Source organism: Arcobacter peruensis, from assembly GCF_003711085.1.
GTDB lineage: Bacteria > Campylobacterota > Campylobacteria > Campylobacterales > Arcobacteraceae > Poseidonibacter > Poseidonibacter parvus.
Genome location: NZ_CP032363.1, coordinates 2,191,521 through 2,249,191 on the forward strand (window position 1 = coordinate 2,191,521; position 57,671 = coordinate 2,249,191).

Here is a 57,671-nt window from a genome sequence, read left to right on the forward strand (position 1 = left end):
ATGTCTGGTGGGTAGTTTGACTGGGGCGGTCGCCTCCTAAAAAGTAACGGAGGCTTACAAAGGTTAGTTCATGGCGGATGGAAATCGCCAGTTGAGTATAATGGCATAAACTAGCTTGACTGTGAGACATACAAGTCGAACAGAGACGAAAGTCGGTCATAGTGATCCGGTGGTTCTGTGTGGAAGGGCCATCGCTCAAAGGATAAAAGGTACGCCGGGGATAACAGGCTGATCTCCCCCAAGAGCTCACATCGACGGGGAGGTTTGGCACCTCGATGTCGGCTCATCGCATCCTGGGGCTGAAGCAGGTCCCAAGGGTATGGCTGTTCGCCATTTAAAGCGGTACGCGAGCTGGGTTCAGAACGTCGTGAGACAGTTCGGTCCCTATCTTCCGTGGGCGTAGGAAAGTTGAGGAGATTTGTCCCTAGTACGAGAGGACCGGGATGAACGTACCACTAGTGTACCAATTGTTCTGCCAAGAGCATCGTTGGGTAGCTACGTACGGATGAGATAAGCGCTGAAAGCATCTAAGCACGAAGCCAACTCCAAGATTAACTTTCCCTGAAGATCCCAGCAAGACTAGCTGGTTGATAGGCTAGATGTGTAAGCGTTGTAAGACGTTTAGCTGACTAGTACTAATAGATCGTTTGGCTTATTTTTAGTATTCTTTGGTTTACTATCTTATTAAGTGTACAGAATGTACTTATAGAATAAATGTGTGACTTTAACATTATAAATATCTTTTACTCAACAATAAAGTTGAGTAATGAGTATACTTACAAGTATATTGATTACTCAGTTTTGCTGGTGGTTATAGAGAAGAGGAAATACCCAGCTCCATTTCGAACCTGGAAGTCAAGCTCTTCATCGCTGATAATACTGCAGGGTCCCCTTGTGGAAACGTAGGCCGCTGCCAGCTCTTGAGTATTTACAAATAAGCTTATCAACTAACAATTCCCATTGTTATTTGGTAAGCTTTTTTTTTAGGCTTTTTTTATCCTTCCTTTTTTCATTTAACTTTATATCTTTATTCTAAAGCCTACTCCTGATATATTTATTATTGTCTCTTTTCCTATCTTTTTTCGTAGTTTATTTAATAGGTTTTTTAAAGCAGAATCACTTGCATCATAAATATCTTCCCAAATATTATTTTTTAATTCATCATGCGGTATTACTCTGTTGTTAAACTTGATTAAGTAATCCAATAGTAAGACTTCTTTTGAGGTTAAAGTTATTTCTTCTTTATCTTTTGTAGTATTAAATAATTTTTTTTGTAAAACGTTATAATTTATATTGTCAGGAAAATTTATAATGTATTTTGAATTATCAATTATATCTTGCACACAATTAATTAAAGCATTCTTTAGCATTTTAAAATCAATTGGTTTTGTAAGATAATCAACTAATTTTAATTTAGCAGCTTTTAGTAAATATTTAGTATCTGTATAGGCACTTAAAAGTATAACTGGAATAGTTTTATCTGTTTTTCTTAGTTCTTGTATAAAATCTAAACCATTATCATTTCCAAGATTTATGTCAGAAATTATAATATCTATTCTATTGTTATTTAATAATTCATTAGCTTTTGAGATATTTTCTACTTCAAAAACTTCTTTACAAATCAATTTCAATGTTTTTGATACATTTTCTCGTATATTATCTTCATCTTCAATGTAAAGTATATGTAGGTTTTTTAAAACGTTATTAAAATCCAAATTAGTTTTATTCATTTAATTCCTTGTAAAATTATTTAAATTATAACATAAGATTTTCTTATTTATGTTATAATAGGATTATTTATTATGTTATAAGTCATAATTACAATAAGTTATTGTATATTTAATTAAAGCTTAAGTTGATTTTATATAAAGTAACGAATAAAGTTATTTTAGAAATCTGCAATCATACATAAAAGGAACAAGCGATGAAGATTAGTAAACTATTAAAATTTACATGTATCTCTGTACTTGCAAGTACGACATTACACGCTATTAGTTTAAAAGATAGTGTTGAAAAAGTTTTGGCTACTAACCCAGAAGTAATAGCTGAAAAAAACAATCAAAAAGCATTTAGAAAATATATTGATGAAAGAAGAGGAAATTACTACCCAAGAATCGATATAGATGGTACTTTAGAAAAAAGTAGTACTAAAAAAGACTATGATGAAGATAATGCAAGTGGATTAATTGATACTACTGATGAAGAAGATGGATATAACTTTGGTATTGCATTAAATCAAATGCTTTACGATGGTGATTTAACTCCTAGTAGAGTAAGAGAAGCTAAGCATAATGAACTTGCAAATAAATATAGAACTAGAGCAAATATCGAGAATGTTGTATTAGAAACAATAACTGCATATACTGGTCTAGTTCAATATAATGAATTATTAGCCTTAACAAAAGATATGATTGTAACAAATGAAGAGAATCTTGAAATAGCTAAAGAAAAAGAATCAATTAGTGGTGAAGTATTAGAAACATATCAAGTTGATTCAAAATTAAACTTTGTGAAAGAAAAATATCTAGAAGAAAAAGATTTAAAAAGCTCTAGACTTAGTACATTTAAAAGATATATTGGTTCTGAAGCAGATGGTTCTGAAACTAGACCTAGTATAGATATGAGTAAAATCCCTACAAGTTTACAAAAAGCAGTTGAATTAGCTGTTCTTAGAAACAATGAAGTATTAGAACAAATAGAAAGAATTAAAGCGCAAAGAGAATTAATTGCACAAGCTGATGCTACTTTTTTACCTACATTAGGTTTAGAATTAAAAGCTCTAACTGATAATGACTTATCTTTAGATGAAGAAGGTAAAGAAGATCAAGTATACGGTAGAATTAATTTAGCATGGAATATTTATAATGGTGGTGGAGATCATGCTGTTTCAAAGCAAGAAGAATTATTTTTAGCTGAACAAAAAGATAGATTAGATGGTATTACAAATAAAGTAGTAGAAAATACTAAAGTTAATTACCAAAGATTTATGAAAAATAAAGATAGAATTGAAGTATTAAAAAAATATGTAACTGCAAATGAAAATATTGTTGATGTATATAAAAGTGAATTTGAAGCAGGTACTAGAACTTTTGTAGATATTTTAAATGCACAAACTGAACTATATGAAGCTAAAAAAAGTTTAGTTAACAGAGAATATGATTTATACTCAAACTATTATGAAATATTAAATAATAGTTCTATGTTAAGTGAATCTATATTAACAGAAAATCAAGATGGTTCAAGTGTATTACCTGTTGAAGTTGTTGAATCTAATACGAATGTACAAACTGATGAAGTTGCTCAAATGTTAGAAGATGATAATACAGTTGAAACAAAAAAAGAAGAAGTATCAGATGAGTTAAATGTATTATTAGGTGATGATGTTGCAAATACTGTTGTAGAAGACAAATTATCTGTTAATCCAGGTGAAACTGTTCCTGCTGTTGTTATTCCTGCAGATGCACAATATATTGAATATGCCTCATTCTTAGATGCTTCACCAGAAAGTTATACTGTTAATATTGCTACAACAAAAGGTTTACAAAAAGCAAATGAATTTGTATCTGAAAAAGGATTAGATTCAACTCAAGCATATACTTATGAATTTGGACCAGGAATGAAAAGCGCAAAGGTTATTTATGGTATATTTGATTCAGTAAAAGAAGCAAAAGCAGCAATAGCTAACTTCTCAACAGATTTAAAAGCTGGTAAACCTTATATTGATAATATTAGTAAACATCAAAAGCTATATAAAAAATACCACTAGGCTTTAAAAAGGTAAATATTGGAAAATAATGATTCTAACTTAACTGAAAGTGAAACATTAACTAATTTAAAAGATAGAAGAAAAGTAGATGACCTTTTAGGTTGTCTACTTTTTTTATCTAAATTTCACAAAAGAGAAACTTCTGCAGAGTCCTTAACTTTTGGACTTCCTATTCATAAATCTTCAATGAATATTTCAATGTTTCATGAAGCAGCAGCTAAAATTGGCTTAATTGGCAAAACTGTTAAAAGAAATAATATAAAAGATATCACAAAACTTGCATTGCCATCTGTTTTAATTCTAGATAAAGAACGGGCTTGTGTTTTACTTGATTATGATTTAGACTCTGGAATAGCAAGTGTTATACTACCTGGTCTTAGTTCTGGTGAAACAGTAATGGAAATTAGTAAACTAGAATCAGAATATACAGGTGAAGTAATTATTATTAAACCTGAATATAATTTTAATAATAGAATTGAAAAAGAAGTTTTAGTTGACAATCCAAAAGAGTGGTTTTGGGGTACATTATTAAGAAATAAAGGTATATATAAACAAGTAATTGTAGTTTCTTTATTTATAAATATCTTTATATTAGCAACACCTTTATTTACAATGAATGTTTATGATAGAGTTTTACCAAATAATGCAATTGAAACATTGTGGGCTTTATTTATAGGTATATCTATTGTAATGTTATTTGATTTGATTTTAAAGGTTTTAAGAGCACATTTTTTAGGAATAGCTAGTAAAAGAGCTGATACAATAATGTCTAATAAAATATTTAATCATATATTAAATATTAAAATGGAATCAAAACCTTCTTCAACAGGACAGTTTGTAAGTAGATTACAATCTTTTGAAAGTGTTAGAGAATTTTTTACATCAGCAACTATTGCAGCTATTGTTGACTTACCTTTTGTATTAATTTTTATTCTAGTAATCGTATATATTGCGGGACCATTAGCTTATATTACAGTTGCTACTGTTTTAATTTCTTTAGTATTTTCATGGTATTTACAACGTCCTTTAAAAACTATTATTGAAAAATCTGTAAAAGAAGAACAGATTAAACAAACTACCCTAATTGAAACAGTAGCTGGTTTAGAGATTATTAAAAGTGTTAAAGCTCAAAATAGAATGAGAACTCATTGGGATCAATCTATTAATAAAACTGTTCATTATGCTGATAAAGGGCATTTTTTATCTCAAAGTATTACTTATTTTACTGCATTTATTTCTCAGTTCTCAAATATTGCAATTGTTGCAGGGGGAGTGTATTTAGCTCAAGATGGTGAAATTACAATGGGTGCAATTATTGCTGCTATGATTCTTAATGGAAGAGTAATTGCTCCTGTTTCTCAACTTGTTGGAATGATTATTAAATTTGATAAAACGATGTTATCTTTAGATAATTTAGATGAAGTAATGAATATGCCAGTTGAAAAAGAGAATAAATCTTATATTAGTAGACCTAATTTAAAAGGTGATATAGAATTAAAAGATGTTCAGTTTTCTTATAAAGATCAGAATCATCAAACTTTAAAAGATATAAATCTAAAAATTAAACAAGGTGAAAGAATAGCTATATTGGGGAAAATAGGTTCAGGTAAATCAACTTTACTAAAAATGATTATGAATTTATATGAGCCAACAGATGGATCTGTTTTAATTGATGGATTAGATACAAGACAAATTGATCCAACTGATTTAAGACAAGCAATTGGTACTGTTCCTCAAGAACCATTTTTATTTATGGGTTCAATTAAAGATAATCTTACAATTGGCGAGCAGTTTGTCTCTGATGAAGAATTATTAAGAGTTTCAAAAATTGCAGGTCTTGATGATTTCTTAGGAAAACATGCAGCAGGATATGATTTACTTGTTGGCGAGAGAGGGGAAGGATTATCAGGTGGTGAAAGGCAATCTGTTACATTAGCTAGGGCACTTATTTCTGATCCTAATATTATAATGCTAGATGAACCTACAAATTCAATGGATAGACAAACAGAAAAGCAATTTATAGATAGAATAAAGAAAATCATTCTAGATAAAACGCTTATAGTAGTTACTCATAAAACATCACTTTTAGAATTAGTTGATAGAGTTATTATTGTTGAAAATGGCCAAATTGTTGTAGATGGACCGAAATCTGAAGTATTCACAAATAAAGTGAGTAAGAAATGAGTGATGTAAACAATAAACTTGATAATATTTTAAGTGAGGATAATGATCATTTAACTGTTATTGAAACTTCAAAAAAAGAAGTCAAAGAAAAAGAAGAAATTAAGCAAGAAGAAAAAATAGAAGAAGGTTATAAGAAAGAAGACTTCACTAAGGAAGTTAGAAAACCTAAGAAAGGCTTAATTAATTGGATACAAAAACTTTATGGAGTATCTGATGAGGAAGAAGATGATTTAGAATTTGTTTATTCTAGTTATGCTAATGCTAATGAAGAAGCATCAAAGTCTTCAAATATAATTTTTTTATTAGTTACAGTGGTTTTTTCATCGTTAATTCTTTGGGCTGCATTTGCACAAATTGACGAATTAGCTAGAGGTAATGGTAAAGTTATTCCTACTGATAAAATTCAAACAGTTCAATCTTTAGATGGTGGAATAATTTCAGAAATTTTTATTAAAGAAGGTCAAACAGTAAAAAGTGGTGATGCTTTAATGAAAATTGATACTACAAGGTTTAAAGCAACACTTGATGAAAGTAAACAAGAGTATTTGTCTTTATTAGCCATTATGGCAAGATTAGAAATTGAATCAAGAATTGATGTAAATAAATCATTACCAAAAATAAAGTTTAATAAAAAAGTTCTAAAAGATAGTTCAAGATATGATATTAATGAAACACTACTTTTAGAAAATAGATTTAGAGAACTAAAGTCTTCTGTACGTGTTTTAGAAAATCAAGCTAGTCAAAAAAGACAAGAATTGAAAGAAATTAGAAGTAATATTAAAAAACTCGATGAAAGTTTAGGATATATTACTGAACAAAGAAAAACAATTAAAAAATTAGTTTCAAGAGGAGTTAAATCAAAATTTGATTTACTTAATATTGAAAAAGAATACACACAAACAAAAGGTGATTTAGATACAGCTAAATTATCTATATCAAGGTCTAATTATGCAATTACTGAAGCTCGAAATAGAATTAATGAAAAAGTAAATACATTCAGAGCTGAAGCTTCAAATGAGTTACAAAAAACAGCTGGATTAATTAATAAATTTGAAGCAAAACTAGTAGGTGATGAAGATAAAGTTGCAAAAACTGTTATTAGCTCTCCTGTTGATGGAATTATTAAACAACTTAATTTAAATACTATTGGTGGGGTTGTTCAATCGGGAATGGAGTTAGTTGAAATTGTTCCTTTGAGCGATGCATTGGTTGTTGAAGCTAAAATTGATCCTAGAGATATTGCTTTTATTAATCCTAGTCATAAAGCAATTATTAAAATTACTGCTTATGATTTTTCTATTTATGGTGGATTAGAAGGTAAGATAATTGAAATATCTGCTGATAGTATAGTCGATAAAGAATCTAAAGAAGGTAAAAGTTATTACCGTGTTTTAGTAAAAACTAATAAAAACTATCTTGAAAGAAATGGTACTAAGTTACCTATTATCCCAGGAATGGTAGCAAGTGTTGATATTGTTACTGGTAAAAAATCTATTCTTGATTTCCTTTTAAAACCAATCTTAAAAGTTAAACAAGACTCCTTACATGAAAGATAACTAATATTTAGTTATCTTTTTCTTCAAAAAAACCTTAAAAATTATATTTAAAAAACTTTTTAGAGACTTTATTGTCATATTATATTAGAATAAATAATTTTAATTACATAAAATTAAAAAGGTCTAAGATGATTATTGATGATTATTTACTTATTGATGATGAAGATATAAGTTTTTATGAGAACGAATGGGTTGAGAACTCAATTGAGATACTAGATAGCGTAACATATAATGTTTACCAAGGTACAGGTGATAGCTCATTAGTTAAGCTATTAATCAACGAAGATATTACAATAGAATTATAAGATATAAAAGAGGATATGAATATGAAATTAACAATTAAAAATGGATTTGGTTCAAATAAAGTTATAGATTTAAATAAAGATTTAGAGTTCAATGTTGTAAAGGGTGAACAATATATTTTTTCAAATGGATTTTCAAATTATATATTAAATTTTAAAGATAATCAAGAATCAATTTCTTTAGTATTTAATGTTGATGGGAAAACAATCACAGTTGAATTAAATGGAATTGTTCCTTTTTTACAAGCAAATAATGACAACACTAAAAATCCTACAGCTGTAATTATTAACAAGAATGTAGAAAATGAAGATATCGATCCAATTTTAGATAACAGTGCATTTAATGGAAGTGAAATCTTAGATAGATTAGAAGCTTTAGCTAGTAACCCTGTTGATACAGGAGGAACTTCTGGAGATAATCTTGCTTTGATATCAGATTTTCAAACATTACTTGATTCTTTAGGAGCAGCAGCAGCAGGTCCTGGAGGTGATGGAAATGCAACTGGTGATGGTTCTACTTTTAGTGCTAACTTTGCTAATACTTCTGATCCTTTAAATGGAATTGCAGATAGTGATAGATGGGTTAATCTTTCAGAATCAATTACTTCTGTTCCTGTAGATACTACTGATGATATTGGTATTGGTGATGTTACACCTCCTACTCTTTCTATATCTAATCAAACAGTGAGTGAAGGTGATTATGCTGTAGTTACAATTAGTTTAAGCGAAGCTAGTACAGTAGATACAACTTTTGATTTAGTGCTAAAAGAGGGAACAGCTTCATCAGCTGATTATGAAGAATTAGAAGTACTAGTAAATGGAGAATGGGTAGCAGCAGATTCAGCAACAATACCAGCTGGAGATATAGAAATACAAGTAAGAGTAAAAACAATTGATGATTTAGAACATGAACCATCTGAAACATTTACTATTGAAGCTACATTAACAGATGGTATAGTTACTAATCCTACTGAAGAAACTGAAATTACAATCACAGATGATGGAGATATTCCAACAATTGTAGTTAGTGATTCTACTATTAATGAAGAAGATGGATTATTAACATTTGTAGTAAGCTTATCAAACCCAAGTTCATCAGAAGTAACAGTAGATTATAAAACAGTAGATGGGACAGCAATAGCAGGTTCAGATTATGAATCAGTGTTAAGTGAAACAATTACATTTGCACCAGGTGAGACTTCAAAGACTATTTCAATTGCAGTAATAGATGATGCAATATTTGAAGATTCAGAAAGTATGACAATAGAATTATCAAACCCAATAAACTCTGAAATAGCAGATGAAGAGGGTGAAGGACGAATTCTTGATGATGGAGATATTCCAACATTTACAATTTCAGACTCTGAAGCAGTTGAAGGTGATTACGCAGTATTCAATGTACAATTAAGTAACCCAAGTACAGAAGATATAACAATAGATTTAGCACCAAAAGCAGGAACAGCAGAAGATAGTGACTTTGAACCAGAAGTAGAAGTATTTGATGGAACAAACTGGGTACTAGCAACAAGTGTAACAATTCCAGCAGGTGAAACTGAAGTACCAGTAAGAGTAAAAACAACTCAAGATGATATTGATGAGCCAGTAGAAGAGTTTACATTAGAAGGTGAAGTAGTAGATGGAACAACTGCAAACCCAACAGATAGTGGAACAGCATCAATTTTAGATAATGATGGAACTCCTCAAATTACAATTTCAGATGCAGTAGTACAAGAAGAAGATGGATTATTAACATTTGTAGTAAGCTTATCAAACCCAAGTTCATCAGAAGTAACAGTAGATTATAAAACAGTAGATGGGACAGCAATAGCAGGTTCAGATTATGAATCAGTGTTAAGTGAAACAATTACATTTGCACCAGGTGAGACTTCAAAGACTATTTCAATTGCAGTAATAGATGATGCAATATTTGAAGATTCAGAAAGTATGACAATAGAATTATCAAACCCAATAAACTCTGAAATAGCAGATGAAGAGGGTGAAGGACGAATTCTTGATGATGGAGATATTCCAACATTTACAATTTCAGACTCAGAAGCAGTTGAAGGTGATTACGCAGTATTCAATGTACAATTAAGTAACCCAAGTACAGAAGATATAACAATAGATTTAGCACCAAAAGCAGGAACAGCAGAAGATAGTGACTTTGAACCAGAAGTAGAAGTATTTGATGGAACAAACTGGGTACTAGCAACAAGTGTAACAATTCCAGCAGGTGAAACTGAAGTACCAGTAAGAGTAAAAACAACTCAAGATGATATTGATGAGCCAGTAGAAGAGTTTACATTAGAAGGTGAAGTAGTAGATGGAACAACTGCAAACCCAACAGATAGTGGAACAGCATCAATTTTAGATAATGATGGAACTCCTCAAATTACAATTTCAGATGCAGTAGTACAAGAAGAAGATGGATTATTAACATTTGTAGTAAGCTTATCAAACCCAAGTTCATCAGAAGTAACAGTAGATTATAAAACAGTAGATGGGACAGCAATAGCAGGTTCAGATTATGAATCAGTGTTAAGTGAAACAATTACATTTGCACCAGGTGAGACTTCAAAGACTATTTCAATTGCAGTAATAGATGATGCAATATTTGAAGATTCAGAAAGTATGACAATAGAATTATCAAACCCAATAAACTCTGAAATAGCAGATGAAGAGGGTGAAGGACGAATTCTTGATGATGGAGATATTCCAACATTTACAATTTCAGACTCAGAAGCAGTTGAAGGTGATTACGCAGTATTCAATGTACAATTAAGTAACCCAAGTACAGAAGATATAACAATAGATTTAGCACCAAAAGCAGGAACAGCAGAAGATAGTGACTTTGAACCAGAAGTAGAAGTATTTGATGGAACAAACTGGGTACTAGCAACAAGTGTAACAATTCCAGCAGGTGAAACTGAAGTACCAGTAAGAGTAAAAACAACTCAAGATGATATTGATGAGCCAGTAGAAGAGTTTACATTAGAAGGTGAAGTAGTAGATGGAACAACTGCAAACCCAACAGATAGTGGAACAGCATCAATTTTAGATAATGATGGAACTCCTCAAATTACAATTTCAGATGCAGTAGTACAAGAAGAAGATGGATTATTAACATTTGTAGTAAGCTTATCAAACCCAAGTTCATCAGAAGTAACAGTAGATTATAAAACAGTAGATGGGACAGCAATAGCAGGTTCAGATTATGAATCAGTGTTAAGTGAAACAATTACATTTGCACCAGGTGAGACTTCAAAGACTATTTCAATTGCAGTAATAGATGATGCAATATTTGAAGATTCAGAAAGTATGACAATAGAATTATCAAACCCAATAAACTCTGAAATAGCAGATGAAGAGGGTGAAGGACGAATTCTTGATGATGGAGATATTCCAACATTTACAATTTCAGACTCAGAAGCAGTTGAAGGTGATTACGCAGTATTCAATGTACAATTAAGTAACCCAAGTACAGAAGATATAACAATAGATTTAGCACCAAAAGCAGGAACAGCAGAAGATAGTGACTTTGAACCAGAAGTAGAAGTATTTGATGGAACAAACTGGGTACTAGCAACAAGTGTAACAATTCCAGCAGGTGAAACTGAAGTACCAGTAAGAGTAAAAACAACTCAAGATGATATTGATGAGCCAGTAGAAGAGTTTACATTAGAAGGTGAAGTAGTAGATGGAACAACTGCAAACCCAACAGATAGTGGAACAGCATCAATTTTAGATAATGATGGAACTCCTCAAATTACAATTTCAGATGCAGTAGTACAAGAAGAAGATGGATTATTAACATTTGTAGTAAGCTTATCAAACCCAAGTTCATCAGAAGTAACAGTAGATTATAAAACAGTAGATGGGACAGCAATAGCAGGTTCAGATTATGAATCAGTGTTAAGTGAAACAATTACATTTGCACCAGGTGAGACTTCAAAGACTATTTCAATTGCAGTAATAGATGATGCAATATTTGAAGATTCAGAAAGTATGACAATAGAATTATCAAACCCAATAAACTCTGAAATAGCAGATGAAGAGGGTGAAGGACGAATTCTTGATGATGGAGATATTCCAACATTTACAATTTCAGACTCAGAAGCAGTTGAAGGTGATTACGCAGTATTCAATGTACAATTAAGTAACCCAAGTACAGAAGATATAACAATAGATTTAGCACCAAAAGCAGGAACAGCAGAAGATAGTGACTTTGAACCAGAAGTAGAAGTATTTGATGGAACAAACTGGGTACTAGCAACAAGTGTAACAATTCCAGCAGGTGAAACTGAAGTACCAGTAAGAGTAAAAACAACTCAAGATGATATTGATGAGCCAGTAGAAGAGTTTACATTAGAAGGTGAAGTAGTAGATGGAACAACTGCAAACCCAACAGATAGTGGAACAGCATCAATTTTAGATAATGATGGAACTCCTCAAATTACAATTTCAGATGCAGTAGTACAAGAAGAAGATGGATTATTAACATTTGTAGTAAGCTTATCAAACCCAAGTTCATCAGAAGTAACAGTAGATTATAAAACAGTAGATGGGACAGCAATAGCAGGTTCAGATTATGTTGCGGATAATGGAACAATTACATTCTTACCAGGTGAGACTTCAAAAACAATCTCAATTGCTGTATTAGATGATACAGTTTATGAAGTTGATGAAAGTATGTATATTGACCTATCAAACCCAGTAAATTCTGAAATAGCAGATAATCAAGGTGAAGGTAGAATAGCCGATAGTGGTAATAATGGAGATATCCCAACATTATCAATTTCAGATTCAATCGTAACTGAAGGTGATTATAATATTTTCACTGTTCAAATATCTAATCCTTCAACAGAAGATATTAAATTTAAATTCTCTACAGAAGATGGTACAGCTAAAAAAGGTACAGATTATGATGCAGATTTAATTGAAGTTTATGAAGTATCAAGTGATAATGGAATTACTTGGACACAAGCTGATGAAGCAACTATAGAAGCTGGAAATACAGCAATTTTAGTAAGAATTCCAACTATTGAAGATGATTTATCAGAAACAAATGAAATATATACTTTAACTGCAGAAGTTATAGAAGGAACAACAACAAATTCTGACTATACTACAGGTTCAAAAGCGAGTGCAACGGGAACAATTATAGATGATGATGTAGCATCAATTATAATAGGAGACGCAGTACTAGATGAAGATGCAGGAGTAATGACATTTAAAGTAAGTCTTACAACTCCAAGTGACTCAGAAATTACTGTTGATTTCGCAACAGTAGATGGAACAGCAATAGCTGGAGAAGATTATGTAACAACAAATGGGACAGTAACTTTCCCAGCAGATACAACAGTACAATATATTACAGTTCCAATTAGTGATGATTTAGTGTTTGAAAATGATGAACAATTCACAGTAGAATTAACAAACCCATCAGATAATGCAGAGATAGGTGTACCAGTAGGAACAGGTGTAATTAAAGATAATGATTTACCAACATTAGAAATAAGTAATGTAGATGTAACAGAGGGTGAACCAGCACAATTTGTAGTAAGTATTACAAACCCAAGTGATGAAGATATTACAGTAAGTTTAACTCCAAAAGAGGGAACAGCAACAGAAGAAGATTACTCACCAGAAGTAGAAGTACTACAAGAAGATGGAACATGGGTACCATCAGATGAAGCGACAATTCCAGCAGGAGAAACTCAAGTAGTAGTAAGAGTAATTACAACAGAAGATGAAATATCAGAAGGTAATGAAGAGTTTACACTAGAAGCAGTAGTAACAGAAGGACAAACAACAAATGGTGTAACAGAAGGTACAGCAACAATTATAGATGATGATGTAGCATCAATTATAATAGGTGACGCAGTACTAGATGAAGATGCAGGAGTAATGACATTTAAAGTAAGTCTTACAACTCCAAGTGACTCAGAAATTACTGTTGATTTCGCAACAGTAGATGGAACAGCAATAGCTGGAGAAGATTATGTAACAACAAATGGGACAGTAACTTTCCCAGCAGATACAACAGTACAATATATTACAGTTCCAATTAGTGATGATTTAGTGTTTGAAAATGATGAACAATTCACAGTAGAATTAACAAACCCATCAGATAATGCAGAGATAGGTGTACCAGTAGGAACAGGTGTAATTAAAGATAATGATTTACCAACATTAGAAATAAGTAATGTAGATGTAACAGAGGGTGAACCAGCACAATTTGTAGTAAGTATTACAAACCCAAGTGATGAAGATATTACAGTAAGTTTAACTCCAAAAGAGGGAACAGCAACAGAAGAAGATTACTCACCAGAAGTAGAAGTACTACAAGAAGATGGAACATGGGTACCAGCAGATGAAGCGACAATTCCAGCAGGAGAAACTCAAGTAGTAGTAAGAGTAGTTACAACAGAAGATGAAATATCAGAAGGTAATGAAGAGTTTACACTAGAAGCAGTAGTAACAGAAGGACAAACAACAAATGGTGTAACAGAAGGTACAGCAACAATTATAGATGATGATGTAGCATCAATTATAATAGGAGACGCAGTACTAGATGAAGATGCAGGAGTAATGACATTTAAAGTAAGTCTTACAACTCCAAGTGACTCAGAAATTACTGTTGATTTCGCAACAGTAGATGGAACAGCAATAGCTGGAGAAGATTATGTAACAACAAATGGGACAGTAACTTTCCCAGCAGATACAACAGTACAATATATTACAGTTCCAATTAGTGATGATTTAGTGTTTGAAAATGATGAACAATTCACAGTAGAATTAACAAACCCATCAGATAATGCAGAGATAGGTGTACCAGTAGGAACAGGTGTAATTAAAGATAATGATTTACCAACATTAGAAATAAGTAATGTAGATGTAACAGAGGGTGAACCAGCACAATTTGTAGTAAGTATTACAAACCCAAGTGATGAAGATATTACAGTAAGTTTAACTCCAAAAGAGGGAACAGCAACAGAAGAAGATTACTCACCAGAAGTAGAAGTACTACAAGAAGATGGAACATGGGTACCATCAGATGAAGCGACAATTCCAGCAGGAGAAACTCAAGTAGTAGTAAGAGTAGTTACAACAGAAGATGAAATATCAGAAGGTAATGAAGAGTTTACACTAGAAGCAGTAGTAACAGAAGGACAAACAACAAATGGTGTAACAGAAGGTACAGCAACAATTATAGATGATGATGTAGCATCAATTATAATAGGTGATGCAGTACTAGATGAAGATGCAGGAGTAATGACATTTAAAGTAAGTCTTACAACTCCAAGTGACTCAGAAATTACTGTTGATTTCGCAACAGTAGATGGAACAGCAATAGCTGGAGAAGATTATGTAACAACAAATGGAACAGTAACTTTCCCGGCAGATACAACAGTACAATATATTACAGTTCCAATTAGTGATGATTTAGTGTTTGAAAATGATGAACAATTCACAGTAGAATTAACAAACCCATCAGATAATGCAGAGATAGGTGTACCAGTAGGAACAGGTGTAATTAAAGATAATGATTTACCAACATTAGAAATAAGTAATGTAGATGTAACAGAGGGTGAACCAGCACAATTTGTAGTAAGTATTACAAACCCAAGTGATGAAGATATTACAGTAAGTTTAACTCCAAAAGAGGGAACAGCAACAGAAGAAGATTACTCACCAGAAGTAGAAGTACTACAAGAAGATGGAACATGGGTACCATCAGATGAAGCGACAATTCCAGCAGGAGAAACTCAAGTAGTAGTAAGAGTAGTTACAACAGAAGATGAAATATCAGAAGGTAATGAAGAGTTTACACTAGAAGCAGTAGTAACAGAAGGACAAACAACAAATGGTGTAACAGAAGGTACAGCAACAATTATAGATGATGATGGGAAACCGTCAATTATTATTGGTGATGCTGTATTAGATGAAGATAAAGGTGTAATGGTATTTACAGTTAGTCTTACTAATCCAAGTAGTGAAGAAATTACTGTTGATTTTGCAACTGAAGATTTAAATGCAATTGCAGGGGAAGATTATACAGCAACAACTGGAACAATCACATTTAGTCCAAATCAAACAACACAAACTATTGAAGTTGAAATTACTGATGACCTTGTATATGAAACTGATGAAAACTTTAATGTATTATTAACAAATCAATCAGCTAATGCTAATATTGGAGTTGATACAGGTTTAGGAACTATTAAAGATAATGATACTGAACCTGTTGTTACTTTAGAAGGTATAACGGATTCTATTAATGAAGGTGAAACTGCTCAATTTGTAGTTAAATTAGATAATCCAGCTTATGAAGATGTTGTGGTTACATTTACAATTGGTGGAGATGTTGATGGTGAAGATTATGTTGAACCAACGACTTATACTGTAACTATTCCTGCAGGTGAAACTGAAGTGCCATTAAATATTGAAACTATTGTAGATGGCATATATGAAGGATCTGAAGATTTAGATATTAAAATAACAGATACAACAGGTGCTAACTCAAGAATAGATGCTTTAAATGATGAAGCATCAACTGAAATTTTAGATTCATTATCTGCACCAAAAGTTTCGATTATCACAGAACAAAGTTCAATTCCAGAAGGAACAACTGCTGAATTTACAGTAAAAATTGATACACCTTCAGATGAAGATGTTGTTGTTACTTTTGCAATAACTGGTGATGTAGATAATGATGATTACACAGAACCTACACTATATACTGTTACAATCCCAGCAGGACAAACTGAAGCACCAATTGATATAGAAACTATTGATGATGCAACATTTGAAGAAGATGAAGATTTAACTGTTTCATTACTAAGTTCAGTTGGAGCCGATTCTACAATTGATGTAGATAATGATGAAGCAAATGTGGTTGTATTAGATAATGATGTTGATGCTATTGATGATATTAGAGAATTAGATGAAGATTCAAGTTTAATTATTGATGTATTAGATAATGATAAAAATCATGATTCAGGTGACTTAAATGTAACTGGAATAACTCAAGGAAGTCATGGTCTAGTTGTAATTAACCCTGATGGAACAATAACATATACACCAGAAGAAAATTATAACGGTCCAGATGAATTTACTTATGACATTATAAATGAAGATGGTTCTACAGATACAGCAGTAGTAAAATTAACAATAGATCCAGTAAATGATGCACCAGTGGCAGTTGATGATACATTCACATTAAATGAAGATATCGCAACACCATTAGATATTCTTGGAAATGATACAGATGTAGATTCTCCATTAGACCCAAGTTCAGTAGTAATTACAAAACAACCAACACATGGAACATTAACAGTTAATCCTGATGGAACAGTAACGTATACACCAGAAGAGAACTATAATGGACCAGATGAGTTTGAATATACAGTTAAAGATGTTGATGGGGATGTTTCAAACCCAGCAGTAGTAAAATTAACAGTAGATCCAGTAAATGATGCACCAGTAGCAGTTGATGATACATTCACATTAAATGAAGATATCGCAACACCATTAAATATTTTAGGAAATGATACAGATGTAGATGGAACAATCGATCCAACAACAGTAGTTATCACAAAACAACCAGAACATGGTGTGTTAGTAGTAGATCCACTAACAGGAGAGGTAACATATACACCAGAAGAGAACTATAATGGACCAGATTCGTTTGAATATACAGTAGAAGATAATGATGGATTAGTATCAGAACCAGCAACTGTAACATTAACTGTTGATCCAACAAATGATGCACCAGTAGTAGCAGAATTAAATACAACAGTAATGGAAAGTGATTTATTAGATGTTCCTTTAGAAGATAGTCATTATAATGGAACGTTAAGTGCGATAGATCCAGATGGTGATGCTATTCAATCATTTAACTATGAGAATAATTTAAAAATTTCTGTAACAAAAACAGATTTAGATGCAAGAAATATCTTTGATGATCCATCTTCAGTTCCTTTAGATGAAGCAAAAGATGTAATACTTGATTTCGTAGAGAATTCATTAATAGGTCAAGTAGTTCAAAATGACCCAGTATATATAGCATTCGTAGCAGCAGTTGAAAATGCAAATGATGCAACAGAATTAAAAGCATTAATCACTAGTTTAGAAACAACTAGAGGATTAGTATTAGGTACAGATACAATTACAATGAGTACTGAGATACCAGATTCTGTAGCAGCAGCATTAGAAGCACAAGGATTATTATCAATAGAAATCACAGGTGATAACTATGATGTAAGAAGTCCATTATTTAATCTTTTAGGGCCAGATGATAGCGCAACAATTTCATTCGATTATTCAGCAACAGATGAGCATGGATTAAAAGGTGAATCAGATACAGTAAACCTTACAATCCTTGGTGTAAATGATGCACCAGTTGCAGTTGATGATACGTTTAATGTAGATGAAGATTTAGCAACACCATTAAATATTTTAGGAAATGATACAGATGTAGATGGAACAATCGATCCAACAACAGTAGTTATCACAAAACAACCAGAACATGGTGTGTTAGTAGTAGATCCACTAACAGGAGAGGTAACATATACACCAGAAGAGAACTATAATGGACCAGATTCGTTTGAATATACAGTAGAAGATAATGATGGATTAGTATCAGAACCAGCAACTGTAACATTAACTGTTGATCCAATACCAGAAGCTCCAGTAGTGGAAATATTAGATGGTGGTGATGAAGTACTAAATACAGAAGAAGTAAACGCAGGTGTAAAAGCAAAAATTACATTACCTGAAGATGCTGAAATTGGAGATACATTAAATGTAGATACAGATGGAGATGGTCAACCAGATTTCACAAAAGTATTAACACCTGAAGATATTACAGCAGGAGAAGTAATTGTAGATGTTCCTGCCGAAGATGTTCCTGAAAATGGTGAAACATTAACAGTTGATGCAGTTATTGTTAATTCAATTGGAAAAGAATCTCCAAAGGCATCAGATACGTCTGTAGTTAATACAACAGAATTAAACGTAACTATTGAAATAGATGATGTAACAGCTGATAATGTAATAAATGTAGCCGAATCACAAACAGATGTACCAGTAACTGGAAAGATTGGTGGAGATGCAAAAGTTGGTGATATAGTAACATTAACAGTAAATGGAAAAGAATTTACAGGTGAAGTTAAAGATGATTTAACATTCTCTATTGATGTTCCAGGAAGTGATTTAGTAGCAGATAAAGAAACAGATGATTCTACAATTGATGCAACAATTACAACAAGTGATGCAGTAGGAAATACAGCTACAGCTGAAGATAGTCAATTATATGGAGTTGATGCAGGTGAAATTGGATCTCCAGGTTTAGAAATTCTTGATGGTGGAGATGGAAAATTAAATGCAGAAGAAATAGCTGCCGGCGTTCAAGCAGAAATTACAATTCCAGAATCAGCAGATATTGGTGATATATTAGAAGTAGATACAGATGGTGATGGAATAGCAGATGTTACAAAAGTATTAGATGCAACTGATGTAGCAACTGGAAAAGTAATAGTAGATATTCCTACAGAAGATATTCCAGAAAATGGAGAATTAAAAGTAGAAGCTATTATTGTAGATCCAGCTGGAAATAAATCTCCAAAAGCAATTGATTCATCATTAGTAGATACAATTTTACCAGAAGCTTCAATTACACTAGATGAGATTACAAGTGATGGAATTATTAACTTTGTTGAATCACAAAAAGATACAATTACAGTATCAGGAACTGTTGGAGATGATGTAAAAATTGGAGATAAAGTAACATTAATAGTTGCAGGAGTTACATATACAGGTTTTGTTAATGCAGGGAATGTATTTGCAATTGAAGTGCAAGTAAGTGACTTATTAGCTGATACTGATGGAATTGTAGATGCCAGTGTAGAAACATTTGATGATGCAGGAAATAAAGCTGTAGCAAATGATGATGAAGATTTCACTGTAGATATAAATGCAACTGAAGCACCAACAGTAGAAATACAAGATGGTGGTGATGAATATTTAAATGGTGAAGAAGTAGATGCTGGAGTAACTGCAATTGTTACATTACCAGATACTGCAGTAGCTGGAGATACATTAGATGTAGATACAGATGGTGATGGAGAGCCAGACTTCACAAAAGTATTAACACCTGAAGATATAACAGCAGGTACTGTAACTGTACCTGTAGACGCAGAAGATATTCCAGAAGAAGGTGTATTAACTGTAGAAGCAACAATTACAGATGAAGCAGGAAATACATCAGAAAAAGGAACAGATACTTCAAATGTTGATACGGTACCACCAGTAGTTACAATTACATTAGATGAAATTACAGTAGATGGAATTATTAACAAAGCAGAATCTGAAGCTCAAGTTGAAATTACAGGTACAGTTACAGGTGACTTTAAAGAGAATGATCCTTTAGTTATCACAATTAATGATGTTGAATACCCGACAACAGTTAATGCAGATGGTACATTTAGTGTTGATGTGCAAGGTAGTGATTTAGTAGATGATGCAGATAAATTAGTTGATGCAGCAATTACAATTGCAGATTTAGCAGGTAATACAGCAAGTGATACAGATGATGAGAATTATGAACTTAATATTAATCCAGTTGATGCGCCTACAGTAGAAATACAAGATGGTGGTGATGGAAAATTAAATGGTGAAGAAGTAGATGCTGGGGTAACAGCAATTGTTACATTACCAAATAATGCAGTAGCTGGTGATATTCTTGATGTAGATACAGATGGTGATGGTCAAGCTGATTTCACAAAAGTATTAACTCCTGAAGATATAACAGCAGGTACTGTAACTGTACCAGTAGACGCAGAAGATGTTCCAGAAGAAGGTGTATTAACTGTAGAAGCAACAATTACAGATACAGCAGGTAACACATCTGCTCCAGGTACAGATACATCATTAGTTGATACTATTGATCCAATACCTACAATTACATTAGATGAAATTACAACAGATGGAATTATTAATAGCGATGAATCACAAGCTCCAGTAGAGATTACAGGAACAGTTGGTGGAGATGCAAAAGTTGGTGATGAAGTTGTTGTAACTGTAAATGGTACAGAGTATACAACTACAGTAGAACCAGGTTTAACATTCAAAGTAGAAGTACCTGGATCAGAATTATTAGCAGATGCAGATAAATTAGTGGAAGCTACAGTAACAACTGAAGATGAAGCGGGAAATAAAGCAAGCGCTAATGATGATGAAGATTTCACTGTAGATACACAAGCAACAGAAGCACCAGTAGTAGAGATACTAGACGGTGGAGATGGATTCTTAAATGAAGAAGAAGTGAATGCAGGAGTTGAAGCAGTAATTACATTGCCACCAGAAGCAGTAGCTGGAGATACATTAGATGTAGATACAGATGGAGATGGAGAGCCAGACTTTACAAAAGAGTTAACACCAGAAGATATAACAAATGGAACAGTAACAGTAACAATTCCAGCAGAAGATATTATTGATGGAGAAACATTAGTAGTAGATGCAACAATTACAGATGAAGCAGGGAATACATCACCAAAAGGAACAGATTCTTCAAATGTGGATACAACACCACCAGAAGCATCAATAACTTTAGATGAAGCAATTACACCTGATGATGTAATAAATGCGAGTGAAGCAAATGAAGATATCGCAATCACTGGTACAGTTGGTGATGATGTAAAACCTGGAGATACAGTAACATTAAGTGTAAATGGAAAAGAGTTTACAGGAACAGTTGAAGATGATTTAACGTTCTCAATAGACGTTCCAGGAGCAGACTTAGTAGCAGATCCAGATAATAAAATAGAAGCATCAGTAACAACAACAGATGAAGCAGGTAACTCAACAACAGTAATGGATGATGAGACTTATAGTGTAGATACAGAAGAAACATCAGCACCAACAGTAGAGATACTAGACGGTGGAGATGGATTCTTAAATGAAGAAGAAGTGAATGCAGGAGTTGAAGCAGTAATTACATTGCCACCAGAAGCAGTAGCTGGAGATACATTAGATGTAGATACAGATGGAGATGGAGAGCCAGACTTTACAAAAGAGTTAACACCAGAAGATATAACAAATGGAACAGTAACAGTAACAATTCCAGCAGAAGATATTATTGATGGAGAAACATTAGTAGTAGATGCAACAATTACAGATGAAGCAGGGAATACATCACCAAAAGGAACAGATTCTTCAAATGTGGATACAACACCACCAGAAGCATCAATAACTTTAGATGAAGCAATTACACCTGATGATGTAATAAATGCGAGTGAAGCAAATGAAGATATCGCAATCACTGGTACAGTTGGTGATGATGTAAAACCTGGAGATACAGTAACATTAAGTGTAAATGGAAAAGAGTTTACAGGAACAGTTGAAGATGATTTAACGTTCTCAATAGACGTTCCAGGAGCAGACTTAGTAGCAGATCCAGATAATAAAATAGAAGCATCAGTAACAACAACAGATGAAGCAGGTAACTCAACAACAGTAATGGATGATGAGACTTATAGTGTAGATACAGAAGAAACATCAGCACCAACAGTAGAGATACTAGACGGTGGAGATGGATTCTTAAATGAAGAAGAAGTGAATGCAGGAGTTGAAGCAGTAATTACATTGCCACCAGAAGCAGTAGCTGGAGATACATTAGATGTAGATACAGATGGAGATGGAGAGCCAGACTTTACAAAAGAGTTAACACCAGAAGATATAACAAATGGAACAGTAACAGTAACAATTCCAGCAGAAGATATTATTGATGGAGAAACATTAGTAGTAGATGCAACAATTACAGATGAAGCAGGGAATACATCACCAAAAGGAACAGATTCTTCAAATGTGGATACAACACCACCAGAAGCATCAATAACTTTAGATGAAGCAATTACACCTGATGATGTAATAAATGCGAGTGAAGCAAATGAAGATATCGCAATCACTGGTACAGTTGGTGATGATGTAAAACCTGGAGATACAGTAACATTAAGTGTAAATGGAAAAGAGTTTACAGGAACAGTTGAAGATGATTTAACGTTCTCAATAGACGTTCCAGGAGCAGACTTAGTAGCAGATCCAGATAATAAAATAGAAGCATCAGTAACAACAACAGATGAAGCAGGTAACTCAACAACAGTAATGGATGATGAGACTTATAGTGTAGATACAGAAGAAACATCAGCACCAACAGTAGAGATACTAGACGGTGGAGATGGATTCTTAAATGAAGAAGAAGTGAATGCAGGAGTTGAAGCAGTAATTACATTGCCACCAGAAGCAGTAGCTGGAGATACATTAGATGTAGATACAGATGGAGATGGAGAGCCAGACTTTACAAAAGAGTTAACACCAGAAGATATAACAAATGGAACAGTAACAGTAACAATTCCAGCAGAAGATATTATTGATGGAGAAACATTAGTAGTAGATGCAACAATTACAGATGAAGCAGGGAATACATCACCAAAAGGAACAGATTCTTCAAATGTGGATACAACACCACCAGAAGCATCAATAACTTTAGATGAAGCAATTACACCTGATGATGTAATAAATGCGAGTGAAGCAAATGAAGATATCGCAATCACTGGTACAGTTGGTGATGATGTAAAACCTGGAGATACAGTAACATTAAGTGTAAATGGAAAAGAGTTTACAGGAACAGTTGAAGATGATTTAACGTTCTCAATAGACGTTCCAGGAGCAGACTTAGTAGCAGATCCAGATAATAAAATAGAAGCATCAGTAACAACAACAGATGAAGCAGGTAACTCAACAACAGTAATGGATGATGAGACTTATAGTGTAGATACAGAAGAAACATCAGCACCAACAGTAGAGATACTAGACGGTGGAGATGGATTCTTAAATGAAGAAGAAGTGAATGCAGGAGTTGAAGCAGTAATTACATTGCCACCAGAAGCAGTAGCTGGAGATACATTAGATGTAGATACAGATGGAGATGGAGAGCCAGACTTTACAAAAGAGTTAACACCAGAAGATATAACAAATGGAACAGTAACAGTAACAATTCCAGCAGAAGATATTATTGATGGAGAAACATTAGTAGTAGATGCAACAATTACAGATGAAGCAGGGAATACATCACCAAAAGGAACAGATTCTTCAAATGTGGATACAACACCACCAGAAGCATCAATAACTTTAGATGAAGCAATTACACCTGATGATGTAATAAATGCGAGTGAAGCAAATGAAGATATCGCAATCACTGGTACAGTTGGTGATGATGTAAAACCTGGAGATACAGTAACATTAAGTGTAAATGGAAAAGAGTTTACAGGAACAGTTGAAGATGATTTAACGTTCTCAATAGACGTTCCAGGAGCAGACTTAGTAGCAGATCCAGATAATAAAATAGAAGCATCAGTAACAACAACAGATGAAGCAGGTAACTCAACAACAGTAATGGATGATGAGACTTATAGTGTAGATACAGAAGAAACATCAGCACCAACAGTAGAGATACTAGACGGTGGAGATGGATTCTTAAATGAAGAAGAAGTGAATGCAGGAGTTGAAGCAGTAATTACATTGCCACCAGAAGCAGTAGCTGGAGATACATTAGATGTAGATACAGATGGAGATGGAGAGCCAGACTTTACAAAAGAGTTAACACCAGAAGATATAACAAATGGAACAGTAACAGTAACAATTCCAGCAGAAGATATTATTGATGGAGAAACATTAGTAGTAGATGCAACAATTACAGATGAAGCAGGGAATACATCACCAAAAGGAACAGATTCTTCAAATGTGGATACAACACCACCAGAAGCATCAATAACTTTAGATGAAGCAATTACACCTGATGATGTAATAAATGCGAGTGAAGCAAATGAAGATATCGCAATCACTGGTACAGTTGGTGATGATGTAAAACCTGGAGATACAGTAACATTAAGTGTAAATGGAAAAGAGTTTACAGGAACAGTTGAAGATGATTTAACGTTCTCAATAGACGTTCCAGGAGCAGACTTAGTAGCAGATCCAGATAATAAAATAGAAGCATCAGTAACAACAACAGATGAAGCAGGTAACTCAACAACAGTAATGGATGATGAGACTTATAGTGTAGATACAGAAGAAACATCAGCACCAACAGTAGAGATACTAGACGGTGGAGATGGATTCTTAAATGAAGAAGAAGTGAATGCAGGAGTTGAAGCAGTAATTACATTGCCACCAGAAGCAGTAGCTGGAGATACATTAGATGTAGATACAGATGGAGATGGAGAGCCAGACTTTACAAAAGAGTTAACACCAGAAGATATAACAAATGGAACAGTAACAGTAACAATTCCAGCAGAAGATATTATTGATGGAGAAACATTAGTAGTAGATGCAACAATTACAGATGAAGCAGGGAATACATCACCAAAAGGAACAGATTCTTCAAATGTGGATACAACACCACCAGAAGCATCAATAACTTTAGATGAAGCAATTACACCTGATGATGTAATAAATGCGAGTGAAGCAAATGAAGATATCGCAATCACTGGTACAGTTGGTGATGATGTAAAACCTGGAGATACAGTAACATTAAGTGTAAATGGAAAAGAGTTTACAGGAACAGTTGAAGATGATTTAACGTTCTCAATAGACGTTCCAGGAGCAGACTTAGTAGCAGATCCAGATAATAAAATAGAAGCATCAGTAACAACAACAGATGAAGCAGGTAACTCAACAACAGTAATGGATGATGAGACTTATAGTGTAGATACAGAAGAAACATCAGCACCAACAGTAGAGATACTAGACGGTGGAGATGGATTCTTAAATGAAGAAGAAGTGAATGCAGGAGTTGAAGCAGTAATTACATTGCCACCAGAAGCAGTAGCTGGAGATACATTAGATGTAGATACAGATGGAGATGGAGAGCCAGACTTTACAAAAGAGTTAACACCAGAAGATATAACAAATGGAACAGTAACAGTAACAATTCCAGCAGAAGATATTATTGATGGAGAAACATTAGTAGTAGATGCAACAATTACAGATGAAGCAGGGAATACATCACCAAAAGGAACAGATTCTTCAAATGTGGATACAACACCACCAGAAGCATCAATAACTTTAGATGAAGCAATTACACCTGATGATGTAATAAATGCGAGTGAAGCAAATGAAGATATCGCAATCACTGGTACAGTTGGTGATGATGTAAAACCTGGAGATACAGTAACATTAAGTGTAAATGGAAAAGAGTTTACAGGAACAGTTGAAGATGATTTAACGTTCTCAATAGACGTTCCAGGAGCAGACTTAGTAGCAGATCCAGATAATAAAATAGAAGCATCAGTAACAACAACAGATGAAGCAGGTAACTCAACAACAGTAATGGATGATGAGACTTATAGTGTAGATACAGATATTGAAGCAACAATTACATTAGATGAAGCAATTACTTCTGATGATATTATTAACTTAAGTGAATCAGGTGAAGACATTACTATCACTGGTACAGTTGGTGGAGATGTTAAGGATGGTGATACAGTAACATTAACAATTAATGGTACTGAATACACTGGAACAGTTTCAAATAATAGCTTTGCAATTATTGTTGCTGGTTCTGATTTAGCTGCAGATAATGATAGTTTAATTGATGCGAGTGTAACAACAACAGATGATGCTGGAAATACAGTAACAGCAACGGATACGGAAGGTTATACAGTTGATACTGAAATTGAAGCAACAATTACATTAGATGAAAATATTACTGCTGATGATATTATTAAATCATCAGAAGCTAATCAAGACATAACTATCACAGGTACAGTTGGTGGAGATGTTAAAGATGGTGATACAGTAACGTTAACAATTAACGGTACTGAATATACTGGAACAGTTTCAAATAATAGCTTCGCAATTATTGTTGCTGGTTCTGATTTAGTAGCAGATAGTGATAGTATAATTGATGCAAGTGTAACAACAACAGATGATGCTGGAAATACGGCAACAGCAACAGATACAGAAGGTTATACAGTTGATCTTAACGATGCACCAGTAATTCAAACAGGAACAGCAATTGTTTCTGAAGAAGGATTAGAAAATGGAATCAAAGATGATAACGGAACTCCTAATGATACGACTGATGAGGCAAGTGTTTCAGGATCAATTGTAATAACAGATGCTGATAATGATGACTTAACAGTAACTTTAGTTGCACCAACAGAAGTATTAACATCAAATGGTGAAACAATCGTTTGGAGTGGAAGTGATACTAATGAGTTAATTGGTAAAGTTGGAACTGAAGAAATAATAAAAGTAACTATTAATGATAATGGTGAATACACAGTTGACTTATTAGGTCCAGTAGATCACCCAGATACAACAACAGAAGATGTAATTTCTTTAGATATTGGTGTAAAAGCTAATGATGGTACTGAAACAACAACAGGTTCATTTATCGTAAAAATTGAAGATGATATGCCAACTAGTTGTGAAATTACTAGAGAAATTAATATTGAAAAAGATGTAGTAGTTGTAAGTAACTTAAGTGCAGGATTTAAAGATTCAGTGTTTGTAGGTGGAACTAATCAAGTTACAGAAACAAATACAGATTCAGACGCATTAATCGACACTATTGAATGGGGAACAAGTGCAGTTACTGGACATGGTCAATCAGGATATAACTTAATTGACAATACAGATTTTACAACAACAAGTGGTGCTGAAATTGATACAAATGGGATATTTGAATTAGCACAATTTACTCATCAAAACTGGACAGTTTACCAAGGTACATCAGTATTAGATAAAACAACAATTACTATGAGTATGGATGTTCTTGTAAATGGCGAAGCTGTATCAGTAGATTTTGATGTTCTTTTAGACCATACAGAAACAACAAATACAAATAATGAGATTGAATCAAGAGATATAATTACCTTACCAACTCAAGATGTAATAATTGATGTAAATGGGCAAGATTATACATTTACAGTAGAAGGTTTCCAAGATGAAAATGGAGATTACGTAAAAACAATTTATACAAATGAAGCAGAAGATAATACATTTGGAATATTTGCAAGTATTAAACCTACAGGAGAATTACCAGAAGTAAGTGGTAATGTTTGTAATGATGCAGGTGCAGATGGACTAGATAAAATTATTTGGGGAGATTTAGATAATCCTTACGGAACAATGACTGTTGATGAGAATGGTGCATATACATTTGTAGTAAACGAAGATACGAGAGATAATCTTGAAGCAGGTGAGAGTATAAGTCAAGAATTTACTTACACAGTTATAGATAATGATGGTGATCAATCTACTAATACTGTTACTATTAATATTAATGGAACTGAAGTACCTAATCTTGCACCAGTTGCAGATGATAAACATATTGAATTAGATTGTAATACTGATGATTTAAGTGCTGGATTAAGATCTGAGTACTATGGAGTTAATACTCAAATTGACAGCTTATCTCAGTTTAAAGATATTGTCGCTGATAATAATCCAGATGCAACATTTATTGCTACAAATATTAATTATGGAGATGGTTTAGAATATACAGATGTAAGTACTGGAGATAGTTTACAAAAGTTCTTAGGTGATGATGCAGCTTCATTAAGTAATGATCCAGGTGATACTACTGATGGTGGTGTTTATATGTTTGGAAAAGTTTATCTTGAAGCTGGTACATATAACTTTAAAGTTTATGGTGATGATGGTTATGACATTATTATTGATGGAGATAGTGTTGCAGCAATTGATTATAACCAACCTCCAACATTAACTGTTCATAATGAATTTACTATTACTGAAAGTGGATATCATGATATTCAAATGTTCTGGTGGGATCAAGAAGAAAGACATGTATTCCAAGCAGAGATTTCAGCTGATGGTGGAAATACTTATACAGCACTTGATTCAAGTATGTTATTCACATTAGAAGATGGTGGAAGTACAACAAATGCAGTTGAATTTACATTAGAAGACTTTGTATCAGATGTAGAAGATGATGCAAATTCAACGATTGTTAAAATTAGAATAGAGTCTTTACCAGAAGATGGAGTATTAACAGTAGATGGAAATGAAGTTAAAATTGGTGATGTTTATGATGAGACAGCTCAAATTAAATATACTCCAAATGAAGTAACTGAAGATACATTATATGGAACAACTTCTGATACTGGAACTATTGCTGAATGGGGAACTGTTAATGCAAGTGGCGAATTAGTTACTGATGATGGAATGGCAACAATTACAGCATTTGCAGGTGACCAAGAAATTGGTTTTGCAAGTGAAAACAGTAACTATTCACATGATGGTTTAGGTATTGGAGTTGATAGTACTTTAGGTGATGATGATCAAATTGATAAAACAAATGATGAAAGAGTTGTTATTAACTTCGCTTCAACTGTAGCTAGTGCAGAGTTTGGGTTAGCTTCATTAGGTGATCATTTTAAATCTTCTACTTATGATGCGAAAGCACAATGGGTAGCTAAAGATGAAAATGGAAATATTGTTGATTCAGGATTTGTACAACAAAGTACAGATGACAATAATCCTTATACTAATACATTTAATGTAGATGGGCCATTTAATTCAATTGAATTCTATACAACATCTGATGCTGATAATTCTAACTTCAGTATTCAATATATGAATGTTGATTATAAAGTTGATGATTCATTTGATTACGTTGCAATTGATTCAGATGGAAAAGAGTCTGATATAGCAACTGTAACATTTGATATTGATACTACTGGTTGTGTTATAAATAATACAGCACCAGTAGCAGTTGATGATTGTGACTTAGGATTAAGTGTTCAAGGTGACTTTGTAGTTGCAGATGAAATTTGTTCTAATGACTCATTAATAGGAGAACCAGATATTACATATTTAACAGATGGTGGATATGTTGTAACATGGACAGGTATTGATTCAGATGAAACTGGAATCTTCTCTCAAAGATATGATTCTGATGGAGATAAAGTTGGTGAAGTTATTCAAGTAAATACATTTGAAGATAATGATCAGCATACATCTCATGTAACAGCATTAGCAAATGGAAGTTATTTAGTAACATGGACTGCAAATGAGTTAATGCTTGAGCAAGGACTTGATGTAAATGATGGTGGAAGTGAATATATTCAAGGTCAAATCTTTGATGTAAATAACAATCCAGTTTGTGATGAATTTACAGTAGCACGTGCTGAGTATGATCCAATTGTTGGATTACCAGATGGTGGATTTATTGTAACTTGGTCTGCAGATGCAAGACATGATAATACAGCATTTAATGATACAAACCCAATTCAAAGTGATGTACATGATGGAGATGGTTATGGTATCTTTGGACAAAGATATGATGCAAATGGAAATGAAGTTGGTGAAGCATTCCAAGTAAATACATTTACTACTGGAGATCAAATTGATTCAGATATTACTTTAGATGCTGATGGTGATGTTATTGTAACTTGGCAGTCTGAAAATCAAGATGGTGATGATTATGGAGTTTATGTACAAAAATTCGCATTAACTACTGATGGTGTAGAAATGGTTGGAAGTGAAACAAGAGTTAATTCAACAACTTCTGGATCACAATCTGATCCTGAAATCACTGCTTTAACAAATGGAACAACAGTTGTTACTTGGGAACAAGGAAGTGATGTTTATGCACAAATTTTAGATGAAAATGCATGCCCAATTGACAGCAGCGATATTAAGGTAACTACTGATAATAGTACAGATGGTATTAATCCAGTAATTTCTCCTTTAGGAACAGGATTTATCATTGTTTGGCAAAGTGCTGAGAAAGATATTCATGCTAAAACTTATGATGAAAATGGAAATGAATTATCAACATCAGTAGTTACGAATGAATGTGATGCAGAAACTCAACCAGTTGTTACAACTTTAGTTGACGGAACATATGTAATTGCATGGGAAGTTGATAATGGAGTAGTTGCTCATAGATATAATGCAGATGGAAGTGATTATGTTCAAAATAGTATGGATATGACTGAAGATACATCTTTAGTAATTGATATTGATACACTATTAGCAAATGATTACGACGCAGAAGATGGTTCTGTAACATTTAATGATATTGCTTCTTCTACTAATGGAACAGCTGTATTAATTAACAATGGAACACAAATCTTATTTACACCAGATGCAGATTATGTTGGTGATGCAGGATTCACATACAATGTAATTGATTCTGAAGGTTTAGTATCTAATGATGCAAAAGTTTGTTTAAATGTTAAAGAAGCAGGTGAACCTACAGTATTTGTTGGAACATTATGTAATGCAGATATTGTAGGAACTGATGTGACTGTAACTGAAGGTGAAGAATTAGTATTTGCTGTAAAAGCAAGTGGAATTGAAGCTGGAAATACAGTTACTTTAGCTGTTGCTAATGTAACTACAAGTTCAACTGATTATTCAGAATTTAAATATAGTACAGATTCAGGATCAACATGGACAACAGTACCAGCTAATGGAATGATTACAATTACTGATTCTATGATTAATGAAGGAACTTCATTATCTACAATCTTAGTAAAAACAACATCTGTTAATGATACAGAGTTAGAAGATACTGAATCATTTGAATTAACTGCAACATTAGGATCAGGTGAAATAGGAACAGGTACAGGAATTATTTTAGATAATGATTCTGATACTGCAGAAATTGTAATTATAAACAACGAAACAATTTTTGAAGATGACTTTGAAGATTGTAACTTAAATGGATGGTCTTGGAATAAAGTTTCTGGTTGTGATGATGCTTGTGATGTTAGAGCAATTGTAGATACTAATCATGATGGATATAACGAATTATTAATCAGAGATTATGATACAGCAAGAGGATTTGTTGGACAAACAATAAGTGGAAGCTTAGCTTTAACTACTTATGCAATATCAGTTGATGTTAATACTAAGCCAAATGGATCAGATACTAACAATGATGCAGTAGGTATCGTGTTTGGATATGAAGATGATAATAACTACTATAGAGTAACTTGGAATGATTTAGATAGCAATTACTCAAGCAGTGATAGTTACAGAGACTTCTCAATCATTAAAGTAGAGAATGGAACTGAAACTACACTAGAAACAGAAAATCAGCTAGAAGTTTATAACACTTATGGAAGTGAGTTTAACTTAAAAGTTGAAGTAGATGAGGATGGTATTAAAGCTTATATTGATGGTGATTTAATTATTACTGCTGAAAATGAGCAACCAGCTATGAATACATTTGGATTATGGACTGATGATAATGATTCAGGTGTTTCTTATGACAATGTAAAAGCTGAAACATCAAGTGAAATTACAATTGAAGAATCAAATGATTTAAGTCTTGAAGATATTATTGCTAATGCAAATGTAAGCGCAAATGCAGATGTGATTGATTTAGAAAATAACGAGATTACTAATCTTGATATTGATATGAGTGATGTACTTGATTTAGTAGATGAAGATAAACAACTAATTATTAAAGGCGACAATGAAGATAAAGTTGATTTAGATTCAACTGAATGGAATAATTCAGGAACTGAAGATGTTGAAGGTGTAAGTTATAATGTTTACACAGGAACAGGTGCAAATTCTACAGTTAAAATATTAATTGAAGATGAGATTGACACTAATATCTAATTACTAATATAGATAATTAATAAAATAAGAAAGCCAAGAATATTTATATTCTTGGCTTTTTTTATTTAATATGTAAAAAATCATCATTTAAAATAATAATTTTTAGATTATTTAGTTAAAATAAATAATGAGACAAACAAAAATAGAAGACTTCCTAGAACTAGAAGAGCATAATAAAGAATTAGAGCAAAGAGTAAAAGAAGAAGTATCAAAGAATAGAGAAAAAGACAAACTAATGTTTCAGCAGGCAAAGCTTGCATCTCTTGGTGAAATGTTAGGTAATATTTCTCATCAATGGCGTCAACCTTTAATGGAAATATCTTCGATTTTCCTTCCTATTGAAGCTAAAATAAATATGGACATTCCTTTAGATAAAAAAGAAGTTTTAGATTCAATTGAAAAATTAAATGATATTACAAAATATATGTCAAATACAATTGATGATTTTAAAAACTTCTTTTTAAAAGAAAAAGAAAAAATTCATTTTGAAATTTTAGAACAAATTAATTCAACTGTGAACATTATAAGTAGTAGTTTAAAAGTTCATGACATAAAACTTGATATTATTATCCAAAAAAATACAGTTATGTTAGGATATAAGAATGAATACTCTCAAGTACTAATAAATATAATAAATAATGCAAGAGATATTTTAGTACAAAGAAAAATCCAAAACCCAAAAATAAAAATAACAATAACAGAAAATAAAAATGACATTATCACAAAAATAGAAGATAATGCAGGTGGAATAAAAATCACTCCAATAGAAAAAGTTTTTGATCCTTTTTTTACATATGAAAAAATTAATGGTTCAGGAATTGGACTTTTTATGTCTAAATTAATTATTGAAAATAATATGAATGGTAAATTAGAAGTATCAAACAATAAAGAAGGTGCAATTTTTACAGTTATTATCCCTAAATCTTAAGAAAAATACACTTCATATTGTATTTAATCAATTTTAGATATAATCTCAAAAATATAGAAAACTCATCAAATAAATAGGATAATTATGTCAAAGCAATTATTACAAAAACAAGCAGATACAATAAGATTTTTAGCAGCAGATATGGTTCAAGCAGCAAACTCTGGACACCCAGGTGCTCCAATGGGACTTGCAGATATTGCAACAGTTTTAAGTAAGCACTTAAACGTTAACCCAGCAAATGAAAAATGGTTAAATAGAGATAGATTAGTGTTTTCTGGTGGTCACGCTACTGGTTTAGTTTATTCATTATTACATCTTTGGGGATTTAATGTTGCATCAAGTGACTTAAAAAACTTCAGACAAACACATTCTAAAACTCCAGGTCATCCAGAGTATGGACATACACATGGTATTGAAATTACAACTGGTCCTTTAGGACAAGGTATTGCAAATGCAGTAGGTTTTGCATCAGCTGCAAAATATGCACAAAATACTTTAGGAAGTGATGTTATTAATCATAAAGTTTATTGTTTATGTGGTGATGGAGATTTACAAGAAGGTATCTCTTACGAAGCAACTGCAACAGCAGGTCACTTAAAGTTAGACAACTTAGTAATTATTTATGATTCAAATTCAATTACAATTGAAGGTGATACTTCATTAGCATGGAGTGAGAATGTTAAGAAAAGATTCCAAGGTATTGATTTTGAAGTAATTGAAATTGATGGACATAATTTTGACCAAATTGAAAAAGCATTTGTTCAAGCAAAGGCTGCTACTAAACCTGTTATGATTATTGCAAAAACTGCAATTGGAAAAGGTTCTGTTTCTATGGAAGGTTCACATCATGCTCATGGTGCTCCTTTAGGTGAAGAAGATATTGCAGCTTCAAAGAAAAAAGCTGGATTTAACCCAGATGAAAAATTCATTGTTCCTGCTGATGTTAAAGGTGCTTTTGATAAATTAATTACAGGTTCTATTGCTGAAAATGAGTGGAATGATTCTTTAAGTGCTGAAACTAAAGCAAAAATTGAAGAATTACAAAACCCTAATTATGATGCAGTTGAATACCCAACATTTGAAGCTGATACTAAAGTAGCGACAAGAGATTCAAATCATAAAATCTTAAATGCAATTGCAGCAGCAGTTCCAGGATTCTTAGGTGGATCTGCAGATTTAGGACCATCTAATAAAACTGAGTTAAAAGGTGAGGGTGATTTCCCAAATGGAAGAAACATTCACTTTGGTATTAAAGAACATGCAATGGCAGCAATTGCAAATGCTATGAACCTTTATGGTTTATACAAAGTTTATTCTGCAACATTCTTTGTATTCTCTGATTACTTAAAACCAGCAGCTAGAATTGCAGCACTTGCATCTATTCCTCAACACTTCGTATGGACTCATGATTCTATTGGTGTAGGTGAAGATGGACCAACACACCAACCAATTGAGCAATTATCTCAATTTAGAGCCTTACCAAACTTTTATACATTCAGACCAGCAGATGCTACTGAAAATGTTGAGTCTTGGAAAAAAGCTTTAACAATGACTGCACCAACTGCATTTGTTTGCTCACGTCAAGGTCTTACAGTTTTAAAAGATAAAAAAGAATTTGGTGAAGTTTCAAATGGAGCTTACTTACTTAAAAAAAGAGAAAATGCAAATATTACTATTATGGCTTCTGGATCTGAGTTAATGTTAGCATTACAAACATCTTGTGCCTTAGAAAAAGAAGGAATAATAGCAAATGTTGTTTCTGTTCCTTGTTTTGATTTATTCTTAGAGCAAGAACAATCTTATATTGACCAAGTAATTGATTGTAATACTCAAGTATTTGCAGTAGAAGCAGCAAGAGGTTTAGAATATTATAGATTCGCAGATAAAGTTTACGGAATGGATACATTTGGAGCAAGTGGACCTGCGAATGATTTATTTGATGAGTTCGGATTTACAATTGATAAATTAAAAGCAAAAATTATAGCTGACTTTAAAAAATAAATATAAAAAATAAAAGTAAAGAAGAATTTCTTCTTTACCTTTAAAAACTTCAAATTTAACTTTCTTTAGAAAATACCAATATTCAACAACTCTAATAATTGACAAATTCCTAATGCTAGATTATAATCATACAAAAAATATTTTGGAGAGATTATGTCAATAGGATTTATAGGACTTGGAAATTTAGGAACAGCAATTGCTACGAGATTAAAGCAAATGGATGAAGAAATAATCGCATATAATAGAACAAAAGAAAAAGCCTTAGATAAAGGGTTTAATGTTGTAGATACACCAAAAGATTTGTTGAAATCTTGTGATGTAATTTTCATTTGTCTTTTCGATTCACCAGCTGTCAATAATGTTTTTAATATGCAAGATGGTCTTTTATGTAATGAGCTTAAAGGTAAAATAATTATTGATTTAAGTACTCATCACTATGAAGATGTTTTAAATTTTCATGCTCTTTGTGAAAAAGCAGAAGCAAAATATTTAGAAAATCCAGTATTTGGTAGTGTTGCTCCTGCACTTGCTGGTGTTTTAACACTAGTATCTTCCGGAAAAAAAGAAGTTTTTGATGAAGTAAAACCACTCTTAGAAAAGTTTGGAAAAGAGATTTTCTTTTTAGAAAAACAAGGAAGTGCAACAAAAATGAAACTAATCAATAATCTTTGCTTAGGTTCTTTTATGGCAACTATTGCTGAGTGTACATCACTTGCAGAAGATTGTTCGATTCCAAAAGATAAAGCTTTAGATATTTTGGGTGTTGGAGGTGGAACTTCACTTGTTTTAAATGCTAAAAAACAAAAACTAATTGATGAAGATTTTTCAGCACATTTTTCAAATAATGCAATAAATAAAGATTTACATTTATTACAAGATTTAGCATACTCTATGAAAAAACCTTTATACTCAGCAGCAATGCCAAAAGAGCTGTTCTCTAAAATGAAAATGATGGGAAAAGGTGAAGAGGATTTTTCTTCTATTTATAGATTATTTAAAGGTGAATAAAGGATAAAAAATGCCACATTTACAATTTGAGATAAATAAAAAAGTATCAAATGAAACAAAAGATAAATTTGTGAATCAAATAAGAGATGTCTTCTCTAGTGTTATGGATACAGGAAAAGATCATATAGCTATTAGTATAAGAGAGTATGATAAATACAATCTTACAATAGGACGTGCTAATCCAAAAGATGATATTTGTTTAATGAATTTAGATATTAGAGAAGGTAGAAGTATTGAAAAAAGACGTGAAATTGCTCTAAGATATATGGAAATTGTACATGCTCTTTTTGAAATTGATTTAAAAAATCAATATATTACTTTTACTCAGCACACGGGAGAAGATTTTCATTTAGTAGAAAAGTTTTTAGCTAATTGGGAAGTAGGAGAAGACCCTCTTGCTTAAAGGAATTATTACACTTTTAGTTTTCCAATTTTTTGGAGAATGTATAACTAAACTTTTTGACTTATTAGTTCCTGGACCTGTTATTGGAATGGTATTATTATTGATTTTTTTAATTATTAGGAAAAGTAGTTTTGAAAGTTTAGATACAGCTGTTTTTCTGCATTTAAGATATTTGCCACTTTTATTTATACCAGCTGCTATGGGAATTATAACGCAAGTTGATATTATTGCAAAAGAGTTTTGGGCAATTTTAATAGCTTTAATTGTGGGAACTTTAATAGCACTTGTTTTTGCTGCTAAATTTATGGATTATTTAACAATTAAAACAACAAAAGAAAAGAATATAAATGAATTATAATGCCTTATTAGAATATATAAATAACACACCTTTAACATGGATAGTTATTACTTTGCTTTCGTATAAAGTAGGAATCATAATTTATGAAAAGTTTAATAAACATACTTTATTACAACCAATTATTACTTCTTATATTGTAATTTTATCTTTGATAATATATACAAATACTTCTTTTGAAGAGTATTTTAAAAGTGTAGAAATAATTCATTTCTTTTTAGGACCAGCTACTGTTGCTTTAGCACTTCCTTTGTATAAAAACTTGAAACATCTAAAGGCTTTATTTATTCCAGTAGTTGCAACACTTTTTATTGCAGGAGTCTTTTCAATTGTTATAGCTGTTTGTTTATTATGGTTTTTAGGAGCAGAACTTCCTACAATTCTTTCAATGACAACAAAATCAATTACTGCTCCAATTGCTGTTATTACGTCTGAGCAAATAGGAGCAATCCCATCTTTAGCAGTTGGTTTTGTAATAATTACAGGAATGATTGGTGCTGTATTTGGCTCAATCATTTTTAGACTAATAAAAATTAAGCATGAAACTTCTGAAGGTTTTGCACTTGGTTTAGTCTCACATGGAATTGGTACAGCAAGAGCTATTGAGATAAGTGAAAAAGCAGCAGCTTTTGCAGCACTTGCAATGGGACTTAGTGGAATTTTAACAGCTGTTTTTTTGCCTTTAATAATCACTTTCTTTAAATAAGAAGTGAAATATGAATAAGAAGTGAAATATGAATTAATACATCAAGATATATTGATATATTAATTTTATTATGATATACTTCAAAAAATCAAAGGAATATGATGGATATTTTTTTAAAAACAACATCTGCTTTAAATGATGAAACTAGAATTAGAATTTTAAAGTTTTTAAATATTCATGGAAAATGCTGTGTATGTGATTTAGAAAATTCTTTTGAAATGATTCAATCAAGACTTTCAAGACATTTAAAAATATTGAAAGAAGCAGGATTTTTAAGAGTTGATAGAGAAGGACGATGGGCTTATTATAGTCTTAGATCTCCTCTTGACGAATTTAGACAATCTTGCGTAAAAGAGATAAATACTTTGGATATTCAACTTCCAAATTTAATAAAGGCATGTAATAAATAATGACTGAAACACTTTTTGTATATGGAACATTAATGCCAAACTGTCCAAATGGACATGTTTTAGAAAATGTTGTTGGTAAATTTGTACCAGCAACAGTTAAAGGTAAATTAGTTGATGCAGGCTGGTCTGCAGGAATGGGTTATCCTGGAATTAGACTTGACAAAACAAGAGACACAATTCATGGATATTTGTTTTATTCATCAAATTTAATTAATCATTGGGATTACTTAGATGAGTTTGAAGGTGAAGAGTTTGTAAGAACTCCTGTAACTGTTGAGCGATATGATGAGTTAGATGTTGAAACATATCTTTATATGTTAAAACCAGAAATAATTGAAATGGAAGAAGATTAGAGTTACTTAAATGTAACTCTTTTTTTTTTAAATAAATATCAATATATCTTGATATATTAAAATAGTAAAAAGGAAGAGTATGTTATTAGCAAGTGCAATTTTTATTATTACACTTATTTTTGTAATTTGGCAACCAAGAGATTTACAAATAGGAACAACAGCAGTTATTGGAGCAATTGTTGCTTTAGTTTTAGGAGTAGTAAGTTTCTCAGATGTTTTAATAGTAACTGATATCGTTTGGGATGCAACTTTATCTTTTATTGGAATTATAATTTTATCTATGGTTTTAGATGAGATTGGTTTTTTTGAGTGGTGTGCTTTAAAAATGGCAAAGTTCTCAAATGGAAGTGGAATGAAGATGTTTATTTATTCTATTTTACTTGGAGCATTTGTATCTGCACTTTTTGCAAATGATGGAGCAGCTCTTATTTTAACTCCTATCTTACTTGCAAAAATGAGAATATTAAAATTAAATATGAAGTCTATTGTTGCTTTTTTACTTGCAGGTGGATTTATCTCTGATAGTGCATCATTGCCTTTAGTATTTTCAAACCTTACTAATATTGTAACAGCAAACTATTTTGATATAGGCTTTTCTGAGTATATTTCAAATATGTTAATTCCATATATAGTAAGTGTATTTATATCTATTGTTTTCTTATGGTTGTTACTGCGAAAAGATATTCCTAAAACTGTGGATATTTCACTTTTAAAAGAGCCATCAAGTGTAATTAAAAATGATACTTTATTTAAACTATCTTGGGCTTTTTTAGCACTTTTAATAGTAGGATATTTTATAGGTGATGCTTATGATTTACCAGTTGCAGTATTTGCTCTTGGTGGTGGAGTAATATTTTTAATTATTGCAACTATGTTTAAAACAGTTGAGCCTGTTCGTATTATAAAAGAAGCACCTTGGCAAGTTGTATGGTTTAGTATTGGACTATATATAGTTGTCTATGGTTTAAAAAATGCAGGTCTTACTGATTATTTAGCTTTAATCTTACAAGATTTAAGCACTCGTAGTGATACTGTTGCAATTGTAGGAACTGGATTTATAGCAGCATTTTTATCTGCAATTATGAATAATATGCCAACAGTCATGATTATGGATATAGCACTTCAAGATATTCCAAATCAAGCTTTAGCATATGCGAATATTATTGGATGTAATTTAGGACCTAAAATGACACCATTTGGTTCACTTGCAACTCTTTTATGGTTACATGTATTAGCAAAAAAAAGTGTAAATATTTCATTTGCACAGTATAGTAAATTTGGTCTAATTATTACACCACCAGTTTTACTAGTAGTATTATTGTCACTAGCGTGGCTTTAAAATATAAATATTAATTTAAAATAAAAAAGGATAAAAAATGCAAAACAAATCAAATAAGAAAGTATTAATTTTATGTACAGGAAACTCGTGTAGAAGTATTATTGCAGAAGCTTTAATTAATTCAAAACTAGAAGGTTTCTCTTCAGATTCATCAGGTGTAAAAGCAAGTGGTAGAGTTAATCCAAATGCTCAAAAATTACTAGAACAAAAAGGTATCTGGAAAGAACAATATCATTCAAAAACTATTGATAAAGTAATTGATAATGAATATGATTTAGTTGTTACTGTTTGTGATAATGCACATGAAACTTGTCCAATGTTTCCAAAAGCAGTAAAAGTAATTCATGTAAGTTTTGAAGATCCAGATGGAAAAGGTTTTGAAGCATTTGAAGATACATATAAAGAAATAGAAGAGATTCTACTTCCAAAAGTTGTAGAGGCTTTAAAATAATAAAAAGGCAAAAAATGAAATCTTTTATATATATACTTTTACTTCTATCTTTTAATTTATACGCAGATGTGTATAAATTAAAAGTTGTAAATGTGACTTCAAACATAGATTGTTATATTGGAGATTTTAATCCTCCAACAAAAGAAAATAAAGGATTTGTATCAAATGTTTGTACAGTTGATACAGGTGATTCTATAGTAGTAATTGAAGCAGGTCCTACATATGTTTTTGCAAAAGAGTTAAATGAGTTAATAAAAAAGAAGTATGCAAAAGATGTATCTTATGTAATAGTTACAAACTTTCATGATGACAGATATACAGGAGCTTCTTTTTATAAAGAAAAGAATATTCCTATTATTGCACATAATACTATTGTAAAAGAGTTAAAAGAAAATCCAGATAAATTTAATAGAATTCCAAGAGTTACTACAAAAGAAGAGTATGTAAAATCTAAAGTTGTAGATGCAGATATTTTTACTAATGATAAATATATTATCAAAGGTAAAAACTTTAATATTGAGGTATTAAAATTAAGTAAGGCTTCAAACTCTGTTTCAGATATATCTGTTTTTGTTCCAAGTGAAAACTTTATCTTTACAGGAAATACAGTATTTAATGGCAGAATGATTAAGTATGCAAAATATTCAAATATAAATGAATGGATAAAAGCCTTAGAAAAACTTGAAAAAATGAATGTTAAGTATGTGATGGGTGGACATGGAAAAGAGTTTGATAAAACTTCTTATAAGCCAACATTAGAATACTTAAGAGTTTTAAAACAAAGTGTAACAAAAGCTTACGATGATGAGGTAGATGTAGAAGATATTTATAATTACGTAGATGATAAAAAATTTTCATATTATGATCACTATAAAACTATAGCTCCTTTGAATGCAAAAACTTTATACGATCAATTAGAGTGGGAATAAAAAAGGATACTTATGTGGAAAGATTTTGTTGATTATTTAACTTATGAACTTTGGAGTTTAGAAGGTCATTTAGGTGAAGCTATAAACTTTTTTATTTATGATACGATAAAAATATTTTTTCTTTTAATTGTAATTATTTATATTGTAAGTTTCTTAAGAAGTTTCTTTCCAGTAGAAAAAGTAAGAGATTATTTAAGTGGGAAACATAAACTAATAGGTCATATTTCTGCTGCATTTTTTGGAATGCTAACACCTTTTTGTTCATGTTCTGCAATACCTTTGTTTTTAGGATTTTTACAAGCTAGAATTCCTTTAGGAGTAACTTTTTCATATCTTATTTCAGCACCACTTAGTGATGCTGTTGTGATTGCATTATTGTTTTCTCTTTTTGGATGGAAGATTACTTTACTTTATATTTCTTGTGCACTGCTTATTGCAATAGTTGCAGGATTAATAATAGGAAGTATGAATTTAGAAAAAGAAGTATTAATCGAAGTTAAACCTGCTACTTCATGTTGTAATTCACAAGAAGAAGGAAGTACTTTTAAAGCAAGAGTAAAAGAAGCTTGGGAAGCTACACTTGATATTTTTAAGAAGATATATCCTTATGTAATAATCGGTATTGCAATTGGTGCTTTTATACATGGATATGTTCCAGCTGAAACGATTGCTACTTATGCAGGTGGTGATTCATGGTATGCTCCACTTTTAGGAGTTGTGATGGGAATTCCAATGTATTCAAGCGCTGCAGGAATGATTCCACTTATTGAAGTTTTAACTTCAAAAGGAATGCTACTTGGAACTGCATTATCATTTATGATGGCTGTTGTCGCTCTTAGCCTTCCAGAAGCCATGATTTTAAAAAGAGTAATTTCACTAAAACTTATTTCAATATTTTTTGGAATTGTAGGAAGTGCAATATTACTTGTTGGATATATATTTAATGCGATATTATAAAAATAATAGGAGAAAGAAATGAAAATTGAAATTTTAGGAACAGGCTGTGCAAAATGTAAAGCCTTAGAAGAAAATGTAAAAAAAGCAGTTGCAGAAGCTGGCGTTTTTGCTCAAGTTGAAAAAGTGGAAGATATTGTTAAAATTATGGATTATGGTGTAATGAATACTCCAGGACTTGTAATAAATAGTGAAGTTAAATCTACTGGAAAACTTTTAAATTCTGAAGAGATAAAAGCTTATTTTTAAAAAGTATAACCTACTTTTAAGCTATTTAGTCATTATTTAGTTATTAAATTGTATACTAACTTTCTAAAGTATAATATATAAATATTTAGGAGAATGAATATGTTTAATTTTGGAAAAACAGAAGAAGAATCAGCTAGGTTAAGTGCAATGGATGAAAACTATGCCATTATATCATTCAACCCAGATGGTACTATAATACATGCAAATGATAACTTTTTAAATGTATTAGGTTATAGCTTAAGTGAAACGGTTGGTAATCATCATCGAATGTTTTGTGATAAAACATATACAAGTACTTCAGAATATACGAATTTTTGGAAAGATTTATCGAATGGAATCTCTAAAATAAATGAATTTGAGAGATTCGCAAAAGACGGTACTTCTGTATGGATTCAAGCTTCATATTCACCTGTTAAAAATAAAAATGGAAAAGTAATTAGAGTAGTTAAGTTTGCTCAGGATATAACAGATAGTAAAAAAGTCATTGAATCTTCTAAGAAAGCTATTGAACTAGCAAAGACAGGTATTATGCAACAATCAATAATTGAATCAACTAAAAATGAAGGTATTGAGGAGCTTAAAAATGGTATCAATGATTTATTTCAAGTTGTATCCTCAAAAGTTGATGGTGATTTAAATAAAATAACAGAAGCCTTAACTTCTTATCAGACATTAAACTTTGTTCATAGAATTACAGGAGATTTAGGTGAAGTTTCAGTTGGTTTAAATAGTTTAGCCAACGTTGTAAATGACATGTTAGTAGAAAATAAAACCAATGGATTAACACTTAATAATGGTTCTGATTCACTTTTAGAAAATGTAGATAAATTAAATCAAAGTTCAAATGAAGCGGCGGCTAGTTTAGAAGAAACATCAGCTGCTGTAGAAGAAGTAACTGCAACTATTAGAAATAATACTCAAAATATTGCAAAAATGGCAAATAATTCAAATATTGTTACAAAGTCTGCTAAAGATGGAGAAGCACTTGCTAATCAAACAAGTGTAGCTATGGATGAAATTAATGTACAAGTTAAATCTATAAATGAAGCAATCAGTGTAATTGATCAAATAGCATTCCAAACAAATATTCTTTCTTTGAATGCAGCCGTTGAAGCTGCAACAGCAGGAGAAGCAGGAAAAGGGTTTGCCGTAGTTGCTGCGGAAGTACGAAATCTAGCTTCAAGAAGTGCCGAAGCTGCTAAAGAAATCAAGGATATAGTTGAAAATGCAACATCCAAAGCAAATGAAGGTAAAAATATTGCTGGAAATATGATTGAAGGATATAAAGAATTAAATCAGAATATTCAAGAGACTACAAGTCTTATTTCAGATATTGAAATGTCAAGTAAAGAACAATTATCAGGAATAGAACAGATAAATACGGCAGTAACTCAACTCGATCAGCAAACACAAAAGAATGCAGTTGTTGCTTCTCAAGCACAGGAGATAGCTACAACTACAGATGAAATTGCAAAACTTATTGTTTCAAGTGCGAATGAAAAAGAGTTTATAGGAAAAGCTGATGTTAAAGCTAAAGAAATGAACTTAAAAATTGAACAAGCTACATCTATAGATGTAAAGAGAACTAGGGTAACTGCTGCTTCGCCAAGAATTGTAGAGGCAAAGAAAGAAACAAAAGATGAATGGGAAAGTTTCTAAAAGATTTTGACAGAAATTAAATTAGGACAAATATATGCGGTATTAGCATTTTTATTTTGGGGAGCAATTGCTCCAATTTATTTTAAAGAAGTATCAAGTGTTGAGCCTTTAGAAGTTTTAATTCATAGGATTATATGGTCTTTTTTTATTCTTATTCCTTTGATTTTTATTACAAAACAAGTTGATATTTACAAAACTTTAATAAAAGATTTTACTAAATTAAAATACCTAGCATTATCAACTTTTTTCATTTCCCTTAATTGGCTTGTTTTTATTTGGGCAGTTACAAATGATAAAATTATGGAAACAGCACTAGGCTATTATATTAATCCCTTAGTTAGTATATTTTTAGGCTATTTATTCTTTCAAGAAAGAATGTCTAAAAATCAATATATTGCTATTTTTATAGCTTTTATAGCTGTTTTCTACCAAGTTCTTAGTCTAGGTTCTCTTCCTTTAGTTTCTTTAACACTTGCATTTTCTTTTGCTTTTTATGGAATGATACGAAAAAAAATAAATGTAGGTTCTATTGTCGGATTATTTGTAGAAACTTTGATAATGATACCTTTTGCACTAATTGGAATATACTATTTATATACTACAAATTCAATATCTTTTTTAAATTCAAGTACATATATTAATATAATGCTAAGTCTTGGTGGAATAATAACAATTACACCACTACTACTATTTAATGGTGCTGCAACAAGACTTAAGCTTACAACATTAGGTTTTTTACAATACTTAGGACCAACATGTGCTTTTTTACTTGCAGTTTTTGTATATAATGAAGAGTTTAATTTTGATAAAATGATTACATTTATATTAATTTGGATTGCATTAGCAATTTTTTCATTAGATTCAATAAAAAAATATAGAAAACAAAAGAAGTTAAAAAAGGATAATTAATGAATAAGCTTTTTGAAAAAATCAAAAATTTATCCCTGATAAAGTTAGCTTTTTTATTTGTTGTTTTTTGTAATGCTTTAGTTGATGTATCACATAAAGTATTACTTCAAAATATTGCTTTTAAAGTGTTCGATGGAAGTGAACAAGTTATTTGGATATCAATAATTAATGCAATGATTATTATTCCTTTTTTACTACTGTTTACCCTAAGTGGCTATTTATCAGATAAGTATGATAAAAAATCAATTTTAGTTTATGGTGCTATTTCATCTTTTTGTTTATCAGTTCTTATGATTTTTGCTTATTTAAGTGGAAGCTTTTATTTTGCAATGTTTATTTTAGTTTTACTGGCTGTTCAAAGTGCTATTTATTCACCTGCTAAATTTGGAATAATTTTAGACATTTATGGAAAAAAGAATTTAGCAAAAGGTAATGCAGCCTTACAATCTATTTCAATAATTGCAATACTTTTTGCAATAGGAATTACCTCTTTTATTTTTGAAAGCTTTTATATCTCTAATAATTTAGAGCTCTTAAGCTCAAAAGAGCAGTTGCTTTCATCAACTTTAAGTCTTACTTACTATGTTCTTCCAATTGCTTTTTTAGAAATGATTGTTTCTTTACTTATTTTACGAAAAATAAAAACATCGCATAAAAGAAATGATAGTTTAACTCTAAACAAAAATGATTTCTTAAAAGGAAAACTTTTTTCTAAAAATATAAAATCAATTTTTTCAAATAAGATAATATTTTTATCTGTAATTGGACTTTCGGTTTTTTGGGGAATTTCGCAAGGTTTGATGGCTGTTTTCCCTTCTTATGCTAAGCAGTATTTAGAAGTAACAGATGTGTTTGTAATAAATGGTGTAATTGCATGTTCAGGAATTGGTATTGCAATTGGAGCTTTTATTTACTCAAAACTTTCAAAGCATTATATAGAAGTAGGAACTATTCCCCTTGCTGCGTTTGGAATGGCTTTGATGGTTTATATTTCAACAATTGTACAAACTCCATTTTTATTAGCTTTATCTTTTTTATTCTTTGGTATTTTTGGAGGATTATTTGTAGTTCCTTTAAATGCTTTAATTCAATTTAATGCAAATAAAAAAACTCTAGGAACTATATTAGCAGGTAATAATTGGTTTCATTCTTTATTTATGTTTGCAATGCTTAGCCTTACAACTATTGTCTCTTTTTATTCTTTAGATCCTTTGAGTACTATTTATCTGATACTACTTATTACAACTTTTGGTGCATTTTTTACAGTTATAAAACTACCACAATCTATGATTTTAGTATTTTTGAAATTGATTGTTGGATTAAAGTATAAACTTGAAGTAAATGATGTTAAAAATATTCCTTCAAGTGGAGGTGTTTTACTATTAGGAAATCATGTTTCATGGATTGATTGGGCTGTAATTTTAATGTCAGTTCCACGTGATGTAAAATTTGTTATGGAAAAATCTATTTATAATAAATGGTATTTAAAATGGTTGCTTAAAATGTTTAATGCCATCCCAATTTCTGGAACTTCAAGTAAATCAACTATAAAAGAAGTTGCAAGACAATTAGATGAAGGGAATGTTGTAGTTTTATTTCCTGAGGGAAATATTACAAGAAATGGTCATTTAGGTGAGTTTAAAAGAGGTTTTGAACTAATACTAAGACAGACTCACAGTGATGTAAGAGTGGTCTCTTTTTATATTAGAGGCTTGTGGGAGTCAATGTTTAGTCGTGCTAATAATAAATTAAAAAAATCATATAGAACAAATACAGTTACTGTTTCTTTTTCAAAAGTAATGAAAAAAGAAAATGCAAATATTACAAGAGTAAAGCAAGAAATTATAGCTTTATCAACATCTTCATGGAAGGAACATATTAAAAATCTAGGAACTTTAAGTCAAACAATTTTTGATAAGTTAAAAGAAGTATCAAATGAGATGATAATAGCAGATTCAACAGGCTTAGAGTTAAGTGGAAATAGATTTTTAACAGCAAGCATTCTTTTTAAAAACCAACTTAAGAAAAAAGTAAAAGGACAAAACTTAGGACTATTATTACCTTCAAGTGCAGCTGGTGCTTTTATAAATAATTCTGTATTAATGATGGGAAAAACAGCTGTTAATTTAAACTTTACAAGTTCAATGCAATCAATAAAAGAAGCTATAAATAAAGCAGAAATAAAAACAATTATAACTTCGTCAAAATTTGTTGAAAAACTAGAAGCTAAAGGCATTGAAATATCATCAGTATTTGAGTTAGTAAATGTAATTCTTTTAGAAGATTTGAAAAAAGAAATATCAAAATTAAGTGGATTAATTACTTTATTAAGTGTAAAGTTTTTACCAAGCTTTTTACTAAAAGCTATTTATTTAGAAAAAACAAACAAAGATGATACTGTTGTTATTTTATTTTCTTCAGGAAGTGAAGGAAAACCAAAAGGAATAGAGTTAAGTAGTGATAATATCTTAGGAAATTCACAGCAAATAGCAAATGTTTTAAATGTAAGTGATGATGACATTTTTGTAGGTTCACTACCAACTTTTCATGCCTTTGGAATAGTTGTAACTACTTTTTTACCTTTAATTGAAGGAATAAAGTGTGTGTGTCATCCAGACCCAACTGATGGTTTAGGATTGGGTAAATTAATATATAAATATAAAGCAACAATTTTAACAGGAACTTCAACATTTTTTAGACTTTATACAAAAAATTCTAAAGTAAATCCTTTGATGTTTGAAAGTTTAAGACTTACAGTTGCAGGTGCTGAAAAATTAAGAGATGATGTAAGAATTGATTTTAAAAAGAAGTTTGGAAAAGATATTTTAGAAGGTTTTGGAACAACTGAAACAACACCTGTAACTTCATGTAATTTACCTGATGTTTTAACACCAGAATTTACAGTACAAAAAGGAAATAAAATAGGCACTGTTGGAATGGCACTACCTGGAACCTTAATCAAAATAGTAAATCCAGATACTTTTGATGAACTAGAAATTGGTGAAGAAGGAATGGTCTTAATATCAGGTATTCAGGTTATGAAAGGCTATTTAAAAGATGAAAAGAAAACAAAAGAAGTTTTAATAAAAATTGATAATAGAACTTTTTACATAACAGGTGATAAAGGAAAACTAGATAATGATGGTTTTTTAACAATTGTTGATAGGTATTCAAGGTTTGCAAAACTAGGTGGTGAGATGATTAGTTTAACTGCAATTGAGAATATGATTTCAAAAGTTATTGAATTACCTGAAGATACAAATACTGATTATATTGCAACATCTATAGAAGATGAAAAGAAAGGTGAAAAAATCATTCTTTTAATTTCAAATGTAAATGAAGAGTTTGTAAGTAGTTTAAAGGAAAAAATAATAGCTTCTTTTGATAATAATCTAATGATTCCAAGTTTGATTAAAATAGTTGAAGAGGTACCAAAATTAGGAACTGGTAAAAAAGATTTTAAAGCAGCTAAGCTTTTAGCTAAAAGTTAATAAGAGTTCAAATAAAGCAGATTAATCTGCTTTATTTTCAATACACATTAAATCAATAATTTCATTTTGCTTTGTGCAAAAGTTTCCATTTTTTTCAATTAAGAATAAATCTTTTGCATAGCCTCTAATTGTATTTAATTTAGCACTCTCAATTTCAATATTAAAATCATCAAAGATTTTTGCAATGTAAGCAAATAAACCTTTTTGATCTTTTGCAACTATACTCATTGCTGCTAAATAAGCAGTATGATTACAATTAACTTTAATGTTCTCTTTTTTGATAATTGGAGCCATTAATCTTGTAGTTTTTGACATATCAAATGAACTTTTAATAACCTCTTCAATAAAAGGTAAATCTTCATCATCAACTTTTTCAGTAAATGAGATATAAAAAGCTTTTTTATCATCATAAAGTTTATATATATTCATAGATGCAATATTTAAAAACTCTAATTTTCCTAATAAGTATCCAAGGTTAAGTGGAGCTTTTCTTATTATTCTAATTGTTAAATGTCTTTCATTCATTATTTTATAAATATAGTTTTCTACATCTTTTGCTTTTATTGCAATATCTAAAATATCTTCAGCTTTTAGAATTAAGAACATTTGATTTGAAGAAATATACATTATTTTCTTTTTAACCAAGTTTGGTAATTCTTTATATCTTTTTAGGTTTTTAATTGTGTTTTGCTTTGCAACTCTTCTTGCACTTTCATTTAGTAATGCTTCATTCTCAAAAGCCGGAAGAGATTGTGTATATAATTGTTTTAAAAGTGAAGCCATAGATGCATTATAAATATTTGTTCCAACTGCTGAAATATCACAGTATGTAACTACATATAACATTCTTAATGCAAGTTCACTTTTTACTAATCCTGTAAAATTAAGTATAGTTTTTTCAGAATAAATATCTTCATGAGTTGCTATGTAAGACATCATATTATGATATCTTACAAGTCTTGCTCCAATTTTAGTATGCTCTTCATCAAAATTTAAAGAGACACCCATATCTTTAAAGATTTTTTCACCAACAATGTGATGATCTGTTGGTCTTCCTTTTCCTGCATCATGAAAAAGTGCAACAAGTTTTGTAATACTTTGTTGCTGTTTTGTTAAGGAATTAAAAATTTCTTGAATATAAGGATCTTTAATGTGTTCTGCAAATTTTAATGTTTTAATAGAATGTACGTCAACAGGATGTTGATGATATCCATCAAATTGTGGTTGATCAATAATCTTTTTTGTATTTGGTAAAATAGCTTGAAATAATCCTGCATTGTAAATTAGTTTAATAATAGGATATAAAGACTTTTTAAAGAGCATTGATTTAATATTCTTTTTTAACTCTTTTGATTGCGTAGTAGGACGCTTAGCTTTACTTGCATAGTAAATATATGACCTATCAAATCTTTTTACACTTGAAGGTAAGTCAATAAGCTCTTTTACTAAGTTATTTAAACTCTTTGGTTTTGCATTAAAAGATGTATATAAAGTATTGTCTACAATATAAAGATTCTTTTTATATCGATGTTCTTTTAATAAAGTGATATTTTCTTTTTTAAATATAACTTTTCTTGTAAATTTTTTAACCATTGTTGCTGTAAAACTATGAATAATATGTAAACATGTTAAAAGTTTTGCCATACATTGTCTATCTTTTGTATGCCGTGGTGTATTTTTGAAACCTAGTTTTGTACTTAAATCAGGCAAGATATCAAAAGTTACTTGGTCTTGTTTTTTTCTTGCAATATTATGTAAGGCATTTCTTACTTGGAAAATATATTCTAAAGATTGTCTATATTTTCTATACTCTTCTTCTGTAAATTCGCTACCTATCAAACTTTTCGTATCTGATGTTCCATATAAAATATTTGCCATCCAATACATCATATTTGATTCTCTAATACCACCATAACCATCTTTAATATTAGGTTCCATTTTCAGTGGATACTTTAATAATCTTTGTTTATGTTCTTCAAGCTTATCTAATACAAACTCTTTTTGATTTGTTTTTCTAATAAGATGTAATACATTTTCATAACCATACCAAAGATATTTAGAACCAAAAATAAGTCTTGATTCTAAAATTGAACTTTTAATAGTTATATCTTCAGCAACACTAAGTGCTACTTCTTTTAACTCATGAACCCTAGAACCTAATTTTAAACCACAATCCCATGCAAGAGTAATAAACTCTTCCATAATTTCTTTTAAGTTATAACCTTTTATATCCTCATATAGAATCATAATGTCAATATCAGAATAGATACAAAGCTGCTGTCTTCCGTAAGAACCAAGTGCCACAAGACTAATAGGAACTGAAGAGCTCATTGGTTGATATGAACCAAAGTTTTTACGTAAAATATATTTATAAAGTAAAATTAGGAATTTATCAGTATGTTTTGTATGTTTTATAAAAAAGTCTTTTCCACCCGTAGTTTCAAGTGTAGTATCAATAGATGCAACATAGTTTTTAAAATAGTTTTTAAAAACTTTTGATATCTCAAAATCATTTGCATTTTGTGAGATAAGTTCTTCAATTTGTATATTTAAATCATTCATAGTAATTCTTTATGCGTTTCCAATTTTTTTCTTAATGTTATCCTATTTAAGCCTAAATGTTTAGAAACTTGAACCTGAGATTTGTATTTTTTTGTTGATGCTTTTATTAAAGGAACTTCAAATAGATATAAAAGGTTTTTGTATGCATTATCTTCACCTAGATTCTCACCTAGATATTTTTCTAAAAACATTAATATCTCTTCTTCACCAATTGTTTCAAAAAGATAAGAAAAATAAATAGATTTTCTTAATGAGTGAGTGTTATTTGTAATATTTGTAATTAATTTAGATGAAGAGATCATTTCCATATCTAAAGTTCTTGAAGCTTCAAGTGAAAACTTATGAATTAATGCTTTAGTATCTAACTCTCTTTTATGTAAACTTGGTACTTCAAGATTAATTGAAAATATATCTTTTAACTTTTGGTTTAACATATTATTTTCCGATATTGCAATAATTCTAATATCATTTGTATTTATCCATTTTAAGAAAAGGTCAATATTCGTAAGTTCATCAATTTTATCAATAATTATTGCATCATTTTGTAGATTTATTACTTCATCTTGGATATCTTGTTGTAATGACTTTGAATTATAAATATTAGAATTTGGCAGTATATATTGAGCAAGTGATTTTTTACCAACACCTGCACCTCCTAATATTAGGGCATGTACATTAACAGCTTGTAATAGTTTTGCTGAGTTTAATATCTCTTTTGAAATCTCATCCTGTGCGATAAAGTCTTGCATATTTTCTAACCTTTTTTTGTATAAATTAATTATACAGAAATTAACAATAATAATTTAGTATACAGTATATTTTTATGAACTATTTTTACAAACTGTTTATAAAATAACCATTTGATTATTATATATTATAAAAATTATTATTGCTTTTATTACTATTATGTAATAATTATATTATGAAAATAAATTTATATAAAATCATAACAATAATTGTTTTTATAATTGTTTCTATAATAGCTATTTTAATAACTAGCAATTATCTTTCAAAAAAAGAATATAAACTACAATCGAAGAAATATGCACTTATTTCAAAGAGTATACAAGATAAAATAAAATCAACAATAGAAAAAAAGAAGAATGCCACTTTAGCTTTAACTATTCCATTATCTTTAAATAAAGATGTGTTAAATATAATAAAATACCAAAAAGATGGAAAACAACTAAATAATTTATCTTACCTTTTAAGAAAGGAAACGGCATTTAAAAATGTATGGTTTCAAGTACTTGATGCAAAGGGAGTGAGTTTATATCGTACTTGGTCAAAAAAGAAAAATGATGAAGTATATAAAATTAGAAAAGATATTCTTTCAATGATAAATGAACCAAAAATCAAAAGCACTATTAGTGTAGGTAAGTATGATATAGCTTTTAAAGCAATGGTTCCTATTTTTGAGAATAATAAATTTATTGGAATCATTGAATCAATAACACATTTTAATTCAATTACAAGAGGTTTAAGAAATAGTGATGCTATTGAACCTGTTATTATAGTGGAAGAAAAATTTACTAAGCAATTAAGAGAAAATGCATTTACAAATATATTTATCCAAAATCATTATATAGCTAATCTCTCTGTTGATAAAAAAATAACAGAATACTTAAAAAATAAAGATATTGATAAATTTATAAATAAAGAGGACTACTTAGTTGAAGATACTTATTTAATAATTAATACACCAATATTTTATAATGGTGAAAAACTTGCAAGCTTCTTATCTTTTAAAGATATAAATAAAATTGATACAAAAGATATTAAAGAGTATAAGCAAAGTGTATTTTTGTATTTAGGACTATTTTTATTATTGTTAGGATTAGTACTTTTTATTATTAGCTACTATTTATATTCAAAAGAATTAAGAAGTCTTTATGACAAATTAAATGAAAACCAAGAAGAATTACGTAATTTAAACAACTCTTTAAAACAAACTGTTGATGAAGAAGTTAGAAAAAATTACAAAAAGAATAAAGTTTTATTCCAGCAAAGTAAGATGGCTGCAATGGGTGAGATGATAGGAAATATTGCTCATCAATGGAGACAACCTCTTTCTTTAATAACTACTGCAGTATCAGCTTTAAAACTAAGAAAAGAGTTAGGTATTTTAGAAGATAAAGATTATACAGAATCTTTTGATTTAATTATTAATTCAGCTAATCACTTATCAAACACTATTGATGATTTTAGATATTTCTTTACCCCAAATAAAGATAAAAGTAAAACTCTTACAAATGATTTATTAGAAAAGGTATTTAAACTTTTAAGTGCAGAGTTTAAAAGTAAAAATATTAAGATTATTGAAGAAATAGAAGAAATTGAAATAACTACTTATGAAAATGAATTAATTCAAGTATTAATAAATATTCTAAATAATGCAAAAGATGAATTAGTAAAAATTGAAGACCTTAATGCTAGATATATTTCTATTAATATATCAAAAATCAAAAATGAAATAATTTTCGAAGTAAGCGATAGTGCAGGAGGAATTTCTGAAAATATTATAGATAGAATATTTGAACCATATTTTACAACAAAACATCAAAGTCAAGGTACAGGAATTGGCTTATATATGAGTAAAGAAATTGTACAGAAGCATTTAAATGCAGATATACAAGTTTCTAACAAAGAGAGTATTTTTGATAATAAAACTTATAAGGGTGCCCAGTTCATCATCTCAATACCCTTAAGAGATGAAAACTAGGCTTGTTTTTATTTATGCTTTTTATTAGAGTAATGAATAAATGCAGTGAGTGATAATAAAATTATTGAAATACCTGCTATTAAATAAAAGGCATTTATCATCTTTTCATAATCATTAAGTGCTATTTTAAACACAACAATAAGTGCTTCAATAGATAAAGCAATAATAATAGTACTTAAAAACTTAGTTAATATTTTAGTTTCAACCTTAGAGTTTTTAGAGTAGGACTTAAAGAATACTTCTTGCTCTAATATTGTTTTTGCCAAGTCAAATATTGCAATACTTAAGGTCAGCGCAATTATAGGTTTAAATATCATTTCTAGATTTAGTGTTGTTTCAATAAATATATAATAAACAAATTCATATAATGAATATGCAATTGTCATTATTGATAAAGTAATCATTGAAAAACCTGCAAGAATATAAAAGGCTTTTGTTAATTTATGAAAAGGCTTATTTAGTTCAATTAAATTTAATTTTTCTAATAAAATATCAAGACGAAGGTCTAGAAATATAATTTGATCATCTTCTTTTACAGTAACCGTAATACAAGTATTTCTTGTAGCTGAACTAATATATGGTTTTGAAAAAGCAATATTATCTTCTTTAAATTCAAGCTTTGATATCACATAAGATCTATTTTTGCCTTTTGCTTCTAAATCAATTCTATTTCGATAATAATTTCCTTCAAGCTGAATCTTTGTTGTTTTATTTGTAAAATATATTAATTCTAGTGATGGAAATAAATTAAATAACTTTAAAAAATTGTTTTTTTTAAGAGGCATTAAATCACCAAGATTTTTAACACTTTCTTGTACAAAGAATTCTATTTCATCTTTGTGTTGATTATAGGTTTCTATAAATTCTTTCATTCTTTTTCCATATGATTTTTTATTATTATACAGTTATTATGGATATAAATCATACTTTATTTGAATATATAATATACAGTTTATTCTTTTGTGTATATTATTTAAGTAGTAAAAAAACTACAATACATAAAAGAATTATTGTAGAACTTTGCCAAAATAAAAGTGGATTTCTTTCAATTAAAGCACTAGGTTTTTTGCTTAGAAACTTTTTATTTGGATTTTCTAAATCATAAATAAATTCTAAAACCTCATCGTATCTTTTTTCTGGGTTTACTTGTAATGCTTTTTTTAAAGCTTCATCTACCCAAATAGGAACTTTAGGATATAAACTTTCATATTTTAATCTATTTTGAGCAGCCTTACTAACACATCTTGCTACACTTGTTCCATAAGGAAATTTTCCACTAAGCATTTCATATGTAATTACTCCAAGAGAAAAAATATCAGATTTTGAAGTACCTTGTTTTCCAATAAAATATTCAGGAGCAGAATATAAAGCAGTACCGAGTAGATTCTCTTGTTCAAGAGTAGTGTTATTTTCTAATATACCTTTAACTTTTGTAGCTCCAAAGTCTATTATTTTAACTGTTCCTTGATAATCAATCATAATATTTTCAGTTCTTAAATCTTGATGCACCATTTCTTGTTTATGAAAAGCGTATAAACCTTTTGCTATTTGCTTGATAATATCTCTTTTTACTTCAAACTTTTCATTTGGATTATCAATTAGCCATTGTGTTAAAGTCTCACCTTTAATATATTCACTAACATTGTATAAATAGTTTCTTTTTCTATTCTGCAAATAGGATTTTGATACGTTTTCATGATTTATTCGTTTTGAAATCCATTCTTCCATTAAGAATCGTTCTAAGTATGCTTTATCATCTTTTAAATCAATTGAGGGAGCTTTTATCACAACCTTTTCATCACTTAGCTTATCTAATGCTAGATAAACATGGCTTCTGCTTGTATGACTTAACTCTCTTAATATCTCATAATCATCAAAAATCATTCTAGCTTCAAGTACATTAGGAATTGGTCTACTTGTTAATTGCTTATGAATTTCATCAATATTTTTATTTGGTACGTTTTCTATTTTTGCTATTTGAATTGTTAAATTATCATCACTGCCATTTTCATAAGCTTTATCAATTAAATACTTTGCTGTTATATTGTAATCATCAATTTGTTTTTGCAAGGTTTCTATAATAAAATCTTCTTTTAAAAACTCATAAACTCCATCTGTCATAAGTAAAAAGATATCATCTTTTTGTATTTCACAATTTTCATAATCAGGTGTTAAAATAGAATCAATTCCCATAGCTCTTGAGAGATAGCTTTTATCATCACTAACCCAAACTCTATGATCTTTTGTTAATACTTCAAGTTTGGAATCTCTTAATCTGTAAACTCTAGCATCCCCAATATGAAGTATATGTGCAGTATTTGATTTTAAAATTAATGAAGTAAAAGTACAAACATAGCCTCTATCTTTATCAAGGTGATATTTGTTTTTCCAGTTTTTTGAGTGAAGCCATGAGTTAGTTGCTTTTAAAACACTAGAAGCAGATTTTTTAACACTCCATGATTCACTAGTACAATAATAATCTTCTAAGAAAGAAGTAACAGATACTTTACTAGCTTCGCCACTTACTTCACTACTACTAATACCATCAGCAATTGCAATTGCAATACCTTTATTTGTTAGTTGTGGCTGTGTAGGGATTCTAGTATCGTGGAAATCTTGATTGATTTCTTTACGTCCTTTATTAGAATATTGTCCTAATTGTATTTCTAGTTTATTTGGCATTTTTAATTGTATCTAATTACCAAGATTTATATGGTAAGAATTTACCATTCATTGTAATTACAACCCTATCTCCTTTTGGATTTTCTTCTTTGTCTATGTCCATTGAAAAATCAATAGCACTCATAATTCCATCACCAAATTTTTCACCAATAAGTTCTTTAATTGTATCGCCATAAACGCCTACAATTTCATAAAATCTATAAACAACAGGATCTGTAGGAATTGTTTTTTCCCAATTTTTATGTGGAAACTCTTGTAAAGTTATCGCAACTTCTTTTCCTAATTTTAAAACTTTACAAACTTTTTTTGCTTGGTCTTTTAGTAAACTATTCATTCCTAAACAAGCAGATGTTAAAAACACTGGTGAAATATCTACTTTTGAAGCTATATCTTCCCATGATAAACCTAACTCTTTTTTAGCAATGATAATTTCTTCTGTCATTTCTATTTTAGTCATCTTTGATTCCTTTTAATTAAAAAAACTATAGGAATTATTCCTATAGTCTTATTTTTTATATATCTCTTTTTGCAGCTGTTCTAACATGTGTGTAATATAATGGTAAACCAACAAACAATAAACCACCAAATAAGTTACCTAAAGCAACTGGTAATTCATTCCATAATAAGTAATCAGCAATAGTAAATTCACCACCCATAATTAATGAGAATGGGAATAAAAACATATTTACAATCGAGTGTTCAAAACCCATAAAGAAGAACAGCATAATTGGCATCCACATTGCTAAAAACTTCCCTGAAACTGATGTAGAAACCATTGCTCCAACAACACCCATAGATACCATCCAGTTACATAACATTGCTCTAATAAATACAGTTAACCATCCATCTCCTCCATGTGCAGCATAACCTAATGTTCTAGCTTCTCCAATAGCAGCAACTTTTGCAGCAATTGCTCCACCATCAGTATTAAATCCATAAGTAAAGATAAATGCCATCATAACAGCAACAGAAAAAGCACCACCAAAGTTACCAAGTGCAACTAATCCCCAGTTTCTTAAAACTTGACTTGTTGTAACGCCAGGTCTTTTATCAAGCCATGCTAATGGTACTAACATAAATACACCA

Annotated in this window: 29 protein-coding genes and 2 rRNA genes (2 of these 31 cut by a window edge); 24 read left to right on the forward strand and 7 right to left on the reverse strand. The window is 30.6% G+C overall.

Annotation, left to right across the window (positions count from 1 at the left end; translation table 11 throughout):
- Both D3Z07_RS11005 and rrf read left to right on the forward strand, forming a co-directional pair.
- A 23S ribosomal RNA gene (locus D3Z07_RS11005) occupies positions 1–660 on the forward strand (it extends 2,256 nt beyond the left edge of the window).
- Positions 661–803: 143 nt separating this feature from the next.
- Positions 804–919 (forward strand): 5S ribosomal RNA (gene rrf / locus D3Z07_RS11010).
- A 100-nt stretch (positions 920–1,019) separates the two neighbouring features.
- On the opposite strand, the gene D3Z07_RS11015 is transcribed toward rrf, so the two are convergent.
- Positions 1,020–1,730 carry a response regulator transcription factor gene (locus D3Z07_RS11015; protein WP_122893899.1) on the reverse strand — a complete coding sequence of 237 codons (711 nt, stop codon included), beginning with the start codon at positions 1,728–1,730 and terminating at the stop codon, positions 1,020–1,022.
- A 194-nt stretch (positions 1,731–1,924) separates the two neighbouring features.
- Here D3Z07_RS11015 and D3Z07_RS11020 point away from each other — a divergent pair, with 194 nt between their 5' ends.
- The 21 genes from D3Z07_RS11020 to D3Z07_RS11115 all read left to right on the forward strand — a co-directional run bounded on the left by D3Z07_RS11020 (position 1,925) and on the right by D3Z07_RS11115 (position 48,619).
- Positions 1,925–3,766: a TolC family protein gene (locus tag D3Z07_RS11020; protein WP_122893900.1), complete on the forward strand. Its 1,842-nt coding sequence runs from the start codon at positions 1,925–1,927 to the stop codon at positions 3,764–3,766.
- Positions 3,767–3,784: 18 nt separating this feature from the next.
- Positions 3,785–5,950 (forward strand): type I secretion system permease/ATPase, encoded by a 2,166-nt coding sequence (locus tag D3Z07_RS11025; RefSeq protein ID WP_076088780.1) that lies wholly within the window; start codon positions 3,785–3,787, stop codon positions 5,948–5,950.
- Complete coding sequence (locus tag D3Z07_RS11030) at positions 5,947–7,506, forward strand: HlyD family type I secretion periplasmic adaptor subunit (protein ID WP_083657270.1); 1,560 nt, start codon at positions 5,947–5,949, stop codon at positions 7,504–7,506. Before D3Z07_RS11025 ends, D3Z07_RS11030 begins: the two co-directional genes overlap by 4 nt.
- A gap of 128 nt (positions 7,507–7,634) precedes the next feature.
- Positions 7,635–7,811: a hypothetical protein gene (locus D3Z07_RS13890; protein ID WP_156981743.1), complete on the forward strand. Its 177-nt coding sequence runs from the start codon at positions 7,635–7,637 to the stop codon at positions 7,809–7,811.
- A gap of 21 nt (positions 7,812–7,832) precedes the next feature.
- A complete protein-coding gene (locus D3Z07_RS11035; RefSeq protein WP_164707225.1) occupies positions 7,833–32,474 on the forward strand; it encodes an Ig-like domain-containing protein in 24,642 nt (8,213 codons plus the stop codon).
- A 127-nt stretch (positions 32,475–32,601) separates the two neighbouring features.
- Positions 32,602–33,402: a sensor histidine kinase gene (locus D3Z07_RS11040; protein WP_122893902.1), complete on the forward strand. Its 801-nt coding sequence runs from the start codon at positions 32,602–32,604 to the stop codon at positions 33,400–33,402.
- 84 nt (positions 33,403–33,486) lie between these two features.
- Positions 33,487–35,403, forward strand: a complete 1,917-nt coding sequence (tkt, locus tag D3Z07_RS11045; RefSeq protein ID WP_076088774.1) for a transketolase — start codon at positions 33,487–33,489, stop codon at positions 35,401–35,403.
- 153 nt (positions 35,404–35,556) lie between these two features.
- Positions 35,557–36,411 carry an NAD(P)-dependent oxidoreductase gene (locus D3Z07_RS11050; RefSeq protein WP_076088772.1) on the forward strand — a complete coding sequence of 285 codons (855 nt, stop codon included), beginning with the start codon at positions 35,557–35,559 and terminating at the stop codon, positions 36,409–36,411.
- A 10-nt stretch (positions 36,412–36,421) separates the two neighbouring features.
- Complete coding sequence (locus D3Z07_RS11055) at positions 36,422–36,814, forward strand: tautomerase family protein (RefSeq protein WP_076088770.1); 393 nt, start codon at positions 36,422–36,424, stop codon at positions 36,812–36,814.
- Positions 36,807–37,172 (forward strand): CidA/LrgA family protein, encoded by a 366-nt coding sequence (locus D3Z07_RS11060; protein WP_076088768.1) that lies wholly within the window; start codon positions 36,807–36,809, stop codon positions 37,170–37,172. The genes D3Z07_RS11055 and D3Z07_RS11060 overlap by 8 nt, the downstream gene beginning before the upstream one ends.
- A complete protein-coding gene (locus tag D3Z07_RS11065; protein WP_076088766.1) occupies positions 37,162–37,875 on the forward strand; it encodes an LrgB family protein in 714 nt (237 codons plus the stop codon). The genes D3Z07_RS11060 and D3Z07_RS11065 overlap by 11 nt, the downstream gene beginning before the upstream one ends.
- A 101-nt stretch (positions 37,876–37,976) precedes the next feature.
- A complete protein-coding gene (locus D3Z07_RS11070) occupies positions 37,977–38,285 on the forward strand; it encodes an ArsR/SmtB family transcription factor (RefSeq protein WP_076088764.1) in 309 nt (102 codons plus the stop codon).
- Complete coding sequence (locus D3Z07_RS11075) at positions 38,285–38,638, forward strand: gamma-glutamylcyclotransferase family protein (RefSeq protein WP_076088762.1); 354 nt, start codon at positions 38,285–38,287, stop codon at positions 38,636–38,638. Before D3Z07_RS11070 ends, D3Z07_RS11075 begins: the two co-directional genes overlap by 1 nt.
- 79 nt (positions 38,639–38,717) lie before the next feature.
- On the forward strand, positions 38,718–39,977 hold the full coding sequence (locus D3Z07_RS11080; protein ID WP_122893903.1) for an arsenic transporter: 1,260 nt from the start codon (positions 38,718–38,720) through the stop codon (positions 39,975–39,977).
- Positions 39,978–40,014: 37 nt separating this feature from the next.
- Positions 40,015–40,428 carry an arsenate reductase ArsC gene (locus tag D3Z07_RS11085; RefSeq protein WP_122893904.1) on the forward strand — a complete coding sequence of 138 codons (414 nt, stop codon included), beginning with the start codon at positions 40,015–40,017 and terminating at the stop codon, positions 40,426–40,428.
- A 14-nt stretch (positions 40,429–40,442) separates the two neighbouring features.
- On the forward strand, positions 40,443–41,357 hold the full coding sequence (locus tag D3Z07_RS11090) for an MBL fold metallo-hydrolase (protein WP_122893905.1): 915 nt from the start codon (positions 40,443–40,445) through the stop codon (positions 41,355–41,357).
- A 12-nt stretch (positions 41,358–41,369) separates the two neighbouring features.
- Positions 41,370–42,314, forward strand: coding sequence for a permease (locus D3Z07_RS11095; protein WP_122893906.1), 945 nt, complete (start codon positions 41,370–41,372; stop codon positions 42,312–42,314).
- 18 nt (positions 42,315–42,332) lie between these two features.
- The gene (locus D3Z07_RS11100; protein WP_076088752.1) at positions 42,333–42,560 is read left to right on the forward strand and encodes a thioredoxin family protein; all 228 of its coding nucleotides are present in this window, start codon (positions 42,333–42,335) and stop codon (positions 42,558–42,560) included.
- 99 nt (positions 42,561–42,659) lie between these two features.
- Complete coding sequence (locus D3Z07_RS11105; RefSeq protein WP_076088750.1) at positions 42,660–44,219, forward strand: methyl-accepting chemotaxis protein; 1,560 nt, start codon at positions 42,660–42,662, stop codon at positions 44,217–44,219.
- A 6-nt stretch (positions 44,220–44,225) separates the two neighbouring features.
- Complete coding sequence (gene rarD, locus D3Z07_RS11110) at positions 44,226–45,128, forward strand: EamA family transporter RarD (protein ID WP_122893907.1); 903 nt, start codon at positions 44,226–44,228, stop codon at positions 45,126–45,128.
- A complete protein-coding gene (locus D3Z07_RS11115; protein WP_122893908.1) occupies positions 45,128–48,619 on the forward strand; it encodes an acyl-[ACP]--phospholipid O-acyltransferase in 3,492 nt (1,163 codons plus the stop codon). The genes rarD and D3Z07_RS11115 overlap by 1 nt, the downstream gene beginning before the upstream one ends.
- Positions 48,620–48,640: 21 nt before the next feature.
- On the opposite strand, the gene D3Z07_RS11120 is transcribed toward D3Z07_RS11115, so the two are convergent.
- Positions 48,641–51,181 (reverse strand): [protein-PII] uridylyltransferase family protein, encoded by a 2,541-nt coding sequence (locus D3Z07_RS11120; protein ID WP_122893909.1) that lies wholly within the window; start codon positions 51,179–51,181, stop codon positions 48,641–48,643.
- Entirely contained in the window at positions 51,178–51,930 is a 753-nt protein-coding gene (locus D3Z07_RS11125) for a Fis family transcriptional regulator (protein ID WP_076088742.1), read from the reverse strand. Before D3Z07_RS11125 ends, D3Z07_RS11120 begins: the two co-directional genes overlap by 4 nt.
- A gap of 173 nt (positions 51,931–52,103) precedes the next feature.
- Here D3Z07_RS11125 and D3Z07_RS11130 point away from each other — a divergent pair, with 173 nt between their 5' ends.
- Positions 52,104–53,903 carry a sensor histidine kinase gene (locus tag D3Z07_RS11130; protein WP_076088740.1) on the forward strand — a complete coding sequence of 600 codons (1,800 nt, stop codon included), beginning with the start codon at positions 52,104–52,106 and terminating at the stop codon, positions 53,901–53,903.
- A gap of 8 nt (positions 53,904–53,911) precedes the next feature.
- Here D3Z07_RS11130 and D3Z07_RS11135 read toward each other — a convergent pair whose 3' ends face one another.
- The 4 genes from D3Z07_RS11135 to D3Z07_RS11150 form a co-directional block, all read right to left on the reverse strand.
- A complete protein-coding gene (locus D3Z07_RS11135) occupies positions 53,912–54,775 on the reverse strand; it encodes a hypothetical protein (RefSeq protein WP_076088738.1) in 864 nt (287 codons plus the stop codon).
- A 97-nt stretch (positions 54,776–54,872) separates the two neighbouring features.
- Entirely contained in the window at positions 54,873–56,585 is a 1,713-nt protein-coding gene (locus D3Z07_RS11140; protein ID WP_076088736.1) for a bifunctional protein-serine/threonine kinase/phosphatase, read from the reverse strand.
- Positions 56,586–56,601: 16 nt separating this feature from the next.
- Positions 56,602–57,042, reverse strand: a complete 441-nt coding sequence (gene cynS, locus D3Z07_RS11145; protein WP_076088734.1) for a cyanase — start codon at positions 57,040–57,042, stop codon at positions 56,602–56,604.
- Between the two features lie 55 nt (positions 57,043–57,097).
- Positions 57,098–57,671 carry the 3' portion of a formate/nitrite transporter family protein gene (locus tag D3Z07_RS11150; protein ID WP_076088732.1) on the reverse strand. It continues 236 nt past the right edge of the window, so 574 of the gene's 810 nt are visible here — the last part of the coding sequence; the start codon falls outside the window, past its right edge; its stop codon occupies positions 57,098–57,100.

Bases quoted from the DNA above. Each gene is read 5' to 3' on its own strand.
- D3Z07_RS11015 (WP_122893899.1), bottom strand. From the start codon at position 1,730: ATGAATAAAACTAATTTGGATTTTAATAACGTTTTAAAAAACCTACAT.
- D3Z07_RS11020 (WP_122893900.1), top strand. From the start codon at position 1,925: ATGAAGATTAGTAAACTATTAAAATTTACATGTATCTCTGTACTTGCA.
- D3Z07_RS11030 (WP_083657270.1), top strand. From the start codon at position 5,947: ATGAGTGATGTAAACAATAAACTTGATAATATTTTAAGTGAGGATAAT.
- D3Z07_RS13890 (WP_156981743.1), top strand. From the start codon at position 7,635: ATGATTATTGATGATTATTTACTTATTGATGATGAAGATATAAGTTTT.
- D3Z07_RS11035 (WP_164707225.1), top strand. From the start codon at position 7,833: ATGAAATTAACAATTAAAAATGGATTTGGTTCAAATAAAGTTATAGAT.
- D3Z07_RS11040 (WP_122893902.1), top strand. From the start codon at position 32,602: ATGAGACAAACAAAAATAGAAGACTTCCTAGAACTAGAAGAGCATAAT.
- tkt (WP_076088774.1), top strand. From the start codon at position 33,487: ATGTCAAAGCAATTATTACAAAAACAAGCAGATACAATAAGATTTTTA.
- D3Z07_RS11050 (WP_076088772.1), top strand. From the start codon at position 35,557: ATGTCAATAGGATTTATAGGACTTGGAAATTTAGGAACAGCAATTGCT.
- D3Z07_RS11055 (WP_076088770.1), top strand. From the start codon at position 36,422: ATGCCACATTTACAATTTGAGATAAATAAAAAAGTATCAAATGAAACA.
- D3Z07_RS11065 (WP_076088766.1), top strand. From the start codon at position 37,162: ATGAATTATAATGCCTTATTAGAATATATAAATAACACACCTTTAACA.
- D3Z07_RS11070 (WP_076088764.1), top strand. From the start codon at position 37,977: ATGGATATTTTTTTAAAAACAACATCTGCTTTAAATGATGAAACTAGA.
- D3Z07_RS11075 (WP_076088762.1), top strand. From the start codon at position 38,285: ATGACTGAAACACTTTTTGTATATGGAACATTAATGCCAAACTGTCCA.
- D3Z07_RS11080 (WP_122893903.1), top strand. From the start codon at position 38,718: ATGTTATTAGCAAGTGCAATTTTTATTATTACACTTATTTTTGTAATT.
- D3Z07_RS11085 (WP_122893904.1), top strand. From the start codon at position 40,015: ATGCAAAACAAATCAAATAAGAAAGTATTAATTTTATGTACAGGAAAC.
- D3Z07_RS11090 (WP_122893905.1), top strand. From the start codon at position 40,443: ATGAAATCTTTTATATATATACTTTTACTTCTATCTTTTAATTTATAC.
- D3Z07_RS11095 (WP_122893906.1), top strand. From the start codon at position 41,370: ATGTGGAAAGATTTTGTTGATTATTTAACTTATGAACTTTGGAGTTTA.
- D3Z07_RS11100 (WP_076088752.1), top strand. From the start codon at position 42,333: ATGAAAATTGAAATTTTAGGAACAGGCTGTGCAAAATGTAAAGCCTTA.
- D3Z07_RS11105 (WP_076088750.1), top strand. From the start codon at position 42,660: ATGTTTAATTTTGGAAAAACAGAAGAAGAATCAGCTAGGTTAAGTGCA.
- D3Z07_RS11115 (WP_122893908.1), top strand. From the start codon at position 45,128: ATGAATAAGCTTTTTGAAAAAATCAAAAATTTATCCCTGATAAAGTTA.
- D3Z07_RS11120 (WP_122893909.1), bottom strand. From the start codon at position 51,181: ATGAATGATTTAAATATACAAATTGAAGAACTTATCTCACAAAATGCA.
- D3Z07_RS11125 (WP_076088742.1), bottom strand. From the start codon at position 51,930: ATGCAAGACTTTATCGCACAGGATGAGATTTCAAAAGAGATATTAAAC.
- D3Z07_RS11130 (WP_076088740.1), top strand. From the start codon at position 52,104: ATGAAAATAAATTTATATAAAATCATAACAATAATTGTTTTTATAATT.
- D3Z07_RS11135 (WP_076088738.1), bottom strand. From the start codon at position 54,775: ATGAAAGAATTTATAGAAACCTATAATCAACACAAAGATGAAATAGAA.
- D3Z07_RS11140 (WP_076088736.1), bottom strand. From the start codon at position 56,585: ATGCCAAATAAACTAGAAATACAATTAGGACAATATTCTAATAAAGGA.
- cynS (WP_076088734.1), bottom strand. From the start codon at position 57,042: ATGACTAAAATAGAAATGACAGAAGAAATTATCATTGCTAAAAAAGAG.